The following is a 57,671-nucleotide window of genomic DNA, read 5'->3' on the forward strand; positions in this document are numbered from 1 at the left end:
TTTCTTCATACTCATACCAGTTTAGAACCAAAGCAAAGCAAGCAGTAGTCTTAGATTTAGCTTCAGACTCGTTCATTTTTGACCATAATTCCGATGAAAAAATGGCCCCTTCTTCAATGAGCAAGTTAATGACTTTATATATAGCCTTCGATTATCTAAAAGCTGGAATAATAAATATGGAGGATAAATTTCGAGTAAGCAGAAAAGCGTGGGAAAGAAAAGGCTCTTCTATGTTTTTGAAAGAAGGTCAATCCGTTACGGTGAGGGAATTACTCGAAGGAATTACAATAGTCTCAGGTAATGATGCCTGCATAACACTAGCCGAGGGTATTGCAGGATCAGAAGAGAACTTTGTGGCTGAAATGAATGAGGTTGCACAAAATTTGAACCTGAATGACAGTCATTTTGTCAACTCAAGCGGGTGGCCAGATGGAGATCATTTTATGAGCGCAAAAGACTTGGTAATGCTGGCAAAAAGGATTTTCACTGATTTTCCTGAATATTACGATTTATTTTCTGAACAATATTTGACATATAACGAAATTGCACAAAAGAATAAAAATCTTCTACTTTTTCATGACATTGGGGTTGACGGTTTAAAAACCGGTTATACAAATGCTGGTGGTTATGGCATTGTAGCATCTGCAAAACGAAATGATAGGAGAATTTTTGCTGTCGTAAATGGTTTAAACACTGAGAAAGAGCGAATAGAAGAAGCAAAGAGACTGATACAATACTCCTTAAATCATTTTAATGCTAAGAAAATATTTGCTAAAGACAGTGTAGTTGAGGAAGTGAATGTTCTCTATGGAAAAGATAAAAAAGTGCCTATTACAGTTGCAAACGATGTTACCATAACTTACAACCGCAAATTGCATGACCAAATTAAGGTGCGTATTGAATATAAAGATATGATACCTGCACCCATTAAAAAAGGTCAAGAAGTGGGCAAAGTTTTTGTAGAAATACTAGGTATTGAGCAACAAACTACACCTCTTTATGCAGCAAATGACGTACAGGAATTGAATTTCGTAGAAAAGTTTTTTAGAATGTTATTTTAAGTTTAATATATTGGCTTTCAAAGCAATTTCGAAAGAGAGATCTATTGCACTTTAGTGTAGTTTTAACTAACAATTTCTGTTACAATACAAGATTGAAATGTTACGAAAATGTGCTGGTTATATTTGTTGCTGTCTAGTATCCTAGAGATACTGTGGGCTGTAACGTTAAAGTTTAGTAACAGTTTTACTAAGGTTGTACCTTCGATTGCAACATTGGTAATTATGATCATTAGCATTTATTTTTTATCTCTTGCAGCATGCTTTCTACCTATTAGAGTATGCTATGCAGTTTCCTCTGGAATATGCACAATTGGAATAACTATAATTGGTGCAACCGCTTTCACAGAGAATATTAATTTATCTCAAGTTTTATGTATCATTTTAATTGTAATAGGAACCATAGGGCTAAAGCTCTCTATTTAAACCTAAAAATTTATGCATGAATTGGATATATTTACTCTTATCGTCACTAATTGAAGTGTTCTGGGTCATAACACTTAAGCATAGTTGTGGATTTACTCATCTCGTACCATCAATAATTAGCATATTCTCCATGGCTCTTAGTACTTATTTACTTTCGCTCGCTACACGTTCTATACCTATCGGAGTATGCTATGCAATTTGGACTGGAGTAGGTGCTATAGGAGCTTCGATACTTGGAGTTTACCTATTTAATGAACCAGTTAATTTATTCGAAGTAATATGCTTTATTTTAGTTACATTCGGGATTATAGGATTAAAATTGTTTGATACTACAAAACAAACTGTTGATAAAATGGAATAAGAGATCCCACTGGGATGACAGAAGCAGATACTCCACATTGTCATGCAAATTGGAATCCAGACTTTTTTCTATACAGCATGGTGGAGACGAGAAACCGTAACCGTTCACACTTAATTCTGCAATTCTTCAATCTCACTAATGGACAGGCTAGTACACTTGACAATAGTGTTAACATCAATATTATTGGCTAGCATTGTTTTTGCAACTTCAATTTTTCCTTGTTGAATAGAGGAAAGATAATCATCAATATGTTTCTTAGTTTGATCATAAGCAAAACGTTCTTCTTTACTCCAGTTATATTGATTTAACACATCATAATCTCTACCAATAATAACATCACTACCTATTATTTTCTGTAGATCTTCTTCGCTAGTTTCATCGGCGTACTTAAAAAAATAAATCCATTTTTCAACAATATTTGAAAGCTGATCTTCTTTTGTCTTATTAAACTTTGGTAGCTCGATGAAAGTGAAACTAAAATCTTTGAGATCATGTTCATAGGTAATTTTATCAAAAGTAACGTGATCAGATTTGTAAGCCAGCTTGTTAGAGCCTGTCTTCAAACTCAAGAATGAGCTAATTTGTGAAGCATAATAGTGATCATATTAAAAAAGATGTTATTTTTTGAAGTGAGAGGAGAATGCTCATAATCCTTACTCATACGTCTAAAATTGGAGAGCCAAGGGGAATGTTCAAAAAAGTGTGTCAAACCGCATTTTTAGTTCAACTCAATTTTCAATCTATCTGGAAAGAAAATATCAAGTTGAGACATAGTTAAAGCCCAATTAGGCAGAGCCATAGTCCATTTTTGCTCTACCTTCTTTATAGCACAATATACCTGTTTATACAAGGCATTTGTGCTGGTAAATGAGCCCTTGGTTTTAGTGAATTTTCTGATCTGTCTGTGCAGCCCCTCAATTGGATTTGTGGTGTAAATTAGCCTTCTAACTGGGCTAGAATACTTGAAATAACCAGATAAATTTTCCCAATTGTTCTGCCACGATTTTATAACTAAAGGATACTTTTCTCCCCATTTTTCTTCCAGCTCAAGTAAGTAATTTTCAGCAATTTCTTTACTTGTAGCACGATATATTTTTTTCAAATCATTCATGAAAACTTTCACATCTTTGCTGGATACATATTTTAGTGAATTTCTTATCTGATGCACTATACATAGCTGTACTTCTGCTTTAGGAAACGCACTATTTATAGCTGCAGGAAAGCTTTTTAGCCCATCTACACATGCAATCAGAATATCTTCTACTCCTCTTTCTTTGAGGTCATTTAGCACTCCCAACCAAAAGTTAGCTCCTTCACTTTCAGCCAAATAAAAGCCCAGGACTTCTTTTCTGCCATTTTGGTCTATGCCCAATATATTGTACATACATTTACTTACGCAATGTCCATTCTCTTTGACCTTAAAGAACATCCCATCCATAAATACTATCGGGTATACTGATTGCAGTGGACGACTACGCCATTCATTGATTATAGGCAGTAATTTGTCGGTAATACTTTATATCTCTGCCGCCGATATTTTGTGATCATAAATTTCCTCAACGTGTGACGCTATATCTCTATAGCTCATACCACTGGCAAATGTGCTCAAAATCTTCGTTTCAAGCTCTGGATGTAAGCTTGTTTGCCTTTTTTTGACTATTTGCGGCTCAAAACTTCCTTCTCTATCCCTTGGCGTCAAAAGTTCAAATGAACCGGCACTTGTCCGTAAAGTCTTTCCATTTCTCCCATTTCTTCGATTATTCTCTTCACTTTCAGCTAATAAGTGGTTTTCTATTTCACCTTCCAAACTTGCCTCCAGCAGCTTTTTTATAAATGGTGTTAATGCTCCCTCCCTTCCTGTCAACGGTCTTCCTTCTCGTATAGACGACAGGATATTTGTTTCCAACTCTTTATAATCTACCAATCCGTTAGTTCTGTTTACTACTTTCTGACTCATTGTCAAACCTCCATTTTTTTATATCAATTTATTACTTTTTTTTCGGTTTGACACACTTTTTTGAACATTCCCGTTGTATTTAGGTTTTTAGTAATATATATTGTTAAATTAATAACAATTTATTTGAGAATGACCTGAATTTTTTCCACTATACTTTTGCACACTTTCTACATCAAACTTTGAATTCACAACTTGTTCATCATTTAATCTTTCTCCAATTTTTGGAAATATGGTATTCTCTATAAGATATCTCTTCATTTGTTCTTTATCTATACCCTCCAATTTTTCAGTTACCTCTTTGAGTTCTTTAATTATGAAGTCTTTTGCACGAACCAGTAGTGATGTCTGTCTAGGTAAAGTAGCAATAATAGGCCTTGATGTAAAAGGAGTGTTTTCCTTTAATCTTTTCTTGTCAAGGTTCTGTTCTAACTTTTCCTTCTGCCTTGCCAGTTCTCTATTTAAATCTTTCTCGTTTAGATCCAAATACTTGAGTAACTTTTTCAACACAAATAAACCTTCATTAAATCTATCAGGTCCAAGTTCAAATTTATTGTGATGCATCATTACGGTTTGAATTTTCTGCAAAAACTCTTGAGGGCTTTTTTCACTTAGTTTAGCAAGATTCTTAGCTTCTATAAATTTCAAAAGAGCGCTATATGAAGTAGATTGATACGTTATATCCATGTCACAGCGTGTGTAATTTGGACCGCTTGGCTCTAAACAAATAATATCTGGTACTTCTATATTCTTATCGTTTTTCCCTTGATTAACTTTTTTATGCCTGATTTCATTCCATAGTACTGCATCTGTTGCTTGCTGATTTTCATCAGTTAAAGATTTTGTATCTCCTGAAAATTTAAATATTACATCTTCCTGTTCAGGGTTTATTACCCAGCCAGTAACCAAGGATTTGTGATGATCAATACCATGTCTACCAGAACGATGATCTGCTGGAATACTAATGAAATTTACTATTTTGTTTGTTCCATCAATATCTTTAGTAACAGAGATTTTTGTATACCATTCCACTTCTTCTATTTGATTAAACCCAAAATTCTCAAATAATTTTTTATCTCCCATCGGTACAAATACTTTTGGTTGAGGCCAGTGTTTTGTTTCATAGTGTTCTAATAGTTTTTGTAATGATCTTCTATCTACATGATCGCGATGATTGTGTGAAATTATGATAACGTCAATTTTAGGTAGTTCCTCAACACTAGGATGAGATCTTGTCTTTTCTGGATAAAGTAACCTACTTAAGTTGTTAAATACTGGATCTGTCAAAATATTAAAGCCAGGAACTTGAATTAACTGAGTCGCATGACCTATATTTGAATAGCATATCTTTCTCCCGGCTGTAAATCTTGTGCGTTGTCAAGTTTGTAAATTTGATCCTTATCTTCCTTCTGAGAAAAATAAGATAGCTTACTCTTTACAACCTCTGATACAAATGGGGCACAAACACTACTCAGTGTTCTCTTGACTTGCGTCTCTTTAAAAATCCTTGAGTCATTATATGTACTTCTATTTTCAGGATTTGTAATATATGTGCCTTCAATTTTTTCAAGACGCTGAAAACTTATATCACTAAACTTTTCTTGCAATTCATTGATATAACTATGATAGACATTAACATGATGCATTTTTCCCTCCATTTCATTGCTGGATTTATGTGTCACATGCCAAAGCTACTGCTATAAATATTGTTCCTGCAACTATTATATATGAAGTTTTAGGTTTAACTATACCTGCCATAAGAAGTACTGTTACTGATGTAGCACCCAGTAGTACTATTGAATATAAACTTTTTATCATTCTTTAGACTCATCAAAACCTTTTTCTTTCATTTTATTGCTGTTACTTGCACAAAAATTTACCTACTTATGCAAACAGCAACAGGCTCGGGGCTTGCATTATCTAACGTTGGGTTAGGTTCAGAAGAAAGTCCTTGAAGTTCATTTCTAACGAGGGCTAAAATAAAGTTTGAACTAACGTTTGCATCACTACTATCCCCCCTTTTACGCTTTAGCTTACTATTTACAGCATCACCAATTAACTTCATTTTTTCTTCATTGGAAAGATCTTCTTTTACACAAATTTTTTTCAATTGATCAAATTCCTTACCTTCCAATTGATTCAATAGACTGCTTATTACATTAGTTGCTATAGCTTCCCTTCTTACTTTAAAGCATTCAAGAAGAAATTTAAAGTCTTTGGGATATAATGAATATTTACCCCTTGCTGCACGTGCTAACTCACTAATTTTGATAAAAGACTTGCCATTTATATCTATAAACCATGACAAGTAGTCATATAGTACGCTCTTTGTTTTATTACTATGTATTTCATTCTTTATATCCTCATCTCTTTTTGCTTCAAAGTCTGCTAATGAGGTGCTCCATGTACTTAACTTTTTATTAAGTTCTTCAAGTATGTTGCTAACCTGACTTTTATATATACCTGAACGATTTGTTAGTCTTTCTCTGTGGTGATTTGTCAAACAATAACTAAAACATCCATACCAAATTACCTTAGTTACTACTAAAAACACATTTCTTGCAGCTGTAGGGTGAACACTTATTGGATGTAGATGTGGATAGTGTTTTTTGAACTGCTTGATTATTTCATCATCTTTTATAGTATGCACATTAGCTTGAAGCATTGATAGCTTTATAAAGAACTCTAAAGCATGTTTTAACCCTAAATTTAGAGATCTAAAGAACGCTAAGTGGATTGCTGAATCTCCTAGGCATATATAGTTATCTTTACTTCTCTCTTTAGAATATCCACAACTAATTTCTATCTTTTTTACCTTAACGCTATTTAAATCTACATTACAGCCATCTACTATAAGGTTTCCCAGTAAAGAAGATATTGGGAAGAAGATACTATCTGGTACTGGCCTTGAGGAATTGAAAGGATTTAAAGGTTCCCTGCTTATATTTGGATATTCTTTATCGAAAACGCGAGCTAACTCATCAGTTATGAATACCGGTAGTGTTACATCTGAAAAACCATCTTTATCTTTACGCTTGCTTAGCACAACTTCAGTGAGCTTTATGTTCCTCATATATTTCATCACTTGATATAGGGAAGACATGTTGTCAGTGATTTTTGCTTTAAAGTTGACGTACATTGCATGCTGAAGTGGAGCACTAACTATATTATCTTTATCTGGACCAAATTCATTGATTCTTAATTTGCTATTTCTTCCAGTGCAGTCTAATATTATAGGATCTGAAGCTTTATGTTCTTTATATAATTCCTCAAAACTTTCCACTTCTCTTGTTATGTATCTAGCTCCTAGGGACTTAGCTTCTCTTGCAAATCTTTCTTCCAATTCCTTTATAAGTATTCTATTCCTTTGGCTATGTAGATGTTCATTTAATTTTGCAAAAAACTCAGTTTTTACATTCAATCGAGAAAGCACTTCTTGTACTTCTTTGAAAAAATTACCTTCTAACTTTACGTTAATATTTCTGGTGAACTCTGGACGTTTTTCGTAAACAGTTACTGGAAACCCAAGCTGTGCACAGAGCATTGCCATGAATGAACCAACAGGGCCAGAACCTGCGATGATAATGTTTTTCATTTTTACCTCATATCAATCACCCAACGCTAGGCTTACTATAATATGAGATATAATGCAAACAGTTTTTTTTATTCAGAAATAGGCTACTGTGGTGATTGCTGTGCTGCTACAAAACGCTCATATTCTACTTTTGCCATTTTAGTACTGGGTTTAAACGCTTCATATGTAATACGACCAGCTGCAAGTGCTGCTACTGTAACTATAGACGCTGCGCCTATCATACGTGGTGCATCGGGTGTAATATTACCAGTTGTGAAAAGTGTTATTGCTGCTACAGCCCCTAGTAACAGTGTTGAATAACGAACAAAGAGATCTTTATTGTATGCTTGTTTTAACTTCATTAAGTATCCAGTTTCACGAGGACGGTCTTGTGTGAAACCCCAATCAACACGGCTTTGCCAAGCTTGCCTTTCATACACATAATGGTCTATTGGAGTTGCACCATTGTTATCCTCTATCCAAGGGTCTGCTCCAAGTTCTACTAAGGCTAATATTGTTTTCTCCGAACCTAAATGTGCAGCTACATGTAATGGAGTCTGTCCAAGATTATCTATTATATCGATTTTTGCTCCTTTTGCTGCCAGAAACTTAATTGTGTCCACTCGAAATAGTGAAGCAGCTTTATGTAGAGGGGTATCTCCTTGTGCGTTTTGGGCATTGATATCTGCACCATTATCTATCAGAAATTCTATTTTTTCTATATTGCCATTATGGGCAGCATTATGCAAAAGAGCATCGCCATCTTCATCTTGAAAATCAATATTAGAACCATTTTTGATCAATAGCTCTGCTATAGCTCTACTGCCGATTGCATAATCTAAAGGTGTAGAACCATTTTGACTTACTGCATTAACATCTGCTTTTCTCTCTATGAGAAATTCTATTATCTCTACATACTTTTCGTAATCGGGAATATTACCCTGTTGAAGAGCAACATGAGCTTTTTTGACGGCAATGTGTAGAGAAGTTTCTTCACGTACCTCAGTTTTTGCATTGATATTTGCTCCATTGTCCAATAAGAACTTGGCCATATCTTTATTACCAACTTCAACAGCAACACATAAAATTCCGCATCCACAATTTATGTCAACACCTTTTCCTAGTAGATATTTGAGCATATCTTTATCATCTCTTCTTACTGCATAATGCAAAGGTGTATACTTATACTTATTAAGTAAATTGACAGCTGTACCTCTGTCTTTTAGGTGCTTCACAATTCTCTCATAGCCATTTTCAGCAGCAATGTGCAACATTGTTCCTAGATGATAGCTATCAAATTGATAATCCAATGAAAAATTATTACCCCTCCATAATTGATACTCTTTCTCATATAGTTTATATTCATACTTGCAAGTATCCCATTGTGGGTACAGTTCATCCATTCTCCTTTCAAACTCTTGTTTTATCTTTTCAACTATATTAGTTGAGTCTAAGTTTTGATCATTATTTAACGTTTCTAATATTTCATATAGCAGATCCACAGTATTCCCCCTTAAATTTTGTGACTAAATAATATATTATGACTATCCTGTAGAAGAGAGTCAATCAAAAAGCACTTGAGACAAGATTTCTTAATAACTTATGTTAAAAAATGCTTGCATACTACAATTGCATTAATATAATGACGTCAATTGTCAAAATGGAGTGTTTTATGCAAGCTGCAGAGCAAAAAACAGAACAGCAAATCCTATCAAAAGAACTAAAGGAAGATAAGAAGCTGAAGTTAAGCAATAAACTCAAAAGTGATAGTAAATTAGATAGTAATAGCGTTAAAGAAATAATAGCTAACTCAATTCGGCCAATTAAAGTTAATAGCCCAAGAGATAAGTTCAATGCGTTAAAAGAGCCAATTTCTTATCCAAATAACTATGTTTTTGCATCACTTGTAGAGGGAATTTATAAAGATGATGAGAATCTTTACACAGGTGAAGGTGGAAAGGATTTACATGGAGAAGAGGTATATCCAAAGTTAGGTAACTGGCAGTTACTCACTGTTGGATATGACCGTGATTCTGTTGGGTATGACTCTAGCATAAAAAAACGAGTTAAGTCTTTTGCTGGAGGGGTACTCAGTGGTACAAATAGACCAAATGGCTATTCTGGTGCAGCATATTGGAATCCAGATACTCAACAAGTTATTATTGTTCATAGCGGAACTAAAAATACTGGTGGATGGGATGCAGACCTTTGTGGTGTTTTCTTAAATGAACATGTTGCACAAATTGACTCTGCAATTACTTTTACTGACAAGATCATCAGTGTTCTTAAAGAAATTAATGACGATAATAAAAAGGAAGGAAAACAAATACCATATATACAACTGTTCATTACTGGACATTCATTAGGTGCGTGGCTTGCACCAATTACCGCTTTTTCTGCAAAGTATCTTGTAAAAGAGGGTGATTATTTTGTTGCAAATCCAAAGTTTGAAGAAACTGGCTATCATGCAAGTACAGTGATTTTTGATGGACCAGGATGCGAAGAAATGTTAAGGCGTATTCAAAGAAGTATAATGAAGCGTTACGGTCCCTCTTTTATAAACTCCTTGGATATTATTAATTACCTATCTGTACCAAACGTAATAAATACCTGTAATCCTCAAGTGGGAGAGGTATATAGACTATTTATAAATTTATCTCAAGAAGACAAGAAGCATTTAGAGAGATTGAAAAATAAGGGTATTGTTGGAGAGTTAATAGAAAGCGCAAAAAATTGGAGTGTAGAAAAGCACATAGTAGTTCACACTGCTGCTACGCATAAAATAGTAAGTATTAAAGGAGTGTTTGATCCTAAAACCGGTGAGGTTCTTAAGGATAATGGAAACTTGAGAATAGAAAAAGTAGAGGACTGGCCATTACTAATTTCAGGTAACCAGAAAGAAGAAGTCCGAAGCAAAACCCTACAGAGTGTAAAGTGGGGTGTAAAAACAGCAGAGATATTAGGAAAGTTGGCTGCAAAAGTAATAGGGGCAACAGTGCGTAGAACACCAATTGGATTAGTGATTGATGGAATAGAAGCTATATATGGAATATATAAATCCGCATATTGGTACAATGAACTCATGCAAGAGCTTAACGGCTTTCTTAAGCTAGCAGATGAATCTAATAATTATCGCCTTGATAAAGGTCTTACATGTTCAGGAGCTGACGGGCGTGAGATTCGCTATGAGACTAAATATCTCAATGAAGATTATAAAGATGAACGCAGTCTCAATGCTTTCACGCAACCTGAACGTAAATTCCTAGAAGAGTATAAGTTTCTGGAAAGATATAAGGAAGACTTACAGGGGATTGTTACGCTAGAAGAGCTGTTTGATTCCCTTAAGGACGACAAAAAGCTAATTAGCGAGATAATGGAGATGTTAAAGGATTGTGAAGTAGAAAATGGAATTGTACGTGTACGTACACAAAATTTGCAAGAATTTATCCCTTACATCAAACGCATGCTTCATCTTTTTCCAGAGATGAAACAAAAAGTAGCAGGAGCTTATTACAAACTTCCTAGTAATATACACAACAAGCTTTATCAGCTAATATCTTCTTCGTACTTAAACCTTATTAAAGGTTCCTTAGATTTCGGAAGAGATAATTTTGGCTTTAAAGCTTTTTTAGAAGATAATAATCTGAAAATTTTACATACAGTTCAATCTTGTACTTCTTTGGGGGCTACAAGGGTATATAAGACTTTTAATCTGGTAAGAAACGACTATAGGGATGAAAAACACCATGCCTTCCTCAATTTAGACAGAGTCTTTTATTTGGGAGGAGAGATATTCATTAGCTTTCTTAAGAAAATTGATTATAAATATTTACTAATCATTGAATGCGATGAAGTGTTGAATGATAAAGATGATATGCTAAATAGTAAAATAAAAGGATTTCTCAAGGAATTGTTTAAAGTCTTAAAAGAGAATCACAACATTAAAGTTATTTTAGTAACGGAAAGAGATAGCAAGTTAAGCAGTTTTGTTAGGACATGTAATGAATCAAGTAGGTCATACCAAGAAAAAAGTATTGAAGCAAGATTTAATGATCTAACTTCTGATTCTCAGAGAAAACTTTTAGAAAAGACGGTTATTTTCCAGGGAAGAGAAGTTCCTTTAAGCGCAGTAATAAATAGAGATGGTAATTTAGACACAATAATCGATCCAGAAACAGTTGTTGAACTTTTTAAAAACAAAAAGATTGAAATAGGAAAAGCACTTCCTAGCTTAGGAGAAACAGAAGGTTATTATATTGAGCGTAAACTTGTTAAAAAAGTAAAAGTAAAAGAAGAAGTCTTGGAGGATGATAACCTAACTGACTTATTTGCAATTAGCAATATCAATAAGGAAGAACTCTCAAGCCTAGTAGGTGGGAGGAAGGTACGTAATTTTAGCGAGGAAGATCCTAACCCTGTTAGATTTATAACATTAAATGAAAATGCTGAAGAAAATGTTGAAGAAAATTTTAACAATTTGTGTAATAGATATTCGGATTGTACTATCCATTGGCTTGAGAGAAAAAACAATGGAGATTTAATTTGGAGAAAATCTCATGGAAAAACTTTATCCGAACTGCGAAGATATATAGAAAATTATGAAAGTGATTTACCAGATGATGCCTATTCAAGGAACAATACTTCTATAAAAATGGTTAATGTTAATGATATTAGTAATTTCGATGAGAGATTAATTGTCGTTGCTGCAGAGCCAGGAATGGGCAAAACAACAGCTTTAACTCGTTTTGGAACTCAAAAAGCAGATGGCTCTTCTAAATGGCTTATTCGAATGAATTTAGTAGAGTATAAAGATAAACTGGAACAAGAGGGTTTTAGTGATGTTGATAGTGTTGTTAAATTCTTACATGAAAATAATATCGTATCTAATACACTAGCAAAGAAGTTATTGGAATCGCGTCTAAAAGAAAGTGGCAATATAGTTTTGTTACTAGATGGTTTTGACGAAATTACTTCTAAAGGCCAAACGAACGTTGTAAATTTAATCAAGAAATTACAAGAAACTAAAGTTGAAAAGGTATTAATATCTACAAGGCTACATCTTAGAAATGAGTTAGAGAATGGCTTATCAGCAGTTGCGTATACCTTAAAGCCTTTCTCTCGAGAAGATCAGAAAGAATTTTTAAGGAGGTTTTGGCAAAGAGATTCTGGAGTAGTTCAAGAACTATTAGACAATTATATTAACAAACTTCTGGAATTTATTTCTAAGTCTATTGGCGATAAAGAAAGAAGATTCATGGGAATTCCTATGCAGATGAGAATGGTTGCTGAAGCTTTTCAAGAAGTGACAAAAGACCCAAGACGTTTAGATCATCCAGAGCTTACTTTTCCTGAGAATTTTGACATGATTAAGCTGTATGATCGCTTCTTATATGCTAAATATCGAGTCTATTTTGGAAAAAGAGGGGCAGAAAATATTGACTTAGATGAAGATGAAGACTGGCTCACCACAAAACCTACAAAAGTACATAGAAGCTTAGCACTTAAAGTACTATTTCCTGAGATGGAAAAAGATTTTATAGGTAACAATCTTCCATCTGAAAAAGATAAGCAGAGGGTTAACCGAGTTGGGATAGCGCAGTGCATTAATGATAGAGTTGTCTTTACTCATCGTACTTTTGCAGAGTATTTTGTTGCAGGTTTTCTGGCTGGTAGATTAAATAAGGATAAAGGTAGAGATAAATATAAGGTTACATCAAAGTTTTTAGCAAGGGAATTGTTTGAAAGTAAAAATGAGGTAATAAAGGCCTTCCTTGATTATCGTTTAGCTAAAGAGGAGATACATGCTGCTATTTTGAAAAAAGGGAAATTAGATGATGTGATATTATCAGAAGAAAATATTAATGTCACTGATAATCTTGGCAGGAGTGCTTTACATTATGCAGCTCAGGAAGGTCATAGAGAGATTGTTGATATCTTACTAAATAATGGTGTGGATATAAGAAAACCTGATGAACTTGGTAAGACGGCACTACATTATGCTGCAAGGTATAACGATGGAACAGAGGTAGTAAGTTGTTTATTGGAAAATGCAAAAGATTGTATCAATAAGAAGGATAAGAAAGGACATACTGCTGTATACTACGCTGCTCAGCAAGGTAATTGGGATATAGTTGATTTTTTGATAGAGGAAAAAGGTGCAAGTACTGATGGTCTCGATGCGGAAAAGCTACTGTTCCATTATACTTATAAAGGCAGCGTTGAGGGTATACGAAAAGTAGTAGAAAAGGAGAAGAAGGAAGGGGAGAAGGAAATAGATGTTACTGCGATTAAAGATAGTCATGATAATACACTTCTTCACATTGCTGCTCGGAAAGGACATTTGACGGTTGTAGAATTCTTACTAGAAAAAGGGGCTGATGTTAGTGTTGCTAATAATAGTGGAAAAGTGCCAATAAGTTATGCAGCTGAAGGTAACCACTGGAATATTGTTGAGTCTTTATTAAGGAAAAAGGCTAAATTCAATGATTTAAGTGGTGAACAGAAGGACTTATTACTAGATCATTCTGCTAAAAGTGCTCACTGGGATATTGTTAAGCTATTTATGGAGGATAATGGTAGAGATAATTATTTCGGCCATCTTAGTGATCAACAGAAAGTAGGATTGTTATGCTATACTGCTGAAAATGAGCGTTGGGATATTATCGAGTTTTTGCTAAAAAAAGGTACTAATTTTAATGAATTAAATAATAAACAACAGTTTTTCCTATTAGATCATTTTGCTCGGAATTTCAATTGGGAAGTTGTAAAATTATTCATGAAAGATAGTAATAAGGGTAGCTATTTTGATGAACTTGATGATCAACAAAAAGTGGAATTATTATGCTATCTTATTGATTCTGGGGAGTTAGATATAGCTAAATTTCTGATAAAAAAAGGCACTAAGATTAATAGTTCTGACAGTAGCGGTAAGAAGCCAATAAGCTATGCAGCTGAAAATAGGCATTGGAATATAGTTGAGTCTTTATTAAGGAAAAAGGCTAAATTCAATGATTTAAGTGGTAAACAGAAGGACTTATTACTAGATCATTCTGCTAAAAGTGCTCACTGGGATATTGTTAAGCTATTTATGAAGGATAATGGTAGAGATAATTATTTCGGCCATCTTGTTGATAGTCAACAGAGAGTAGAATTGTTATGCTATCTTATTCGCTCTAAGGATTTGGATGTAGCTGAATTTCTGATAGAAAAAGGCACTGGAGTTAATAATTTTGATAAACATGGTAAAAAGCCAATACACTATGCTGCAGGGAATGGATACTGGAACATCGTTGAGCTTTTATTAAGAAATAATGCTCATTTTAATGATCTAGAGAATGCACAGAAGGATTCATTACTACACTATTCTGTTCAGAATGCTGATTGGAATATTGTCAAGCTATTTATAGAAGATGATTGCAGAGATAATTATTTTGATAAACTTGATGATCAACAAAGAATGTGTTGTTTATACCATTTTATTTCTGTCGGCAATTTAGGTATAACAAAATTCTTTATTGAACAGTTAATAAGAAAAGAAAGAATTAGCAGTGTTAATGTTCCTAGCAACCATGGAGAAACATTTCTACATCTTGCAGCTAAGAATGATAAATTAGATATAGTACAGTATCTTGTCAACGAGAAGGGAGCTGATATAACAGCTATAAATACAGACAAAAAAACACCTAAAGATCTTGCTACTGAAAAGAATTGTACAAGTGTGGTAGAGTTCTTAGAACAAGCACAACAAGAGAAATTGTTTAATGCTGCAAAGCAGGGTAATCTGGATATAGTTAGAAGTCTTATTAGCCAAGGTGCTAATGTTGATTCTAGAGATCATAATAATTTAACGCCTCTGCACGTTGCTACGTATAATGGTCACTTGGAGTTAGTGAAATGTCTTTTAGAAAAAGGAGCCAATGTACTTGCAAAAAATAACCATGATACAGTATTACATCTTGCAGTTAGCAGTAATAAAGAAGAAATAATAAAGCTGGTTTTGGATAAAATCAAAGAAACACAGAGAGATGTAAGCCAGTATATTGACGCTAAGGATACTGAAGGTGATACGCCATTGATGTGGGCTGCTGAAAATGGGAGAGTAAATGCAGCACAAATATTATTAAAGTACGGTGCAAGTATTGAAGTAAAAAATAATGATGGCATGACTGCATTACATTGGGCTGCTCAAAATGGCCACCTAGGAGTTGCAAAGCTTTTGGCTGATAACGGAGCTATTATTCGTGCTATAGACAATAATGGTAGAAAACCTATACATGTTGCTGCTCTACATGGTAATAGAAATATTATAAAGTTACTCTTGAGTAGAGAGGTAAGTGTTGACAATATTGACAAAGATGGTTGGACTCCATTGCATTATGCTGCCTGTAGTGGTAGATCGGAAATTGTAAATTTTCTCTTGAGCAGTGGAGCTGATATCGATGCTCGAGGTAAGAACGGTAGAACAGCTTTAAAATTAACTATGGCTGTTGAGAAGGTTAGACAGGAACAGGCATCCAATGAGGAGATAGTTATTTTAGGTCCGAATTCTTTAGACCATGTACAAATAGACACTGACTATGTAACTGCATATATGGAGCAAATGTACGATAGAGGGGTAGAGGTTCACCAGGATGGTTTAAAGAAGTCCTACAATACAGCTAAAGAGCTTTATAACGAGGGTCGATATAAAGAGGCTTTAAAGGCCTTTGAATTTGTGTTTTCTTTTCAAAATAGAACAAGTTCTTTAGGTCCTAACCATCCTGATACTTTAGTAACTCACATGAATATAGCAGTAGTTTTTTCCAAGCTGGGTAAATATGAGGACGCATTAAAAATCTTGAAGGAAGTACTTAATATCCAAAAAGGATTAGAGGATTTAGGTCCTAATCATCGTGATACTTTAACTAATCATCACAATATAGCAGAAGTGTATTATAAACAGGGTAAATATAAAGATGCTTTAGAGCTTTATGAAGGAGTTCTTGAAAAAAGAAAAGAAATACTAGAAGCAAATCATCCAGACGTTCTGATTACTAGACACCATATAGCAAGAGTGCTAAATAACCAGGGAGAACATAATAGAGCATTAAGAATGTTTAATGATATTTTTGAGCTACAACGCAGAAGATTAGGGGAAGATCACCCAAACACTTTAAAAACCCAGCATAATATAGCTTTTACATTATACAGGCTTAATAAATACCAACAAGCTTTTTCTACTATTCGAGAGATTCTTGAGAAGAGTAGAGAAGTATTAGGATCAAGTCATCCGGATCATTTAGCTACTCATCATGTTGCAGCTCTGGTATTGCTAGAATTTGGTGAACATGAAGAAGCTTTAAAAATTTTGAAAGGTATTGTTCAAGCACAGGAAGAAATATTAGGATTAGATCATTCGGATACTTTAGCAACAAGGCATGATATAGCATACGCATTATACTTGCAAGGTAAGAGCCAAAAGGCTTTAGAAATTTTCCGCGAAGTATATGAAAAAAGGAAAGAAGTATTAGGTTCAGACCATCTATATACTTCATATACTTATAGTTTTATACGATCAATAGAATCTAAGTGCAGTATTCAACACTATGGAAAACAACAAAAAGCATTTTTAGATTTATCTAAGTTTGTTTCTAGTTATATTTCACACGCAGAAATAGAGTCAGTAAAGCAAGGTCTTTATTTGCCTTCTTTTGAGGAGCGAGGGATTAAAATTAATGGTAAGTGTATAGCAATTACACGTGGCTTATCTCAAGCTTTATTTTTACAGAGTAGCAAGTCATTTTTAAGTAATTTAGAAACTTCAGCTAAAATTTACGAGCGTATAGCGCAGAGTAAGCAGGTATCTAAAAGGGAAGAAAAAGAAGCTTTTGCTTTTAGTAGGTTACTTAATAACTTTGAGAGACAGTTAGATTCTGCTACGAATAGCCTACCTTCAAACTTAATGCATAATAAGGGTTACAGAACATTTGATAATTTATCACATTACATAGCTGGAGTTAAGGGTGACTTTGCTATTCATTTAGTAACAAGTAATCATGTTGTTGCAATTTATAGAATTGGTGATAATTATGCTTACTTTGATAGCAATGCAGCATTTGTTTCTGGGTTAAAAAGTACTGATCAGCTTATAGAAGTCGTAGAAAAAGGGGTAAAATCAGCTAGTTATAAAGTGGGAGAAAAAGGCCTTCTTGTTGAATACTTTGACGTTGAGCAAGCTAATGACTTACTATCTAGCGAAGATAAACAAATTCTAGCAAAAGAAATTAAAACAGAACGTCAACTTCTAGCAGAGCAGGATAAGAAGCTTGGTCTTATTAAGATTAATGGTCAAGAATTATCCAGGGTACAGCTATATGACTTCGGAACTAAAATTAATATAGAAGGTAGTGTACCGTTGCTTATCAATGCCGATATGAATTTAAGTAGCAAAAAGTTTCAGGATCTAATAGATAAAAAAGAGGTGAGTATGACAGCTAGGGAGTATCTTGATAGCTTAAAAAATGGTAAGAACATGGAAGAAGTAGTACAAGCAACCAAAGTAATTCCTTTCATAGGCTCAAAAAGTGAAATTGGAGAAGCAGAGCAAGCACGCGAGCTGAAATTCTCTTTAAAGCGGTCAATAAAACATCTTGCCACTGTTTTCCGAAATAGTAGTACTACTGATTCTGCAACTATTGCCTCTACTGTTTCTCTCACTAACACTAGTCGGTCAGAAAGTCAGTCACCGGGAACTACTGATGAAACAAATGATAGACCTGAATCTTATTTAAGTGGTGTGACAGTAAATAACCAACTAAAAAGATCACGTTAGGCTAATTCTTCCTGAAGTTGCTCTATTTCAGCTTTAGGAAGGCCAGTAGATTCAGCTATTAAATCGATAGATACACCAGCTTTATAGCTAACCGAAATAAGGTTTCCTCAAAACGCGATTCTGGATTAAGGAAGGAAGAAAGTATAGGAAATAGAAGGCTTTGTGGATTTGATGGAGTAGGAAATGAGAGTAGAAAAGATATGAACCAAAAAATTAACAGGGGATCTATGGCGAGTGTGTTCAATTTCTAGTCTATTTTTTAGGTAACCAAAAACAGTCTCAATGATAGACCTTTTTCTCAGTAAAATCTTCTCATTTAACGAAATCAATGTATTTTTCATACCTTTTTTCACCTTGGTAACAAGTTTCAAACCTCGGTCAAACAGCTTCTGAAAAAGCTCTTTTGCAATATAACCTTTGTCACCAAACAAAAGGCCGATTAATTTTTCCGTCAGATTTGGCACAGGTATCCTATCATCAACATTGCCTTTTGTTAGCGTAAGTGCATGAATTTCAACATTTTCATTGATTACCATATGTAATTTGAAACCAAAAAACCAGCCGTAAGTGCTCTTGCTTAATTTTGCAATTCCAGCAAAAACTTTGTTTTTGGATATTCTTTTTGCATGACAAACTGCAATGGGAGTTGTGTCTATATATGAAATTCCAGTGTTTTCTGACTGTCCACAAAGCCAATGCAACAACATTGCTAAATGCCACAAAACCCTAGGCTTTAGAGCAACAAACCTGGTATATGAAGGTAACTTTGGAAACTCTGATTTGTAGAGCAACGTTAGAGCCTGTCTTCAAACTCAAGAATGAGCTAATTTGTGAAGCATAATAGTGATCATATTAAAGAAGATGTTGTTTTTTGAAGTGAGAGGAGAATGCTCATAATCCTTACTCATACGTCTAAAATTGGAGAGCCAAGCAAAGGTTCTCTCAACAATCCAACGTTTGGGAATAACCTGAAATCCTGTATCAACTATTTTCTTGGTAATCGTCAATAAACATCCAGTTTCCAATAAGCAGAGGTTTTGCAATTTACCTGTGTATCCTTGATCAGCAAAAAACTTATGTAATGTTGGAGCTTTGCATTTGGCTTGAACAAAAAGATTTAGTGCACCATCAAGATCCTGAATGCTTGCACTTTGTACTTCAGCAGCAATTACAAGACCTACAGTATCTACAACGATGTGGCGCTTTCTACCCTTTACTTTCTTGCCAGCATCATATCCTCTGGATCCCCTTTTTGAGTAGTTTTTACTGATTGGCTATCTATTATTCCCACTGATGGAGTTTCATTCTTACCAATTATCTCTCTTACTTTTTTAACTAGAAAATCATGAATCTCTTGCCATATTCCACTTTTTTTCAATCGCTAATTACAACTATACACTGTTTTCCATGGTGGAAAATCTTTAGGCAGTTGTCTCCATTGACATCCTGTTCTCATCATATAGCGGATTGCGTTAATAATTGTTCTAATACTATGTTTTCTTGGTCTACCGGTCTTTTTAGGTTCAAAATATAGCTCTATTATCTTCCATTCTTTGTCACTTATATCGCTTGGGTACATTTAAAATATATCTTATAACACACTTCTTAACTCCTTTCTACTTAGTTTGAAGACAGGCTCTTAGAGTGAAAGAAGCTTATCTTGGGATAGCGATGATGTGCCGGAATATCACCTTTAGCTATTTGTCTGAATGTTTTTAATATGTAGACTGTTAGGAAATTGTCTTTTGCTTTTGTGATTTTCATGTTAAAGTATAACTCCTGGGTGGAATAAGTAGCTGCTGTTGTGTAATAAACATAGCAAAGGAAAGTCCGGGCTCCAAGGGAAAATAGTGACGGGTAACGCCCGCCGGAGGTAACTCCAGTTATAGGGCTACAGAAAATTACCGCCTAATATTTTAGGTAAGGGTGAAAAGGTGTGGTAAGAGCACACCATGGCAATGGTAACATTGGTAGTCGAGTAACCAACACTAGGAGCAAGATTAAATAGAAGTAGATTTTATGTTTTCCTCATATCTACTCGGGTAAATCGCATGCGGTAAATGGTAACATTTACTCCAGATAAATAGCTACATAAACAGAACTCGGCTTATATTTCACCTAGGCGTTCACATGATCGTGCGATATAAGCCATGCTATATCTAAATGTGTAGGCATTTCATGCATTGTCCTTCACTTGTTCTGCTTGATAGCCATCACTACTTTCGCCTTTAACATTAGAATATTCTTCATCATCAACATACTCTTTCAGAACATACCCTCTGCCCCAAACGGTTTCTATGTGGCTTTTTCCATCATTTGCACTTTCAAGTTTCTTACGTAGTTTACACATAAAAACATCAACTATCTTGTTATCTGAAGGTTCATCTAAGCCATTGTAAAGATGGTTTAAGAACATTTCTTTTGTTAATACTGTTCCTTTACGCAGCGCTAGCAATTCTATCATAGAATACTCTTTATTAGTAAGGTGAACCGTTTTACCTTTCACCTCAACAACCCTGTGATCAAAATTGATATTTATATTACCAATCTTGATCACTGATTCAGGATGGCCTTTAGTACGACGCACTATGGCCTTAATTCGAGCTAATAACTCGCTTTTATGAAATGGCTTGGTTAAGTAATCATCGGCACCATACCCGAGCCCTTTAGCTTTGTGATTGACAGCAGATATACATGAAAGTATTAAGACAGGAACTTTGATTTTTGCACTTCTTAATCTTAACAATATATCATATCCATCAATGTCACCAGGCAAGTGTATATCTAGAATAACTAGGTCATAGTAATCTCCATTTGAGGAAACCATATTATTGTTATAATCTTGTGCAGAAGTGACAACGTCACAAAAATGCCCATCAGAAGTTAAGGCATTAACCACAGTCTTTGCACTTACTTGATCATCTTCAATTAATAATATACGCATATTTTACACCCCATAAATAATTTATAATTTTAGTAATATATATAACTAAGGAAAGTAACAAATCAAATTTTTATTAACAAATGATCAAAATTACACTTATTAATTAATAGTAATACATTGTTCCAAAATTATATAAATAAGATCTAAAATATAATAGATACATCATATACTGTAATAATAATGATATTTTTAGTAAATATTGAATTAAAGTTATTATTATTAAAAGAATACTTAGGTTAATAAATATTTAACTATTTTATACGTCTGTGTTATATTTTTAATTTACTTATTCTACTATTTTAAAGTATAAGTAATACTTTCAGGAATATTGTGTGGCAATATCAATTTTAGGTGCTGGTGCATGGGGTACAGCAATCGCAATTTCATTAAGTAGTAAGAAAGATGTGATTTTGTGGACTCGCAATGAAACTACATTTGAATCAATCAACGAGAAAAGAGAAAGTGACAAGCTACCCGGTTGTCGAATTTCTGATAATGTGTCAGTAAAATTAGCTATTGAAGACGCAGTTAATGCTTCAGTAACAATCCTCGCTGTTCCCACTCAGTCTCTAAGAGAAGTATGTCAGCAATTGCATAATTGTAATCTGAAAAAAGATGTAGCAATAATTTTAGCTTGTAAGGGAATAGAAAAGTCTACATTAAAATTACCTAGTGAAATAGTAAATGAAGTTTTACCTAACAATCCTATTGCTATTTTTTCAGGCCCTAGTTTTGCTGTAGAAGTTGCAAGAAAATTACCCTATTCAATGGTTCTTGCATGTCGAAATAACATATTGGGTTCAAAGCTAATATCAGAACTACAGCAAGAAAATGTTAAATTACACCTTAGTAGCGATGTTATAGGGATACAGATTTGTGCAGCGTTAAAGAACGTTTTTGCTATAGCGTGTGGGATTGTTCTAGGTAGTAAACTTGGGTTTAATGCTCATGCAGCATTGATTACGAAAAGTGTGAGCGAAATTAAGGCTTTATACTCAGCAAAAGTTGGTAACGGTAATGTGGATATAAATACACTACTTGGGCCAGCATGTTTGGGTGACTTAATTATGACATGCACATCCTTAAATTCAAGAAATCTATCTTTTGGATTCAATTTAGGTAATAGCCATGAGGAGTATGATATTCGACGAGTCCCAATTGAAGGCAAGTTGCTAATCGAAGGTGTCAGTACTGTTAAGTCTACTTTTGATTTAACACAAAAGTTAGGAGTTAAAATGCCTATATGTGAAGCGGTCTATAAATTATTGTATGAAAGCGCCTCTATAGAGGACGCTATTTCTGTTCTTGTAAATTAGTTTTGTACTTTGGTGTATTGTGAAATTTTTATATAAATTGATATCAACATGGTGGCTGTCTGGCACAGTAAAAAAAATGCCAGGTACTGTAGGCAGCTTAGCTTCTTATCCAATTGTTCCTGTAATACTGAGTAACAGAATTTTAGGTGCAGCAATTATTTTTTTATTATTCTTGATTGGATTATGGTCTATAGGCAATTATATAAAACATTACAAGACTTCATGTGATCCAAAAGAGGTAGTAATTGACGAAGTAGTTGGTCAATTGCTGACAATACTTTTAGTTTCGGTATTGTTAAGCCAAGAGATGAATTGCTCTTCATTGTTGTTGTGCTTTTTTTCTTTTAGGTTTTTTGATATAATAAAAACGTGGCCTATAAATTTGATCGATAGAAATACCAAAGGTCCTCTAGGTGTTATGCTAGATGATATTATAGCTGCAGTTTTAGCCTGTGTTCTTATAGGAGCCTTTTATTGTTTATTATTGGTGTATGCAGGATAAAAAAATCTATTATTCAAGCTTAATTGTTCAAAATCTAAAGGATTATATACTGTACACAGCGAATTTATCTGAGTGGGAAGTACACGATAAATTTGATAACGTCACATTTACGATAAACGGTACCAGGGAGTCATTATTTAATTTTGTGTTCTGTGGAGATCAATGTACCGAGCTTTCTATACAAAAAACTCTAGATTATCTCAGAACAAGAGATATAGAAGCAACATGGGTAATAAATTCACATATGAAAATAAGAGATATTTTAGAAAAGTGTGAAGTAAAACACGTTAGCACACCAAAAAAAGCTTTACTTAATATGAAAAATTACTTTTTACCTACTGATGTTATTTCAAATTTGAGGTTAAATCCTGTAAATGGTAGCGATCTCTTAGAACAGTTAGATTTACACACTTCTAAAATTTTTTATCATGGCGTTGGAATTGTCAGCACATTTTTTCGCGGATTATCAAATTATGATGATAAAAACTCAAGATTAAGATTTTTTCTTGTAACACTAAATAGTGAAATTATTGGGACATGCGGTCTTTATGTTCAAGACAGCGTAGCTGGTTTTTATAGTGATGGAGTTTTACCAATTTACAGGAATCGTGGAATAGGTACCCAAATGGTTTTAGAAAGAATAAAGATAGCTAAGCAGCTTGAATGCAAATATATAGTAGCACATTGTATGAAACCTTCTGTAAACCTTTATAAGAGATTGGGCTTTCAGATGTTAGGCAATCTTTACTTATATAACTCTTCAGCATAATTCTGAGCGGTTACAAATTTTTACATCTGTTTTAGAAGTGCTATGTTTTTTTTGTATGAAGTAGTTTTAATATTAATTCTAGTATTATTCTTTCTTTCTTATTCTAAATTAAAAATTAGTAATGAGATTAAGAACTTACAGCATCAAAATGTTATCATAAATAATTTAATTGATACTGTGAATGATGGGTTTTATATTTGGGATGCAAAAAAACGTATAGAAAAGTTCTCTCCTAACTTACTAATTTTGCTTAATACTGTTTTTTACTCGTTTAATGAGTTTGTGAATTTTTTTGAGCAATCAGAAGGCTTAATTGAAAATTTTGCTGAGGCAAAGGAAATAAATAAATCTTTTACTCTAGATTTAAAGTCAAAAGACAGTGAGGTTTATTGCATATGTTACGGTAGAAGCATAATAGATGATTCTAACAATGTGATAGGTGTGCTATTATGGATAAGGAATGTCTCAGACTGTAAAATAAAAGCTCACGGACTTGAGCTAGAAAATAGTAAGCTTACACAAGAAGTGGAGAGCTATAAAAATGTTTTCAACTCTTTACCATTTCCAATACTAAAATATAACAAGAATAGAAAGGTAGAGTTTTATAATTTGTTTTATGATAAATATGTAGATGGCTCTAAGAAATTTGCTATTACCAGTAGCGCTCATAGCACAAAACCAGGAAGGCATGTCGTAACTTACAAGAACGAACCTAAGGTTTTCGATTTTGTTAAAATTCCAATACAAGGTTCTGGTAGCATAGTAATGTATGGGAAAGATGTTAGTGATGCAGAGAAATTATATACTGAATTAAACAGTTATTTAGCTACACAGAAAAATTTGCTTGAGAGGTTGCCGGTTGCTATAGTAATATATAGTAAGAATCAAAAGCTAAAATTTTATAATAATGCTTTCTTAAAAACCTTTCAATTTGACCCAAAATTTTTGGCATCTTACCCAACTTATCATGAAGTTATGCTTTACCTCTTCGAATCTAAAAAGCTTTTAGAAAAAGAGGATTTTCAAACTATTAGTAACCAAAGACATGAGTTATTCAAGAAATTATTTGCATCGTATGATGATACGATGCATTTCACGAATGGAAAAGCATTCAGGGTATTAACAATACCCTACGCTTCGGAAGGTTTGCTGTTCTCTTACGAAGAATGCAAAAGATGATACTTAAACTCCTTCTTTCTCTATCATGAGCTGTTTTACTTTCGCTATTGCTCTTGCTGGATTAAGTCCTTTAGGACAAGTTTTTGTGCAATTCATTATTGTATGACAACGATACAACTTGAATGGGTCGTTTAAAACATCAAGTCTTTCACCTGTCTTATTATCACGGCTGTCAGCAATCCATCTGTAGGTTTGTAATAGTATTGCTGGTCCTAAAAATTTATCACTATTCCACCAGTAGCTTGGGCAACCAGTCGAACAGCAAGCACATAATATACAGTCGGACAAGCCATCTAATTTTTTTCTATCTTCAGGAGATTGAGAGTATTCTTTATTTGGTAGGGTAGGCTTATCTGCTTGTAACCAAGGTTTAATTGATTTGTATTGCTCATAAAATTGGCTCAAGTCCGAGACTAGATCCTTTATCACATACATGTGAGGTAATGGATATATTTTTACATCACCTTTTATATCGTGTATAGATCTAGTACATGCAAGAGTATTGGTTCCGTCAATATTCATGGCACAAGATCCACATATGCCTTCTCTACAAGAACGTCTGAAAGTTAAAGTCGAATCTATTTCATCCTTTATTTTTATTAATGCATCAAGTACCATAGGGCCACAACTATCCATATCAATAAAAAATGTGTCTATTCTAGGGTTTTTCTCGTCATCAGCAGACCAACGGTAAATTTGAAATCTTCTGATGTTTTTTGCTCTAGCAGGAATAGGATAAATTTTGCCCTTTTGATTAATTTTAGAATTCTTTGGCAAAGAAAACTGAACCATATCACTTACCTTTTATTGTTTATAGCTAAAACCCTTTGTAGATAACATATTTTATTATCATCTACTATATTTTTATTAAATTCCTTTTAAATCGCGCACATATTGTAGCCAAGCGAAGCTAAAATCTCTCTTTCTAGATTTTGCATTATAATTTCTTCATCTTTTTTTTGGTGATCATAACCAAGTAAATGCAGTAATCCATGCACTAACATGTGTACAATGTGAGCAAGAATGGGTATACAATACTCATGCGATTCTCTTTTTATTGTGTCTATTGAAATTGCTATGTCTCCTAAATCGCACTCATTAGACAATTGTTCACACGGAAATGATAGTACGTTAGTTGGCTTATCCATTTCTCTAAATTTTAAATTAAGTTGATGTAGCAAGTCATCATCAGCCAGAGCTATTGATATATTTGGTTTATAGTGGTATATTTTTAATTCTTTTAGAGAAGTATTTATAATATTTAATACAAAACCCTCTGGATCATCTGTAATGCTGCACCATCTCTCATCAAGAACATTTACTTCTAACATGAGTAACGCACCAGTAAGGGTGTCATGCAAGTAGCTGACACTGGAATCCAGTTTTTATTATCCTTCCTAGCAGAGACTACTTTCAAATCGCAACATTTGTACAGTTGTGTGCGTGACCAGAAAAGGAGAACTATAGATTCCAGTGTCAAGCACTGGGATGACAGGGTATTACACATCACTCATGCTTATTATTTCATTCCATTCAATTTCCGAAACTGGGGCAATTGATAAACGTGGTTGTTTTAATATAGCCATATTTTTCAAAAGTGGGTTTTGTTTTATATTATTTAACGTTACTTGGTTATTTAAAGGTTTCAAAAACTTTACATTCACTAATCCGAACTTGGGATCATTAACATGATAATACTCTTTAAATACTTCAACGATTCCAAGTATTGCTTTCTCTTTACCTGTATGATAAAAAAACGCAAGATCGCTTACTTTCATAATTTTCATGTAATCTTGAGCTTGATAATTGCACACGCCATCCCACTCAACTACCTGCTCCTTTTCCATTTTTTGCCATGAATATTCACTTGGCTCTGACTTGAGTAGCCAAAGTTGCATTATTTTTTTCTTCTTAAATAAGCCGGTATATCATAAACATTGCTGCCCCATTTAGCTCCTTCGCTGACCTGTTCAGTTGGTTTTGTTTCCAGTGTTTTGTCTTGCGTACTTTCACTGTGACTATAGGGCCACTTAAATTTCTCTTTCTCTGAGTCTTCGCTCTGACTTATAGGTGAAGTTTCTGATTTATTATTGCGACCATCAATGCCAGTTGCAAGAACAGAAACTCTAACTCTTCCCTCCATCGCTTGATCAAAAGTAGCACCAAATATTATATTTGCATTTTCATCTACTTCTTCACGCACTCTATTGGCTGCAGCATCAACTTCAAACAGAGTCATATCTCCGCCACCAGTAATGTTAATTAATATTCCTTGCGCACCTTTCATTGATACATTGTCAAGCAATGGATTGGATATTGCAGCTTCCGCAGCACTAATTGCTCTATCTTCTCCCTCTGCCTCTCCGGTGCCGATCATCGCTTTGCCCATCTCGCTCATTATTGTTTCTATATCAGCGAAGTCAAGATTAATAAGCCCTGGCATGACCATCAAGTCAGTTACTCCTCTAATGCCAATATGCAAAACATTATCAGCAAGTTTAAATGCATCAGAAAATGTAGTTTTTTCATTTGCAATTCTAAATAAATTCTGATTTGGAATGACAATAAGTGTATCCACGTATTTTTGCAGTTCTTCAAGTCCAAGCTCTGCAATGCGCATGCGGCGCACACCTTCAAAACCGAACGGTTTAGTTACAACTCCAACAGTCAATATCTTTTTTTCTTTTGGCGCTCTATCCTTAACTGCAGCTCTTGCTTCTCTGGCTGCTTTTGCAATTACCGGTGCTGCACCGGTTCCAGTACCACCGCCCATTCCTGCTGTGATGAAAAGCATATGACTATCTTTTATATGCTCCATAATTTCATCGATTGATTCTTCTGCTGCACCTTTGCCAACATCAGGCAAAGCACCAGCACCAAGACCCTTAGTTAAATTAATGCCAAGCTGAATTTTTTTATCACACAACGACTTTTCTAGTGCTTGAGCGTCGGTATTTGCGACAACAAAATTCACTCCTTGCAAATTAGATTGGATCATGTTATTCACAGCATTCCCACCAGCACCACCCACTCCCACAACGGTAATCCTTGGGTGTAATATAGGTAACTCCGGCAGACTAAGATCAATAGACATTTAAATTACTCAAATTTAGCGAATTCACTTGATAGTAAGTTACCGCTTTTTTAATAATATGCAAATACTTTTCACTTCTATAGGCGTAAACAGTAAACGGGATTTACTTATTCTTAACACTTATACTAATAAGTGCCGTTAATTATAATAACTAGATTCTTAAATGACATTACTTAACCAATGCAAAAAATAGAAAATATTTACGTAAAGGGATAGAAATCTATCCCTTTTCTTTGTTGAAACTGCTTTATTATGCTTTTCCTGATGCTGGAACTACTCCAGTTGCTATTCCAACTCCAGTCAAGGGCGTTGGTGCACAACCATCCTTTACTTTAATCTTATTACCACCTTGATCTCCTTCACACCCATTTAATACTTCTTTCACTACATCAATTTGATTTGCCTTACTACTATTCTTATATGCATATACAGGTGCAGCTATTAAAGCCGCCACCGCAGCAACAACTATCAAACTAGCAACTAGTGGATGAGCAACTAAAAATGCAGATACTGCAGTAATAGCAGGACTAACGAGTGTTGCAGCTTTTGTTCCAACTGTACCAACGAAAGCCGCATAAGCTGGGCTCAAAAAATAAGTAGCTGTAAGCGCTACTGCTAAAAACGTACCACCACCAACAACAGTTGTTTTTAATTTGTTATTCTTTGCATACTCACCAAACCCACCAGCAGCACCTGGAATTCCCCAACAATCATCAGCTTGTTTATATCCTTCTGAAATAGCATGAAAAATGCCATCCTCTTTTTTATACTTATAATTTGTTAATGCCATAACTCTACTCCTTAAATAGAATGCTAAAATCTCATTAAGGGCAGTATATAGTGAAATAAATTATCTGTCAAGTAAACTAATTTTTTAATATACCCTTATTCTGTAATTCAGTGCTTCAGCAATGTGTGCTCTTTTTACTTTTTCAGTTTTTGCAAGATCTGCAATGGTTCTTGCAACTTTTAATACGCGTGTGTAGCCTCGATTGGAAATGTAATTTTCTTTCAGTACGTATTTTAGCAATTCTAACCCTGCCTGATCTGGTTCAGTAAATTTATTAAATGCTTCACCGCTTACTTCTGCGTTACAACGAACATTCAATTTACTATAACGCTCAGTTTGAACTTTTCTTGCTGCTATCATTCTTTCTCTTATGATTTTAGTACTTTCTCCCTCCACAGAGATTTCAGGAGAGAGTATGCTAACGTTTGGCATTTCAATGCATATGTCTATTCTATCAAGCAATGGTCCTGATATTTTGTTTTTGTAATCTGTGCCACACTTTGGAGCTTTGTTGCACGATCTACTTGCATCACCTAAATAACCGCACCTGCAGGGATTCATTGCAGCTATAAGTTGAAAATTGGCAGGGTAGGTTATGTGAGCATTTGCCCTTGCAACGTGAATTCTGGATTAAAGGAGAATAGAAAAGGCAAGAAAACAGGGTAAACTCAGCAGTGATAAAAAAATAGATGAGGTTACCCATGGAAGATATAACAAAACTGTTTTGTTTGGTCGATGATTTTTGCAGAGATATAGAGAAAAATTTTGCAGATAAACTACTGCCAAATGGTAAAAACCCCACAAGAACAACGGAAATTGAGCACTCCGAAATCATGACAATAATCCTGCTATATCAACAATCTCCGTGTAAAACTTTCTATCTACATTACCTAACGTTGCTCTACAAATCAGAGTTTCCAAAGTTACCTTCATATACCAGGTTTGTTGCTCTAAAGCCTAGGGTTTTGTGGCATTTAGCAATGTTGTTGCATTGGCTTTGTGGACAGTCAGAAAACACTGGAATTTCATATATAGACACAACTCCCATTGCAGTTTGTCATGCAAAAAGAATATCCAAAAACAAAGTTTTTGCTGGAATTGCAAAATTAAGCAAGAGCACTTACGGCTGGTTTTTTGGTTTCAAATTACATATGGTAATCAATGAAAATGTTGAAATTCATGCACTTACGCTAACAAAAGGCAATGTTGATGATAGGATACCTGTGCCAAATCTGACGGAAAAATTAATCGGTCTTTTGTTTGGTGACAAAGGTTATATTGCAAAAGAGCTTTTTCAGAAGCTGTTTGACCGAGGTTTGAAACTTGTTACCAAGGTGAAAAAAGGTATGAAAAATACATTGATTTCGCTAAATGAGAAGATTTTACTGAGAAAAAGGTCTATCATTGAGACTGTTTTTGGTTACCTAAAAAATAGACTAGAAATTGAACACACTCGCCATAGATCCCCTGTTAATTTTTTGGTTCATATCTTTTCTACTCTCATTTCCTATTCCATCAAATCCACAAAGCCTTCTATTTCCTATACTTTCTTCCTTCCTTAATCCAGAATTCGCGTTTTTTGAGTAGTTTTTACTGATTGGCTATCTATTATTCCCACTGATGGAGTTTCATTCTTACCAATTATCTCTCTTACTTTTTTAACTAGAAAATCATGAATCTCTTGCCATATTCCACTTTTTTTCAATCGCTAATTACAACTATACACTGTTTTCCATGGTGGAAAATCTTTAGGCAGTTGTCTCCATTGACATCCTGTTCTCATCATATAGCGGATTGCGTTAATAATTGTTCTAATACTATGTTTTCTTGGTCTACCGGTCTTTTTAGGTTCAAAATATAGCTCTATTATCTTCCATTCTTTGTCACTTATATCGCTTGGGTACATTTAAAATATATCTTATAACACACTTCTTAACTCCTTTCTACTTAGTTTGAAGACAGGCTCTGAGGGAACGAGTTTTAAAAGTGGTTGACGAGAAAAAAATGACTATGGAAGAAGTAAGCAAGATGTTCAAAATTGATAGAAAAACTATATACTGGTGGAGGAAAAGAAGAGAAGAAACAGGAAGTATAAAACCGTCTTCAGGCTACCAAAAGGGACATAGTCATAAAATTAAATACTTAGATGGCTTTGTCAAATTTCTGGATGAAAACCGAGATATTACGGTTGAAAAAATAATTGAAAAATTTGGCAACATGTGCAAAGACACAGTCTACAATTATCTTAAAAAAGTAAACTATACATATAAAAAAAACTTTTCTTTATCAGGAAAGGAATGAAGAGAAACGCAAGGAGTTCATAAAAAAAATAGAAGGAATAGAAAAAGAAAACTTGATATTCATAGATGACTCTGGAGTAGAAGACAACAGATTTTATGAATATGGGTGGTCTCAAAAAGGCAAGAGGTTATTTGCCGATAAACCAGGGTTTAAAAGAAAGAGGGTAAGCATAATAGGAGCACTAAATGAGGGAAAAGTTAAAGCTTCCTGGGTAATTGAGGGCTACTGCAACAGCGAGATTTTTGATGCTTATGTAGAAAATATACTTGTTCCTATATTAAAACCTGGACAGACTATTGTTCTCGATAATGCAAGCTTTCATAAATCTGCAAGAACGAAAAATTTGATAGAAAATGTTGGGTGTAAAATTTTGTTCTTGCCGCCATACTCACCGGATTTAAATCCGATTGAGAAGTTCTGGTTTGCCATTAAGCATGCCATAAGAAAAGTGCTGCCAAGCTTTTGGCCCAATATTAATTCGGCTATTGATTTTGTCTTTCAGCTCTCGGGGAAATCTTACTTCGGTTGGCTATAGATGTTAATCTTGCTGCTATAATCCCTAATCCTTCGGTCTTTTTATGATTTTTATATGAAATATAACTCGTGTCCTGGATAGCTAAGATAGTTGAGTATTCTTTAGCTCTTTCAATATTTTTAATTATATGACTGTCTAATATCCTTCTTTCAGAAATGGCATCTTTTTGGAAAAATCTATAAGCTGCTTTACTTTGATGCCAATCTTCACAAGCTTGATTTATTGAACACTCAGGCGATTCAGCAAAACTATTAACTATTTTTAGAAGCCTTTTACTTAATCTTATATCACCAAAATTAACAATTCCAAATTCACTTTCTGCCCATTCGCCAGTTGAGGTATTTATAGTTCTTTTCATCATATATTCCATTTTTAGACCATAGATCTATTTATAATAGAAAGTTGAATTAGTAAGGCCTGTCTTCAAACTAAGTAGAAAGGAGTTAAGAAGTGTGTTATAAGATATATTTTAAATGTACCCAAGCGATATAAGTGACAAAGAATGGAAGATAATAGAGCTATATTTTGAACCTAAAAAGACCGGCAGACCAAGAAAACATAGTATTAGAACAATTATTAACGCAATTCGCTATGTGATGAGGACAGGATGTCAATGGAGACAACTGCCTAAAGATTTTCCACCATGGAAAACAGTGTATAGTTGTAATTAGCGATTGAAAAAAAGTGGAATATGGCAAGAGATTCATGATTTTCTAGTTAAAAAAGTAAGAGAGATAATTGGTAAGAATGAAACTCCATCAGTGGGAATAATAGATAGCCAATCAGTAAAAACTACTCAAAAAGGGGATCCAGAGGATATGATGCTGGCAAGAAAGTAAAGGGTAGAAAGCGCCACATCGTTGTAGATACTGTAGGTCTTGTAATTGCTGCTGAAGTACAAAGTGCAAGCATTCAGGATCTTGATGGTGCACTAAATCTTTTTGTTCAAGCCAAATGCAAAGCTCCAACATTACATAAGTTTTTTGCTGATCAAGGATACACAGGTAAATTGCAAAACCTCTGCTTATTGGAAACTGGATGTTTATTGACGATTACCAAGAAAATAGTTGATACAGGATTTCAGGTTATTCCCAAACGTTGGATTGTTGAGAGAACCTTTGCTTGGCTCTCCAATTTTAGACGTATGAGTAAGGATTATGAGCATTCTCCTCTCACTTCAAAAAATAACATCTTCTTTAATATGATCACTATTATGCTTCACAAATTAGCTCATTCTTGAGTTTGAAGACAGGCTCTAGGATATTTAAAGAGCATACCAGTGTTTTTAATGTAAATGTTCATGTGGTTCCATAGATAATCTCTGTTTTTTGATTCTATCTGTCCATTTATCATTTTCTATATCTTGTTTATTGGTTGCTTTTTTTTCTTGTTCAACAATTGCCTTATCTACCTTCTGATGAATTGCATCAATTGCATTAATCGCACCTTTTTTTTCGTATATTTCTCTTTTCCCTTCAATAATTAAATTGGTAAAAATATTTACAACACACTGGACTTGATTATGATCAACCTCACCTTTTATCAAAGAAGGTAAAGATTCTAATTCCATTACATGTTGATCTATATTACTTTCTATACCTTCGCTATTCATCAACATTTCATCATCAAACTCTTTCAATACTTCTGATGCTATTTTACCTTGAAAGGAAAGCCCTAAATTATCTGCTACTTCACTTATTAATAACTCTCTGTTTTCTTTATTATCTTCCAATTTAGCATAATCACTCAATAGATCCATAACTGTAGATACTCTGACTTCAACAAGATCATTAACATCTTCTAGAGCAAGTCCTAACCCCAAGAACCTCTCTCTGAGATTTTCGCTTAAAAGATTGATAAACTCTTCATTTGCATCCGATCCTGTAGTAGATATTGTACCATCTAAATAGTTACTTTGAGTACCTAAGCCATGCTCTATTTGTATTTTTGTCTCAGGTTTAAATCCTAATTTTGCACAGAATTTCTGAAAATATTCTTTAATAATGTCAAACAAGCTCTTGCCATTATCTTTATAATTTTTTAACTCTTTAGGAATAGTAAGTGACAATTTACCATCTCTGTATGTTACAAAGTCTTTACCATCTTGGGACTCAAGTGTAAATTCTAATGAGTTAGACAGATCACATATCTTATCACCATGCATAACTTGATTTTTAACAGAGAGTATTGGTAGCCTCATATCAGATCTAATTCTCACATTATTTTGGTTAGCACAATCAATGTTTATTACTTTTTTAGGATTTTCTACTATGAACGACTGTCCAAGTGCAAGTTGGGTTTGTATAAATGGAGCAGCCTCATACCCTGCTTGATTACAATTGGTGACTAGCTCTTCTAAAATAGCATCACTTGGAACTTCTGCCCCAGCGTATCTAAACATTTTTTTGAAAACTTTTTTTGCAAAGGAACGGTAATCCTTGTTTTCATCTCTCTCTATAGGTAATAGATGGATATACTCGTGGCCAGCATTGTAAAATTCTTCAAATTCTTTCTTATATGAATCAGTTTTTTGATTATCAGCAGTTTCAGGATTTTCGCAATGATCCTTCCACAACTCGCCAAATGCATCTTGTACAAGCTCTTTCTCAATATCTTCGAGCACTGAAGCAACAAATGCTTTGCCATGATCCGTATCTATTTCTCTTGTTCCTTTTTTGTTAAATATTTCGTCATTATATATATCATCACTATTAAAAAGTTCGCTTTTGCGGTGCTTAGCTCCTTCCTTAAATGCAATAATAAGATTTTTATCTATTTCTTTTCCGTTAATAATAAAATTCATCCTTTGAAAATCTAAGAACATTGTTTCACCAGAATTTGCTAATTCATTATCTTGATCTGCTCTTAATTTACTAAAATTGAACTCTTTAGCTGTGGCCTTTAATCTAACTACTGGACTCTTATTATTTTTTCCTTTTGCCTCTTTCATAAATAACACCTTACTGTAAATATGCTGTAAGTTGTATCATATAATGATGAATAATTTGGTAATATATTAAGAAAACTGATAGTATATTTTAGAATCCCTATTTATAGTATTTTAAACCTGTATGAGGGATTTGTAAATAAAGATAGAGACTTATAAGCTTTGTCTACAGCTAAAATCTTCAGCTCCAGGAGTGAATTTTCCTATACCACAAGCAAATGGTCCTGTTATAACGTCAAGCCACTTATCTTCTCTTGAACCTTTAGACATTCCTTTTACTAATTGTTTTGCCTGTAAAAGCTCCTGCACCACACGTTCTAATCTATCTCTTCCCATACTGTGAAAGATTTCAGGTAGCCTATGCCGTTGTTTATATACTCCTGTGCTTCCTGTATGAGTAAATGGATGTCCTGCAATAGCAGATCGTTTAATTGCATTGATAAGGTATATCTTAAGAGCCTGTCTTCAAACTAAGTAGAAAGGAGTTAAGAAGTGTGTTATAAGATATATTTTAAATGTACCCAAGCGATATAAGTAACAAAGAATGGAAGATAATAGAGCTATATTTTGAACCTAAAAAGACCGGTAGACCAAGAAAACATAGTATTAGAACAATTATTAACGCAATCCGCTATATGATGAGAACAGGATGTCAATGGAGACAACTGCCTAAAGATTTTCCACCATGGAAAACAGTGTATAGTTGTAATTAGCGATTGAAAAAAAGTGGAATATGGCAAGAGATTCATGATTTTCTAGTTAAAAAAGTAAGAGAGATAATTGGTAAGAATGAAACTCCATCAGTGGGAATAATAGATAGCCAATCAGTAAAAACTACTCAAAAAGGGGATCCAGAGGATATGATGCTGGCAAGAAAGTAAAGGGTAGAAAGCGCCACATCGTTGTAGATACTGTAGGTCTTGTAATTGCTGCTGAAGTACAAAGTGCAAGCATTCAGGATCGTGATGGTGCACTAAATCTTTTTGTTCAAGCCAAATGCAAAGCTCCAACATTACATAAGTTTTTTGCTGATCAAGGATACACAGGTAAATTGCAAAACCTCTGCTTATTGGAAACTGGATGTTTATTGACGATTACCAAGAAAATAGTTGATACAGGATTTCAGGTTATTCCCAAACGTTGGATTGTTGAGAGAACCTTTGCTTGGCTCTCCAATTTTAGACGTATGAGTAAGGATTATGAGCATTCTCCTCTCACTTCAAAAAACAACATCTTCTTTAATATGATCACTATTATGCTTCACAAATTAGCTCATTCTTGAGTTTGAAGACAGGCTCTTAGATCCCAGTGCCTTGACTACTTCGATCCAGGAAAATTGATTATGCACTATACAACATTCTCGATCAAAAAACTGATTCCAGTGTCAGCTACTTGCATGACAAAGAAGAGTGAAATTAGCACTCACCTATTATTCGTGTCGTTTTCAGTAAAAGCCTCCTCCCATGTGCCTTGAGTTGCTGCACGACTATACTCTGTTACTCTATTTTCAAAGAAATTCGTATGTTCAACGCCATTTAGTATTTCATCGAGCCATGGAATAGGATTATCATTGACATCATATATGGATTCAAGACCTAATTGCATTAACCGTCTGTTTGCTACGTAGCGTATGTAATTGCGCACTTCTTCTGCGGATAGTCCTTCAACATCTCCTAAATCAAAGGCAAGCTTTATGAATTCGTCCTCAAGCTCAACAATAGTGCGGCATGCAGAATATAATTCCTCTTTAAACTCGTTGTCCCAAATTTCATTATTCTCTTTAATAAATGTATTAAATAACATAATAATTGAATTGGTGTGCAAAGTTTCATCACGTGCTGACCAGGCGATTATCTGCCCCATGCCTTTCATTTTTCCAAAGCGTTGGAAATTGAGCAAAATTGCAAAAGATGCGAATAACTGCAACCCCTCGGTAAATGCACCAAACACTGCTAGAGTTTTAGCTACATGTTTTTTATCGTGTTTTTTGCTTTCCTCAAATTCCAGCATGTATTCATATTTCTTTCTCATAGCATCATACTTTAAAAATGCTTGATACTCGCTTTCTGGCATGCCAATTGTGTCTAAAAGATAAGAATAAGCTGCAATGTGTATGGTTTCCATATTGGAAAAACTTGCAAGCATCATGCATATTTCTGTTGGCTTAAATATATTTGAATAATGCCTCATGTAGCAGTTATTTACTTCAATGTCCGCTTGAGTAAAGAATCTAAAAATCTGAGTTAGTAGGTTTTTCTCTACGTTTGAAAGTTTAGTTTTCCAATCCTTCACGTCATCAGCAAGCGGAACTTCCTCAGGTATCCAATGGATTCTTTGTTGCTGCAGCCACGCATCATACGCCCAAGGGTAATTAAAAGGTTTGTATATTGGATCTGCTTCTAACAATGACATAAGACACCTATTATTTTCTAAAGTAAATATTATATTAAGTGATATTGAGAATCGGTCAATTTAACTTTTTGAAAATTTGACGGCAGGTAATTTATTAGTGTATTATAGCTTCAAGTAATTTATCGACAGAAATGCGAGTATTAATATCTTTTATTTTATTATTTACAGTGAGCTGCACACACACTATTCACAACCACGGAGCTCCTGGCATTAGTGTTGAATTGTGGAGCAAGATAAAAGCAGGTGACGATAAAGAAAAAGTGGTTCACACTTTAGGATCACCAACATTAGTATCAAAGTTCGATGAAAATGTTTGGTACTATGTCTCATATAAAATTAAACAAGCTAACTTCTTAGGAAAAAGGAAGTATAGCAGTAAGTCTCTGCAAATTTCATTCGATCAGGACGGTAAAGTTGCAGATACAAAAGAAACTGACATCTTAGAGAGATCTTTGGCTGTTCCTGATTGAAAGTTTGCTCAGATCTTCCTACGTCATACCGCCGCGGTATCTCAGAATAGATTCCGCTAACAAGCAGTGGAATGACGGCTTATTAAATTATAGAATTACTTTAGCTATAGAATAAAGTCTAGTGTTACTTCACGCCAAATGTGGTGATGCTGAGTAGGCAAGCCAGTCAATGGGCTACATTTATATACTGCACGCATTGCATTATCTGCTATCGACCTGAAAAGTGGATTATTTCGATAGGAATCACTGTCTGCTACATCGGACATAATTATCTCGCCTTGACTGGATAACAATAAGTTAATTTTTATATTAAAATTTTCTTTGTAAGCTATGCTTTCAGGAATGCTCCAGCATTTTGTAAGTTTGTCTCTTATAGAGTTAATAATTTCTGTTACAACTAATTCATCCTTTTTATTCTCAACGCTTTTTTCGTTTCCTATTTCATTTTTTGCCTCTCTAACATCCCTTCTTAGTTTCTTCCCTACACTTTTTTTTCTTTTTGGAACTGGAATGAATTCTTTACCCTCGTTAATAATGACTTCTTCTTGCATTTCGATAATTTGCCTCGGTTGTGCTACAACAGTGTGCTCAACTGTTTCTTTTTTCCTTTGTGGTATAGGAACAACTGACGTATCATTCGTTTGGGCTTTTGTTGAAGGTAACGAAAAAAGCAGAAAACAACATAAAGATAAAAAAAGAATGTAATTAGAATAGAAAAAACGCATATGTTAAGCAGTTTGTTTTACTGGTTTAAAGCTAATATTGCACATAAAGTCAATATATTTTAGTTGATTTAAGCTCAAAGACGTAGTTTTTGCTGTACTAATTTTACTATTTCTATAATATCATACGGTCAATACGGTTAATTACTCTAGATGAGATGGAAAGATGAAGGCATCATTATAGCTGCTAAAAAATACGGCGATAAAAACTTAATTCTTTCTCTGTTTACAAAAAATCATGGAAAGCGCAGGGGATTAACTAAGCTAACAAACAATAGCAATTATAAGTTTCAAATAAGTAATCTATTACATGCAGAATGGAGTGCTAAGTTACCTGAAAATCTAGGTTTTTTAAAGTGCGAATTAATCGAATCTCCATTCCATCATTTCTTTCAAGATAGGTTAAAAAGCATTACTATTGTCTCTTTCTCCTCTATTTTAGAAAAAGTGCTTCCAGAAAGTGAACCCTGTGCCGTGCTGTATGACAATTTTCGATATTTCATCGATGTAATTAAACACAACAATCAGTCTTGGCAAAGCCATTATCTTAACTTAGAGCTTCTGCTTCTTACGCAATTGGGATTCAAGTTAGACTTATCCAAATGTGCTGTAACAGGTGTTAAGGAAAACTTACAATTTATTTCTCCAAAAACTGGTAGAGCAGTGTCAAAAAAAGCAGGAGATTATTATGCAGATAAACTCCTACCTTTTCCACAAATGTTGCATGATGTATACAATAATAACCTACAAAACAGCTACTCATTCCAAGAATTTCAGTTAGGACTGAAAGTCACAGGATATTTTTTAAATAAGTATCTATTTTTGCAGTTAAACATGAAATTTCCAGAGCTGAGAAACCTCATGCTGTCGCTTTAACCTTAGTTATCATTTTTTTGAAATCATTTCAGAAATCTATAGCTAACCCAAGCAACACGTCATACCGCGATTCATTCGCGGTATCTCAGCATAGATTCCGCTAACGAGTAGCGGAATGACGGTTGTCGGTAAACTTAAGCCACTTTAGCTATAGCCAGTAACCACTCTATTTCTACCACTGTTTTTTGCCTTATATAAATATTTGTCAGCACGTACTATAAATTTTTTAATATCGTCAATGTCAGATCCTTGCATTTCTGCAATTCCAATGCTCACAGTTATGCTATGGGTTGTATTTTTGTCCGCAAGTATAAAAGGTTCTTTAGCAATAATTTTTCGTATTCTCTCCGCAATAGTATACGCATCTGATACATTGGTATCTGGCATTACAACAACAAACTCCTCACCACCAAACCTAGCTAGTAAATCTGTCACTCTGATATTTTCAGAAATTCTTTTCTGTACTTGCTTTAAAAGTTCATCTCCAGCACTATGCCCAAAACTGTCATTCACCATCTTAAAATAGTCTATATCAAGTATCATAAGAGACAACCTTCTATCCTTTTCCACAGAGTCCTTAACAATGTTTCTTAAGTGTGCATCAAAATATCTTCTATTATAACAGTTAGTTAATGGGTCCTTTATAGACATTTCCGCATTATTAAATAAATTCATTCTCAAGGCATCTTGATATCTTTTGCGTTTTACTTGCGAATTAACCCTTGCTATTAACTCACCCTCATCCAAAGGTACTGTTAAATAATCATTAGCACCTACATCAAGTGCTTTTACTAAATTGTTTTTATCATAATCCTCAGAAAGAATCAGAATTGGTGTATAGCGTGTTTCTACTTTACTACGAAACTCAGAACACAAACGCAGGCCGTCAGTTTTTGAAAACTGCATATCAGAAATGATCAGGTCGTAATTATCCTTAATACCAACCTTTAATGCCTCCACTGGATCACTCAGTATTTTAATTGACCTAAAGCGGTGCTTTAGTATATTATATATCTGCTCTGCTTGAAAGACATCTTCATCTACAACAAGTATGTTAGCATCAAAAATCTGATTAGAATAATCCATAATACTGTTTCCTGCTACTCCGCCAATCTCAGCGTTGGTTTCTCCTCTTAAACGCAATTCATCTATAATCATTTTTAAGCGCGTGAGAGACTTGATCCTTGCAGATAAAGCAGTTTCGTCTATTGGTTTAGTCAGAAAATCATCTGCACCAGCATTAATGCCCTGTACTCTATCATGAGCGTCATGCAGCGCAGTTACCATAATTATTGGAATATGGGTTGTCAAGGGATCATTCTTTAGCTCCTTACAAACTTCAAAGCCATTCATTTTTGGCATCATAATATCGAGTAATATAATATCGGGCTGCTGTTTTGCTACTAAATCCATGGCTTCCTCACCATCATAGGCCACGATAACCGTATAGTACTCTGCTTTTAGTCGAGCTTCTAAAAGCTTAACATTACATAGTACATCATCTACTACTAGGATCTTTGCTGTCATTATCTTTGGATGTATTATCTATATCGTAAGTAGGATAAAGCTTGCCATTTTTACCAACTATGTAATTTACTTTCTCAGTATTACACTCTTTATATAAGTCTTCAATTCCTGCGTCTTTCAATAACCTCCTAGCTTTTGATTTTATAATCATAAGATACTTATATGTATTCCTAATAAGATCAATAAATACAGGCACCTTATTTCTATCAAGAACAATTATGCTCACTAAAGCAACGACCAAAATTTCTGAAAGACCTATATTAAACATTTTTCCTATGAAGCAAGTACTTTAATCCTCCTGATTATAAATATTAATTTGCTTAAATCAAGTTTAGAAGCAACTATCTCATCTAAAAAACTATTATAACGTTCTATGTAGTCCTTATCATTACAAGCCCAGGTTTGAACCTTATCTTCGGGGTTATCAGTAGCTTTTATGACTTTAACAGCTAGCTTGTGATGGTAATTGCTTAAATCGTCCAATAAATCATTAACTAAGCTGCGATCCCAATAAGAAGAGCGGCTTTTCATCTTGATGGCAATTGTTCTAATCAGATCGAATCTTAACAGCGACTTTAACTCAAAGTATATTTTACCAGCATCAAGAATGGACAAAGATGTCTGTTCAGCAACAGATATAATGTCCAGTGCATAAGCAAGAACGCATAGATCAGCAACTTTTTTTGCTAGATCTTTATTTATATTAAGTTCTACTAAAGAAGTTGATCCATGGCTATAGACCTTTAATAGGTGTTCATCTAAAACATCAGTTAAGTTCTGGCCTAAAGTTTCAATTGCATCTTTAAATTTTGTAACATCATCCAACTCTACAAAGCTAAGCTTGCCAAGATTTTTCACTAACCAAAACGATACTCTGCCAATAAATTTCTGCACGTTCCTCACTATTTGTAAGTATGAGTTAACATCAATTTTTCCATCCAATTCATCAATTTTCTGCCACAGGCTGTTTAAATCATACAGGTGGTTAACAACAATATATATGTTAACCGCTTCTTGTACCTTAATTCCAGTGTTCTCAGCCAAATTATTGATGAATATACAGCCCATTCTATTCACTACATCATTTGCAATGCAAGTGGAGATAATTTCTCTACGAAGTTGGTGTTTTAATATGAAATCCTTAAACTCTGTTACCATCTTCTTAGGAAAATAACCTAGCAAATAGTCATTAGATATAAGATCTTTTTCAGGCAGATCGGAATGTATAATTTCATTTTTTATTGCCGTTCTAGCATAAGACATTAGAATAGAAAGCTGAGGAGAACTGAAACCTTCTGCACCAGTTAACATCCTTTCTATCTCTTCTTCAGTTGGAAGAAATTCTATGCTTCGGTTTAACAGCCCAGATTTTTCTAAACTGAGCAGTAACCTCTGGTGCTGCTCCAATCTCTCTTTAGCTTGCAAACACTCAAGAAGTAATGCTTTTGTTTCAATTCTGTTGTGGTTCTCAAGCACTTTGGATGCAACTTCGTCCACCATACTTGCCAGTATTTCATTCCTTTTTTCTAAAGAAACACCCCCTGCTTTCATAGCTGAAACAAATGCAATCTTGATGTTAACTTCAAGGTCCGAACATATCACTCCGGCTGAATTATCAACAAAATCTGCATTGATATATCCACCTCTTTCAGCATATTCTATTCTTCCAAGCTGTGTGCATCCCAAATTTCCGCCTTCTATAAACATAGAAGCTCTAATATCTTTACCATTTACTCTTAACTCATCGTTTGCTTTGTCACCGACCATGCTATGATTTTCACTCTTTGCCTTAACAAACGTGCCAATTCCTCCATTCCATATGAAGTCCACTTCTGCTTTGAGTAGATATCTAATCAAATCACTTGGAGGTAGCATATCTTCTGTTATATCAAAGCATTTTTTTATTTCTTGAGAAATGTTTACTTGCTTGCTGCTACGCTCAAATACTCCTCCACCCTTAGAAATCAAATCTTTGTTATAATCCATCCAAGTTGAAAATGGTAACTCAAAGAGACGTTTACGCTCTGTGAAACTCTTTTCTGCACTAGGATTTGGATCAATAAAAATATGCATATGGTTAAATGCGCCGATTAAATGTATATTTTTTGAAAGCAGCATACCGTTTCCAAATAGATCGCCAGTCATATCTCCAATTCCAATAACAGTTACATCTTGGTAAATATCCTTATTCATTTTCCAAAAATGCCTCTGCGCTGCAATCCATGCACCTCTGGCTGTAATACCCATTTTTTTGTGATCATAACCTGCTGATCCACCAGATGCAAATGCATCGCCAAGCCAAAAATTGTATTCAGAGGCTATTTGGTTTGCATAGTCAGAAAAAGAAGCAGTGCCTTTATCTGCTGCAACTACCAAGTATGGATCATCCTCATCATACCTAATCACATTCTCTGGTGGAATTATTTTGCCATTAACTACATTATCAGTAATGTCAAGCATTCCCCTGATAAAACTCTTATAGCATTCAACACCTTTCTCTCTTAAAATATCTTTGTCTTTATAAACTTGCTTAATTACAAACCCACCCTTTGCGCCAACAGGTACAATAACCGCATTTTTTGTCATCTGAGCTTTCATGAGCCCCAAAACTTCAGTGCGAAAATCTTCCGTCCTATCCGACCACCTTAAGCCACCACGGGCCAATTTCCCTCCTCTTAGATGTATTCCCTCAAAAAGATTTGAATAAATATACAATTCACGATATGGACGAGGATCAGGCAAACCATTTATTTTATTTGAGTCAAATTTTGTAGATAAATATGGTTTATCGTCTTGATAATAACTGGTCCTTAAAATAGCCATTATCAAGTTAAATATCGAGCGCAAAACGTAATCATGTGAAACATTGCTGATCTCTTTTAGAAGTTCCTCAATTTTTTCTATGAAAATGTCCGTGGTTTCTTCTCTATCAATGTCTATGCTAGGATCAAATCTTGCATGAAATAGTTGTATCAAATACTTTACTATTTTTGGATACTCTGAGACTACCTTTTGGATATATTCTGGATTGTAGTTAAATGACATCTGCTTTAGGTAAGCACTTAACGCTCTAACCAGAAGCACTTCTTTCCACTCCAGTCCAGCAATAATGACCAAACTATTGAAATAATCATTTTTAATTTCCTTTCTAAACACTTTCGCAAGTGTTATTTCAAATTGCTCTTTTAGAGTAATGTTGTCTATTAATTCATCGACTCTTGACAACACAAAATGGTGTATCCATATTCCGCCGTTAATTTCTATGTAATAGCCATTATGAGATAGAATCTTAGCTCCCAAATTCTTAGTAATTTTTAATATCTTCGATAATTCAAGACCTCCATTGCTCGAAGTGTAAACCTTTAATTGATAATTAAGATTATCACAAGTAAGTCTTAAATCGACCTCGCTAACTCCTTTTTTCCTCACTATCTCCAATTTTTTCATATCGTAATATGCGTCATGAGGTTCGAAACTCTCTTGATAGCTTATTGGAAATGCCTTGCAATAACGGATGAATATATCCTCAACAGTACTGAAAGTATTATATAAATTGTCTATAAAACGATCTTCCCACTTTTCCGTAATGTTCCTTAATTTGTTTTCGATACGCAAAACTTCGTCATCAGGAACACTAGCATTTTTGGTCTTTAGCACTACATGCAATTTCATCAAATCATATTCATTGATAATGTGATTGTTATAAATATCTGAACTTTCTGCACTTGTCTCATCCTTCAATATGTCACGTATCTTGAACATTAGCCTAGCGCTAGCATAACGCATTGGTATCAGCACTATGCAACTAATAAAATCCCTTACTCTTTTTAAAAATAATCTGACTCTTGGCCTAATCGCAAGAGACATGATCGAAATGCAAATTTTAAATAATTCGTCTTCATTTGATTGGAATAATTCATCACAAGAGAATGCTTGTAAAATAGAAATTAAAGCTTTGTTATTGTGGCCCCCGGTTACAAACCCTGCATTTTTTTCTATAACTTTAACTTTATCTCTTATTATTGGAATAGTTCGAATATCTTGGACCTCCGCTACAGAAGTAAATAGCCCGAAAAAACGCCGTTCCTTTACTACATTACCCTGGTCATCAAATTCTTTTACTCCTATACAATTCATGTATGTACGCCGATGGACTATTGAGATTAGATCTGATCTCAATATGTATAGGGAATCAAGGTTTGCAGAAGGAATCAACGTACTTTGACCTACTCTCAGGCCAAGGTCCTTTTTGCTATCACAGACGAGTTTTTCATCTTTACCAGCAATATATTCTTGATAACCTAGAAATACAAAATTATTGTTTTTTAGCCAATCTAAGAAATCTTTTCCTGGTGTCACTCCAGCATTCGGCGCTGGCTGCTCGATGGCAAAAAGAAGACTTTTTGCTTCATCAAGTTTCTTGAGCATTAAGTGCCAATCTTTCACAACGCAATTAACTGCTTTCAGCGTTTTTTGTAGAGATTCTTTTAATGTATCAACAAAACTGTCACTTATACCTTTGATAATTACATATATAACTGACTCTTTGACTCCATTGCTTTCTTCCAAAGAGTAAATCTCATCTATTAGGCCATCTTTTCTTTTAATGTTAATTATACTGTTGCTGTAATAGCATATGGTTAAATTGTGCGATTTAATAGTTGCAATAACAGAATCAACCAAAAATGGCATATCATCGTTTGTTATCTTAATCGTGGTAAAATCGCCTTCTATTCCTGGTATATCATCTATATTGCTTACTACTAACTTACTTTCATCTTTCTCTTTTTGAGAAACAAAATTGTAAGCATCGTTTACAATATATAGCAAAAACTTATCGTTGGCTTTTAGGTCGCTTTTATAAACAAAACTATAAAAATACTTAATAAATCTTTTAATTTTTTCTTTATCTTGCTGATTTTCTTGATCAACTAACTCAAATAAAGACTCAGTGTCAACATTATGATCTATACACATTTTTTTAACAAAAATACACAGTGAACTTAAACCTTTTTAACTAAGATTTCATTATCAAGAGCGTACACTATTAGCTCATCATTCTCTACTACTTCCCCTGATAAAACTAATTTAGCTAAATTATTTTGAATACACTCTTGTATAACCCTTTTTAGGGGCCTTGCTCCATATTCAGGGTAATAGCCAGTTTGTGCTATTAGTTCTTTAGCTCCCTGCGACAAACTTATACTCAGTTTACGCTTAGCAAGTGTTTTTTGTAAATAAGAAAATTGAACATCTATAATTTTATAGATGTCATCTCTGGTTAAACTGTGGAATATAATAATTTCATCCAGCCTGTTTAAAAATTCTGGACGAAATGCTGATTTAACTATTTGCATCACTTCGCTTTTTACAGAGTTAGCAACTCCTCCTTCCGATGTCATTCCAGCGCGTGAAGCTGGAATCTGCATCTGGATCCCAGTGTCAGCTACTTGGATGACAGGAGGTAGAGTCTCATTTTCTGTAACTCCCTTAAGCATTATCTCTGCACCAAGGTTAGAAGTTAAGATCAGTATGGTGTTGCGAAAATCAACTAATTTGCCATGACCATCAGTGAGTCTACCCTCATCCAAGATTTGCAGCAATAGATTAAATATATCTGGATTTGCCTTCTCTATTTCATCAAACAGAATAACCTGATATGGCCTTCTTCTTACTGCTTCGGTTAATCTGCCACCTTGCTCATAGCCAACATACCCTGGAGGCGCGCCAATTAGCTTTGAAACAGAATGTTTTTCCATATATTCTGACATATCAAAACGCAAAAGCGCTGATTGATCGTCAAACAGAAATTCAGCAAGGGCTTTTGCCAGTTCTGTTTTTCCAACCCCGGTTGGGCCTAAGAATAAAAATGAACCGAAAGGTCGATTAGTATCTTGCACACCAGAGCGAGAGCGCCTAACTGCATTACTTATTGCTTCTATCGCGCCTTTTTGCCCTATTACTCTTCTTCCTATTTCATTCTCCATGTTAAGAAGTTTTTCCTTTTCGCTGTGCATCATGTTATCAACTGGAATTCCTGTCCACTTTGAAACAATGTTTGCAATATCATCTCCAGTCACTTCTTTCTTTAAGAAACTATCAGTAACCTTTTCCTGATTTTTTAATTCATTCTCAAGCTGAGGGATCACACCATACATCAGCTCTCCTGCTTTTCCTAAATTTCCACTCCGCTGAGCCAATTCCAGCTCTTTTCTGGCGTTATCTAATTTTTCAACTGTTTCTTGTATTCTAGCTATTTTATTCTTTTCCATCTGCCATTTGCTGCTCAAGTCAGCAAATTTACTGTTTAGATTTTCGATCTCTTCATTTATCTTTTTTAAACGCTGTTTAGAATTTTCATCACTTTCTTTTTTTAGAGCTTCTGCTTCAATCTTTAGCTGTATAACCTTTCTCTCAAGTTCATCAATAACTTCAGGCTTGCTATCCATTTCAATTCTCACCCTACTTGCTGCTTCATCAATCAAATCAATTGCTTTATCAGGTAAAAACCTATCTGTTATATATCTATTGGACAACGTTGCAGCAGCAATTATTGCACCGTCTGTAATTCTTATACCATGATGCACTTCATATCTTTCCTTCAAACCCCTGAGTATTGAAATGGTATCAGTTTCAGTTGGTTGAGAGATAAACACAGGCTGGAAACGCCGTGCAAGTGCAGGATCTTTTTCTATATGTTCACGATATTCATCTAAAGTTGTAGCTCCTATACAGCGAATTTCTCCACGCGCAAGAGCAGGCTTCAGCAGATTCGAGGCATCCATTGCACCACTTATTGCTCCTGCTCCAACTAAAGTATGAAGCTCATCTATAAACAAGATAACTTTTCCCTCTGTTTTTGAAATTTCATTAATCACTGCTTTTAACCTTTCTTCAAATTCTCCTCTAAACTTCGTTCCAGCGATTAATGCACCAAGATCCAAAGCTAAAACCTTTGCATCACGCAAACCAAGTGGCACATCGTTTGCAACAATTCTGTTTGCAAGCCCCTCGACTATTGCAGTTTTTCCAACACCAGGTTCACCTATCAGCACTGGATTATTTTTTGTCCGCCTCAGTGATACCTGCATAGTTCTTCTGATCTCTTCATCACGACCAATTACAGGATCAAGCTTGCCTTGCATAGCAAGCTCTGTAACATCTTTTGTATATTTCTTTGCCGCGTTTAATTTTTCCTCACTGTTTGGTGAGTCCGCACTGCTGCCTTTTCTCATTTCTGCAATAACTGAGTTCAGTTTTTGTGGAGTCACACCATTCTCTGCCAGAATTTTGCCTACAGTATCATCTTTTTGTGCAGTGAGGCCCTGCAGTAAACGCTCAACGGCAACAAACGAATCTTTATTCCTCCGAGCAATACCAATTGAATCTTCAAAAACTTTTGCTATTTCTCTTGAAAGTTGAAGCCCCCCACTTCCTGGACCTTCAATTACTGGCAACTTTTTTATTGCGCTATCCACAGCATCAGAAATACTTTGCACATTTCCACCACAAGCGTTTATCAAATCCTGAACTAAACCTAATTCATCCTCAAGCATCACTTTGAGTAAATGCTCAGGCATAAAAATCTGATGCCCAGCTCCCAACGCTTTCATCTGAGCACTTTGAATTAGACTTTTTGCTTTTTCGGTAAATTTATTTAAGTCCATAACACCAGTTAAATTCGTATTTGCTGATGTATATAACAACTAATTTCATAAATTTAAACCTAAAGTTGCTTATTGTTAGGTATGGTCTGCAAAAATTTAAAACTTTCTTAGAGCCTGTCTTCAAACTAAGTAGAAAGGAGTTAAGAAGTGTGTTATAAGATATATTTTAAATGTACCCAAGCGATATAAGTGACAAAGAATGGAAGATAATAGAGCTATATTTTGAACCTAAAAAGACCGGCAGACCAAGAAAACATAGTATTAACGCGAATTCTGGATTAAGGAAGGAAGAAAGTATAGGAAATAGAAGGCTTTGTGGATTTGATGGAATAGGAAATGAGAGTAGAAAAGATATGAACCAAAAAATTAACAGGGGATCTATGGCGAGTGTGTTCAATTTCTAGTCTATTTTTTAGGTAACCAAAAACAGTCTCAATGATAGACCTTTTTCTCAGTAAAATCTTCTCATTTAGCGAAATCAATGTATTTTTCATACCTTTTTTCACCTTGGTAACAAGTTTCAAACCTCGGTCAAACAGCTTCTGAAAAAGCTCTTTTGCAATATAACCTTTGTCACCAAACAAAAGACCGATTAATTTTTCCGTCAGATTTGGCACAGGTATCCTATCATCAACATTGCCTTTTGTTAGCGTAAGTGCATGAATTTCAACATTTTCATTGATTACCATATGTAATTTGAAACCAAAAAACCAGCCGTAAGTGCTCTTGCTTAATTTTGCAATTCCAGCAAAAACTTTGTTTTTGGATATTCTTTTTGCATGACAAACTGCAATGGGAGTTGTGTCTATATATGAAATTCCAGTGTTTTCTGACTGTCCACAAAGCCAATGCAACAACATTGCTAAATGCCACAAAACCCTAGGCTTTAGAGCAACAAACCTGGTATATGAAGGTAACTTTGGAAACTCTGATTTGTAGAGCAACGTTAGGTAATGTAGATAGAAAGTTTTACACGGAGATTGTTGATATAGCAGGATTATTGTCATGATTTCGGAGTGCTCAATTTCCGTTGTTCTTGTGGGGTTTTTACCATTTGGCAGTAGTTTATCTGCAAAATTTTTCTCTATATCTCTGCAAAAATCATCGACCAAACAAAACAGTTTTGTTATATCTTCCATGGGTAACCTCATCTATTTTTTTATCACTGCTGAGTTTACCCTGTTTTCTTGCCTCTTCTATTCTCCTTTAATCCAGAATTCACGTTTATCATAAAATTGAAGCTATTTATTTATCTTCTCTGTACAGATTAAATGACAAAAAAACTCACGTATCTGGCGTTTCATGTTTAATTTTTTGCACTATGTGCACCTTATGTCTTTATAAAATTTCTGGTTTTTTACCCACATAAGCTGAAACGCGCTTATAAAGCGTTTAAAACATAAAAAAACGCCAATTTAAAAAATGGATAGTGAATAACTAGCTACCCTAGGGTTTCTTTTGCCTTTTTTTCTGTTTAGTAAATTTCTTAACGTTTATAATTTAGATTAGTTGCGGCTTAAAAGCAACTGAATCGTGGTTATTAAACGTTTAGAATAAAAAAACGCCATACTTGAAAGTATAATGTAAGTAATTAGCCAACCACGGGGCTTCTTTTGCCTTTTTTCTTCGTTTAGTAAATTTCTTAATGTTTATAGCTAAAGTAACTTAGGTTCATCGACAATCGTCATCCCGCTACGTGTTAGCGGTATGACGGTTATCAGTAAACATGAATTACTTTAGCCATGCAATGAGATTTCCTAAAAAACACTTTATAGCTCTTGAGTATAAAAAAAATTTCTTTAATAATAAGGCATGCTAATCAGGAATTTAATCAAACAAGCGACTGAAGTAGGAAGCAGTGAAAATGCAATACGATATATTGAGTATCTCTATCAATTTGAGAAGTTTAGAAACACATTAAACCTCACTTTATCACTAATAAAGCAAAATAGGCTTTCGTTTGAAATATACCAAGAGGGATTAGTGGATATGGAAGAAGGGGTGTGTAAGACAATCAGGTCTTCCGGTGTAAATAGGTATGTTATTGTGCTAAGAAGGTCAAATCCATACATTATAGTGCATGAACTTTCACATATGGTTGAGAATGAGCTTAACTTGAGCCTAGAGCAGGAATTTCTCCATAAGGTTTACCAGGATATTGAGCAGAATTTAAGGCAAGCAAATGTTCTTGTGCAGAAAATTATTAGCCAAGTTATATTTAAGGAGATACAAGCTTATCAAACTGCAAAGTCACGCGCATCTGAATTGTTTGCACGCTATTTTGAGCTGTTTGCTTGGGCACAAGAGGTTTATCCTAAGGATAAAGAATACTTAATTCGCACTCAAGATTTAAACAAAGTGTTCCTTGCTACTGATCAATGGAAAAAGAGCTGCCTGGATCCACAAATGATGGATAGAATAGATAAGGAAATCAAGGAATACAGCAATAAAACCGCCACTAAAGACGTAACCAAAGTGCAAAGCAGTTGGACTAATAAATTTTCTCCTGGGGGCAAAAAAATTAGCTCTATATTTGGAGATGACAATTAGCTTAGTATAGCTAGTGCAGGTTTTCCTACGTCATACCGCCGCGGCGCTAACACGTAGCGGAATGACGGTTGTCGGTAAATCTTTTAGCTGTAGAAGTTAACTTTGCAGTTAACTTCTACAGCGTTTCAAGGTATAGTTTTTATAATAAAGTGCTCGAATATACATGAAAACCATTTTAGCTGTTGAAACAAGCTGCGATGAAACTGCAGTAGCGATTGTAAATAGTGACAAGCAAGTCCTTGTTCACGAAATTCTCTCCCAAGCAGAACACAAAAAACGCGGTGGGGTAATTCCTGAAATAGCGTCACGTGCTCATATGGAGCATTTAAGTGGTCTAATAAAAAGCGCCGTGGAAAAATCTAACCTTAACTTTTGCGATCTTGATGCAATTGCAGCAACATCAGGACCAGGACTCATAGGTGGATTAATAGTTGGTACAATGATGGCTAAAGCAATTGCACATGTAGCACAAAAACCTTTTATTGCAGTTAATCACTTAGAAGCGCATGCATTAGTTATTAGGTTACTGCATGAGGTGAAATTTCCGTTTTTAGTTCTATTAATATCAGGCGGCCACTGTCAATTTTTAATTGCACAAGATGTAGGTAAATATATTAAACTTGGAGAAACACTTGATGATTCGTTAGGGGAAGCATTTGATAAAGTTGCTAAGATGTTGGGTTTAAGCTATCCCGGAGGCCCATTAATTGAAAAGTTAGCTAAAAAAGGTAATGGTGCAAGATTTAAACTGCCAAGGGCGATGATAAAACGTTCTGGATGTAACTTTTCGTTTTCTGGAATCAAGACAGCAGTAAAAAACTTAGTGCAGAAACTCGAAATGAGCGAGCAAGATGTGTGTGATGTGTGTGCTTCGTTTCAAGAGTGTATTAGTGACATACTGCTGGACAGGGTTAGTAATGCGTTTATTATGGCCGAATTTTTAAATATCAAAATCAATGACTTTGTGATTACCGGCGGAGTTGCAGCAAATAATTTCCTGAGAGAGAAATTAAAGAAACACATAAACTTAAATATATTTTTTCCCCCTAATAACCTATGTACAGATAATGCAGTGATGGTTGGATGGGCAGGAATTGAAATGTTAAGGAAAAACTATATCGATTCTCTCAATTTTGCACCAAGGCCAAAGTGGGAGTTGGAGAGTTATTAAAAACTCTCAATTTTGAATTAGGTAATGAAGGAAATATTAACTATACTTCTTTTTACCATTGTTTATATTTCCTATTCACATATATTACTCACTTAAAGCAGGCTAACTGCCGTTATTAATATTTTTGTAATAAAAATTGTATATGGTGCATGTAATCAAATTAAGAGGAAGATTGTGGAAATTACGCCATCAATAAAAAAAGAATTGAAGCAAAGTGCTCTATATATTTGCCTAGAAAAATGCAAAAGTGCATTTTGGTTTATCTTTTGGTTTAGTGCGGGAATCAATTTATTAATGTTATTCCTACCACTTTATACCTCTCAAGTGCTTGATCGGGTGATATCAAGCGAAAGTGTGTCAACACTAACTATGCTGACAATTATCACTTTATCTGCATTTGCATGTTCTGCAATGCTTGAAACTTGTCGATATTTAGCCATGGCAAAAATAGGTGATTGGATCGATAAAACTGCAACACCAGATCTGATAGTAAGGTCAATCAGGCTAACGTCAGTGCAGAGCTCAACTTCAAGTGGTGAAGCAATACGAGATCTCGGGGTAATAAAAAATTTCATTACAGGAAATGGTATATTCTCACTGTTTGATACTCCATGGTCGTTAATTTACCTTGTTGTGATTTTCATGATACACACCTCCACGGGGTTTATAGCTATTGCTGGAATCATTATATTAGTCTCTATGGCAATATGGAATGAACTTGCCACTAAACGAATATTACAAGAAACCAACGAAGAAACTATACGGAATATCAATGCTATAGATGTTGCAACAAGAAATGCAGAAGTAGTTGAAGCTATGGGCATGTCAGAATTCATAGTCTCTGATTGGTGTAAACGAAATGATCAGAATCGAGCAATGCAAATCAAAGCACAAAATCGCTCTAATGTGATCACCGGGATAACTAAGTTTTTACGTTCAACTCTGCAAATATCAGTAATTGGAACAGGTGCATTACTTGCAATTACAGCTCATAAAACTGCTGGCAGCATCATCGCTGCTTCAATTTTAATGGGTAGAGTATTAGCACCATTTGACGCTGCGGTTCATACTTGGAAGTTTTTAAATCAGGCTAGAATGTCATATGGAAGGCTACAAAGACTTATATTAACATCGCCAAAAAGAGAGCAAACGATGGCTCTACCAGAACCTGAAGGAAAATTGGAATTTGATAGAGTATTTTTTACTCCTTATGGAAGCAATAAGCCGACAGTAAAAGGAATATCATTTATTATAGAACCAGGGGACGTAGTAGGTGTGATTGGTGCAAGTGCTTCTGGTAAATCCACTATTGCAAAATTAACTGTTGGTGTATGGAAGCCAATATCTGGTGTAGTCAGACTAGATGGCGCTGATGTATATACTTGGAATCGAGAAAATTTTGGTAATTATGTTGGCTACTTACCTCAAGATATTGAGTTATTTAACACTAGTGTCAAAGCTAATATTGCTCGCATGAGACCAGATCCAAATCCTGAAGAAATAATCAAAGCAGCAAAAATTGCAGGAATACATGAACTAATACTAAGCTTACCAAATGGATATGATACAACAATAGGAGGTCCTGGAGGAGTAACGCTCTCTGGCGGCCAAAAACAGCTTCTTGGACTTGCCAGAGCTTTTTATGGTCACACAAAACTTTTAGTACTTGATGAACCAAACGCTAACTTAGATAGCAATGGAGAGGCATGCTTAATTAATGCAATTGGCATTGCAAGAAAGCAAAATACTACTACTGTTATCATCACTCACAAGCTACCGTTATTGTCCGTAGTTGATAAGGTGATCCTCATGTCAGATGGTGTCATTTACGCTATGGGACCAAAAGATGAGATTTTGAGCAAATTAGTTGCTCCATCATCAAATACCACAGAAGATGAGCGCTCTTCAGCAAATGGTTAGTTTACTTACACTAAATTCTGTATCTGAAATAACAACTGTTCCAGTATTACTAGAAATGTTTACCATTAGAAATAATATTACAAGAATAGTAAATGGATTAATAACTCCTATTAATTAAAGTTAATCGGCAGATAGTGTATATTTCTAATTAATGAGTTTTCTTAATTTATTAATTAAATAGCTTAATATTAGTAGTGATTTTATAAAAAACTATAATATAAATAATGTTGCTGCGAAAATTTATAACAATATTTCCCTCTAACGTTTAATGAATTTCAATAAATTGCCTCTTTAATTCTAGATAAGTATACGTTTTGTTAATATGTTTAGTTCAAAATCCAAAAGTAAGCTTATGCTTTCTATTGGAGAAGAAGGCATAATGTTACTATATTTTAAAAATAATACTTTAAATAAAAGGTATTTTGTTAAGGGCAAAAACGATAAAGCAGTTTCCGATTTAATTTCATGTCTTTCGTCAGATAAAAAAGCACCTTTATACCTAGTGCTTAATCATGCAGATCAAAATTACTCGCTACAGTTTATTACAAGGGCAAACAAGATTAGTGCCTATCTATCAGCAAAAACAAAGATGGAGCATTTTTCTCGTAATAATGACATAAGTTCAGTTTTTTTGGTTGAGAAGCCAAACAAATTCAATCAAAACTGGTGCTATCTTCTTGTTTCATCAAAAGCAAAGCATTTAGTAGAATATTGGTTGAATGTGTTTATTGAGATAGGCTCCAACTTTAAGGGAATATTAATGTTTCCTATAGAAATAAGTAATATAACAAAAAAGATTCTACATAAAGATCCTAATAATTGGAAAATTATAGTTGCTGCAACTAAAACGGGAGGCTATAGACAAGTGGTTCTTAAAGAGAATAAAATGATATTTACGCGTTTAGTACCATTTACTAATGATAATTTACCAGGAATTATTGCTGGTGGAATATATCAGGAAGTGCAAGATACTATTCGATCCTTAACTAAGTTTGGGTTTGAAAAAAATAACCCTATCGACCTTTGCATCATAGTGTCAGAAGATATTAAAGCTAGTTTATCAGTCATAAATTTTTCAGAGAACAGTGTGAACATATTAACTCCATATGAGTTAGGCAAACTATTAGGAGCAGAACTAGCTATAAGTGAAAAAGATAACTTTTGCGATACCATAATTTTGTTTCACAGCTTTAAGAATAAATTAGCAGCTATTTTTAATACAAAGGAAACTAAAGAATTTTATCTATTCAATTATCTTTATTTAAACTCTCCTCAAATTTTTCTATACTTCGCTTTGGTTTTAGTTGTAATTAACGCCCTTTGTTTGCTAAATTTGTATTCAAACTTCAGTGTCGCTGATCATTTATCCGCAAAGCAGAGCACCTTAAATAACCAATTAACAAAACTTAGCCAAAGCTATAATGTAAAAAAAATAGATGAAATTTATGATTTTATTAATATCAATAATATTTTATCAAAAATAGAATACTCTCCTCTTACACAAGTTAAGTATGTAGAAAAGTTAAAAGTACCAGATATAGAGCTTCGGTCATTTGAATGGAATTATAATGAGGCAAAAAGTTATATTACCACAACTTTAAGGTTTAATTTTCGATCCGGTAAAAATATTTCCTATCAATACGAGAAACTACGAAAAAATTTAAACGATAATTTTCGTACCTATGACATTAATATTTCTAACTTACCTGCTGCTAAAGGGCAAAATCTATCTATTGATGTTGAAATAGGAGAGGCAATGTAGATTAATGACTATCTCTCAATTAAAAAGAAAAGCTACAATTCAGTTTATATCGTATTTGTTATTATCTGTTGGATTAATAGGGTTATTAACATATGTTGTTATCTATAACGAAAAGGTTTATAATAAAAACCAAATTGCGATTGATAAAATACGTTCTATTAATTTACAGATTACTGGAATTCAAAAAAAGGAAGTTGTTCTAAATAAAAACCTAGATTTATGGAAAAAAATTTCTTCTTCAAATTTACACAGTAGCAGATACATTGCAAATTTAAATTTCGAGCTTAGCAGATTATATAAAAAGTACTATATATTAGAACCTGAAATATCAATTTCTATACCCGAAGAAGTTGAGCTCCACAACAAAAGTGAACGCACAAAAGTAGTAAAAAGTGAAGTGGTCCTAAATTTAAGTTCAATCAGCGATAAGCATATTTTTTTATTTCTACAGTCTATTCCAAATCTGCCCGGTTATGTTATGATCAAATCTCTTATTTTAAACAAGCAGAGAAATATTGATGCTGCAACTATGAATCAAATTTTGAATGGTAATATGATAGAGATAGTGAGAGTTAATATAGTCTTTGATTGGTATACTATATTAAGTAGATAAGGTGATGAACATAAAGCTGTTTTTTATTTTTACGCTACTCATTTCCAATGTTAATGCATATTGCAGTTGTGAAGATATCATAGAAAGCATAGAAATTTGTAAGGAGTATTCTTGCCGACAATATATTGGCAATGAAGATTTTATTGAGCATAAAATATTAGGATTAAATAGTGGAAATTTATGCGTATATATAGAAAAACAAGGTGATGATGAAATGGTTTGTCATCATTCTCAGTATGGAATGATGATAGAAAAAAGATATTTTGAAAGTATTCTTAAAGTTGGCAATCAAGAAATCGATGATTTTATTGATATAGCAAATTTGCGTGCAAAAGAGTGTTTCTTTATTAACAATCAAAAACTAAGCTATACAGATCGGGACGATATAATAAGAGAAGCAGTGGAAAGTGACTTTGACGTTTTGTCACAATATAGTAACGTAAAAAGCATTTTTTTTGATGAAGAGCCAGTTAATAGAATGGTCAATGAAATGGAAAAGTTCAATTTACGGTCTTCAAGAGCTGCAAAAGAGGAGGTATCAGATAATTTCAACTGTAAGGTAGTGAGTTTAGACTCAATTTTATATCTTTCTTCCGATACATGGAAAATATGGGTAAATGGAAAGCTGTTTATAAATACTAAGGATTTAAAAGTGCACTCAGTTACTGAAAATTATGTAACTTTTGTATGGACCGTAGATCAAAAAGCAATAAAAAAGCATGCGAATGATTCTCAAAATGTATATCTTGGACATGGGAGTATTATGTTTACGCTTTATCCAAAACAAAAATTTGACTTGGATAGCTTATCTATTAAATAATTTAGTATATAGCCAAAGTGACTTAGGTTTACCGACAATTTAAAAAACCGTCATCCCGCTGCTCGTTAGCGGGATCTCAACATAGATACCGCGGGTGGGTAGCTATATATGCGCTTGTAGCTCAGTTGGATAGAGCGTTGCCCTCCGGAGGCAAAGGCCGTGGGTTCGAATCCCTCCAAGCGCACTTTTAATTAAATTTGACAATAGTACTTTCACATAAGATAATAAAGGGATTTATTTAGAGCATAATTATGTCTGGTGGTACCATAAACAAAGTCATATTAGTTGGTAATTTAGGAAAAGATCCTGAAATTAGGACTACACAAAATGGAAAAGAGATGGCAAGTTTTTCAATAGCCACGTCTGAAAGTTGGACTGACAAACTTTCCGGTATGCGCTCTGAAAAGACAGAATGGCATAATATCGTAATTTTTAGTGAAGGATTAGTAAAAATCGTTAAAGATTTTGCACGTAAAGGCAGTAAAGTTTATGTTGAAGGTTCTTTGAGAACTAGAAAATGGACTGACCAAAACGGTAGTGAAAGATACACAACAGAGGTGGTTCTATATAATTTTAATAGCGCTCTTACTCTCCTCGATTC

General features: G+C 34.3%; 51 protein-coding genes, 1 tRNA gene, 1 other RNA gene and 5 pseudogenes (2 of these 58 cut by a window edge). 28 read left to right on the forward strand and 30 right to left on the reverse strand.

Annotated elements, in window-relative coordinates; translation table 11 throughout:
- From ACFELZ_RS04420 to ACFELZ_RS04430, 3 genes are all read left to right on the forward strand, one after another.
- A protein-coding gene (locus ACFELZ_RS04420; protein WP_375316595.1) for a D-alanyl-D-alanine carboxypeptidase family protein crosses the window boundary here: on the forward strand, window positions 1-1,061 show its 3' portion. Its footprint begins 46 nt before the window's first position; 1,061 of the gene's 1,107 nt are visible here — the last part of the coding sequence; its start codon lies beyond the left edge, outside the window; the stop codon is at window positions 1,059-1,061.
- A gap of 108 nt (window positions 1,062-1,169) precedes the next feature.
- Window positions 1,170-1,484 carry a DMT family transporter gene (locus ACFELZ_RS04425; RefSeq protein ID WP_064124961.1) on the forward strand — a complete coding sequence of 105 codons (315 nt, stop codon included), beginning with the start codon at window positions 1,170-1,172 and terminating at the stop codon, window positions 1,482-1,484.
- Window positions 1,485-1,500: 16 nt separating this feature from the next.
- The gene (locus ACFELZ_RS04430) at window positions 1,501-1,845 is read left to right on the forward strand and encodes a DMT family transporter (protein ID WP_375316596.1); all 345 of its coding nucleotides are present in this window, start codon (window positions 1,501-1,503) and stop codon (window positions 1,843-1,845) included.
- Window positions 1,846-1,955: 110 nt separating this feature from the next.
- On the opposite strand, the pseudogene ACFELZ_RS04435 reads toward ACFELZ_RS04430, so the two are convergent.
- From ACFELZ_RS04435 to ACFELZ_RS04465, 7 genes and pseudogenes are all read right to left on the reverse strand, one after another.
- A pseudogene (locus tag ACFELZ_RS04435) lies at window positions 1,956-2,393 on the reverse strand (PD-(D/E)XK nuclease family transposase); the annotation flags it as partial.
- 170 nt (window positions 2,394-2,563) lie between these two features.
- A pseudogene (locus ACFELZ_RS04440) lies at window positions 2,564-3,802 on the reverse strand (IS256 family transposase).
- Between the two features lie 108 nt (window positions 3,803-3,910).
- On the reverse strand, window positions 3,911-5,086 hold the full coding sequence (locus tag ACFELZ_RS04445) for an MBL fold metallo-hydrolase (protein WP_375316597.1): 1,176 nt from the start codon (window positions 5,084-5,086) through the stop codon (window positions 3,911-3,913).
- 41 nt (window positions 5,087-5,127) lie between these two features.
- On the reverse strand, window positions 5,128-5,481 hold the full coding sequence (locus ACFELZ_RS04450) for a hypothetical protein (RefSeq protein WP_375316598.1): 354 nt from the start codon (window positions 5,479-5,481) through the stop codon (window positions 5,128-5,130).
- Window positions 5,471-5,617, reverse strand: a complete 147-nt coding sequence (locus ACFELZ_RS04455) for a hypothetical protein (RefSeq protein ID WP_375316599.1) — start codon at window positions 5,615-5,617, stop codon at window positions 5,471-5,473. Before ACFELZ_RS04455 ends, ACFELZ_RS04450 begins: the two co-directional genes overlap by 11 nt.
- A gap of 58 nt (window positions 5,618-5,675) precedes the next feature.
- On the reverse strand, window positions 5,676-7,142 hold the full coding sequence (locus ACFELZ_RS04460) for a hypothetical protein (protein ID WP_375316600.1): 1,467 nt from the start codon (window positions 7,140-7,142) through the stop codon (window positions 5,676-5,678).
- Between the two features lie 335 nt (window positions 7,143-7,477).
- Window positions 7,478-8,875, reverse strand: a complete 1,398-nt coding sequence (locus tag ACFELZ_RS04465; protein WP_375316601.1) for an ankyrin repeat domain-containing protein — start codon at window positions 8,873-8,875, stop codon at window positions 7,478-7,480.
- Between the two features lie 170 nt (window positions 8,876-9,045).
- Between ACFELZ_RS04465 and ACFELZ_RS04470 the strand changes: the two genes are divergently transcribed.
- Window positions 9,046-18,183 carry an ankyrin repeat domain-containing protein gene (locus ACFELZ_RS04470; RefSeq protein ID WP_375316602.1) on the forward strand — a complete coding sequence of 3,046 codons (9,138 nt, stop codon included), beginning with the start codon at window positions 9,046-9,048 and terminating at the stop codon, window positions 18,181-18,183.
- A 125-nt stretch (window positions 18,184-18,308) separates the two neighbouring features.
- Here the strand turns inward: ACFELZ_RS04470 and ACFELZ_RS04475 are convergent.
- From ACFELZ_RS04475 to ACFELZ_RS04490, 4 genes and pseudogenes are all read right to left on the reverse strand, one after another.
- Window positions 18,309-18,980 (reverse strand): annotated as a pseudogene (locus tag ACFELZ_RS04475) (IS982 family transposase); the annotation flags it as partial.
- Between the two features lie 15 nt (window positions 18,981-18,995).
- Window positions 18,996-19,454 carry a transposase gene (locus ACFELZ_RS04480; RefSeq protein WP_375316627.1) on the reverse strand — a complete coding sequence of 153 codons (459 nt, stop codon included), beginning with the start codon at window positions 19,452-19,454 and terminating at the stop codon, window positions 18,996-18,998.
- Window positions 19,397-19,561 carry a hypothetical protein gene (locus ACFELZ_RS04485; RefSeq protein ID WP_375315781.1) on the reverse strand — a complete coding sequence of 55 codons (165 nt, stop codon included), beginning with the start codon at window positions 19,559-19,561 and terminating at the stop codon, window positions 19,397-19,399. Before ACFELZ_RS04485 ends, ACFELZ_RS04480 begins: the two co-directional genes overlap by 58 nt.
- 3 nt (window positions 19,562-19,564) lie before the next feature.
- A complete protein-coding gene (locus ACFELZ_RS04490) occupies window positions 19,565-19,762 on the reverse strand; it encodes a transposase (RefSeq protein ID WP_375315805.1) in 198 nt (65 codons plus the stop codon).
- 201 nt (window positions 19,763-19,963) lie between these two features.
- Between ACFELZ_RS04490 and rnpB the strand changes: the two genes are divergently transcribed.
- An RNA gene (rnpB, locus tag ACFELZ_RS04495) (RNase P RNA component class A) lies at window positions 19,964-20,308 on the forward strand.
- 51 nt (window positions 20,309-20,359) lie between these two features.
- Here rnpB and ACFELZ_RS04500 read toward each other — a convergent pair.
- Window positions 20,360-21,127, reverse strand: a complete 768-nt coding sequence (locus ACFELZ_RS04500) for a response regulator transcription factor (protein ID WP_375316603.1) — start codon at window positions 21,125-21,127, stop codon at window positions 20,360-20,362.
- Window positions 21,128-21,459: 332 nt separating this feature from the next.
- Here ACFELZ_RS04500 and ACFELZ_RS04505 point away from each other — a divergent pair, with 332 nt between their 5' ends.
- The 4 genes from ACFELZ_RS04505 to ACFELZ_RS04520 are packed head-to-tail and all read left to right on the forward strand — an operon-like array spanning window position 21,460 to window position 24,893.
- The gene (locus ACFELZ_RS04505; RefSeq protein WP_375316604.1) at window positions 21,460-22,443 is read left to right on the forward strand and encodes an NAD(P)H-dependent glycerol-3-phosphate dehydrogenase; all 984 of its coding nucleotides are present in this window, start codon (window positions 21,460-21,462) and stop codon (window positions 22,441-22,443) included.
- 19 nt (window positions 22,444-22,462) lie between these two features.
- On the forward strand, window positions 22,463-22,945 hold the full coding sequence (locus ACFELZ_RS04510; protein WP_375316605.1) for a phosphatidylglycerophosphatase A: 483 nt from the start codon (window positions 22,463-22,465) through the stop codon (window positions 22,943-22,945).
- Window positions 22,935-23,714, forward strand: coding sequence for a GNAT family N-acetyltransferase (locus ACFELZ_RS04515; protein ID WP_375316606.1), 780 nt, complete (start codon window positions 22,935-22,937; stop codon window positions 23,712-23,714). Before ACFELZ_RS04510 ends, ACFELZ_RS04515 begins: the two co-directional genes overlap by 11 nt.
- Before the next feature lie 42 nt (window positions 23,715-23,756).
- Window positions 23,757-24,893, forward strand: a complete 1,137-nt coding sequence (locus ACFELZ_RS04520) for a hypothetical protein (RefSeq protein WP_375316607.1) — start codon at window positions 23,757-23,759, stop codon at window positions 24,891-24,893.
- A 3-nt stretch (window positions 24,894-24,896) separates the two neighbouring features.
- On the opposite strand, the gene ACFELZ_RS04525 is transcribed toward ACFELZ_RS04520, so the two are convergent.
- From ACFELZ_RS04525 to ACFELZ_RS04555, 6 genes are all read right to left on the reverse strand, one after another.
- Complete coding sequence (locus ACFELZ_RS04525; RefSeq protein WP_375316608.1) at window positions 24,897-25,685, reverse strand: succinate dehydrogenase iron-sulfur subunit; 789 nt, start codon at window positions 25,683-25,685, stop codon at window positions 24,897-24,899.
- An 86-nt stretch (window positions 25,686-25,771) separates the two neighbouring features.
- A complete protein-coding gene (gene ybeY / locus ACFELZ_RS04530; protein WP_375316609.1) occupies window positions 25,772-26,224 on the reverse strand; it encodes an rRNA maturation RNase YbeY in 453 nt (150 codons plus the stop codon).
- Window positions 26,225-26,392: 168 nt separating this feature from the next.
- Window positions 26,393-26,791 carry an EVE domain-containing protein gene (locus tag ACFELZ_RS04540; protein ID WP_375316611.1) on the reverse strand — a complete coding sequence of 133 codons (399 nt, stop codon included), beginning with the start codon at window positions 26,789-26,791 and terminating at the stop codon, window positions 26,393-26,395.
- A complete protein-coding gene (gene ftsZ / locus ACFELZ_RS04545; RefSeq protein WP_375316612.1) occupies window positions 26,791-27,987 on the reverse strand; it encodes a cell division protein FtsZ in 1,197 nt (398 codons plus the stop codon). Before ftsZ ends, ACFELZ_RS04540 begins: the two co-directional genes overlap by 1 nt.
- Window positions 27,988-28,237: 250 nt before the next feature.
- Window positions 28,238-28,777 carry a hypothetical protein gene (locus ACFELZ_RS04550; protein ID WP_375316613.1) on the reverse strand — a complete coding sequence of 180 codons (540 nt, stop codon included), beginning with the start codon at window positions 28,775-28,777 and terminating at the stop codon, window positions 28,238-28,240.
- Between the two features lie 84 nt (window positions 28,778-28,861).
- A complete protein-coding gene (locus ACFELZ_RS04555; RefSeq protein ID WP_375316660.1) occupies window positions 28,862-29,401 on the reverse strand; it encodes an ATP-binding protein in 540 nt (179 codons plus the stop codon).
- Window positions 29,402-29,478: 77 nt separating this feature from the next.
- Between ACFELZ_RS04555 and ACFELZ_RS04560 the strand changes: the two genes are divergently transcribed.
- Entirely contained in the window at window positions 29,479-30,339 is an 861-nt protein-coding gene (locus ACFELZ_RS04560) for an IS982 family transposase (protein WP_375315786.1), read from the forward strand.
- Here the strand turns inward: ACFELZ_RS04560 and ACFELZ_RS04565 are convergent.
- Window positions 30,336-30,482, reverse strand: a complete 147-nt coding sequence (locus ACFELZ_RS04565; protein ID WP_375316614.1) for a hypothetical protein — start codon at window positions 30,480-30,482, stop codon at window positions 30,336-30,338. The genes ACFELZ_RS04560 and ACFELZ_RS04565 overlap by 4 nt on opposite strands.
- A 3-nt stretch (window positions 30,483-30,485) precedes the next feature.
- Window positions 30,486-30,683, reverse strand: a complete 198-nt coding sequence (locus ACFELZ_RS04570; protein WP_375315805.1) for a transposase — start codon at window positions 30,681-30,683, stop codon at window positions 30,486-30,488.
- An 80-nt stretch (window positions 30,684-30,763) separates the two neighbouring features.
- On the opposite strand from ACFELZ_RS04570, the gene ACFELZ_RS04575 reads away from it, so the two are divergent.
- Together ACFELZ_RS04575 and ACFELZ_RS04580 are read left to right on the forward strand one after the other, a co-directional pair.
- Window positions 30,764-31,078, forward strand: a complete 315-nt coding sequence (locus ACFELZ_RS04575) for an IS630 transposase-related protein (RefSeq protein ID WP_375316331.1) — start codon at window positions 30,764-30,766, stop codon at window positions 31,076-31,078.
- A gap of 19 nt (window positions 31,079-31,097) precedes the next feature.
- Window positions 31,098-31,613 carry an IS630 family transposase gene (locus ACFELZ_RS04580; RefSeq protein WP_375316661.1) on the forward strand — a complete coding sequence of 172 codons (516 nt, stop codon included), beginning with the start codon at window positions 31,098-31,100 and terminating at the stop codon, window positions 31,611-31,613.
- On the opposite strand, the pseudogene ACFELZ_RS04585 reads toward ACFELZ_RS04580, so the two are convergent.
- Window positions 31,612-31,974: pseudogene (locus tag ACFELZ_RS04585) on the reverse strand (transposase DNA-binding-containing protein); the annotation flags it as partial. The gene ACFELZ_RS04580 and the pseudogene ACFELZ_RS04585 sit on opposite strands and share 2 nt — an antisense overlap.
- A 112-nt stretch (window positions 31,975-32,086) precedes the next feature.
- Between ACFELZ_RS04585 and ACFELZ_RS04590 the strand changes: the two are divergent.
- From ACFELZ_RS04590 to ACFELZ_RS04600, 3 genes are read left to right on the forward strand one after another with little or no spacing between them, the layout of a single operon-like run.
- The gene (locus tag ACFELZ_RS04590) at window positions 32,087-32,284 is read left to right on the forward strand and encodes a transposase (RefSeq protein WP_375315797.1); all 198 of its coding nucleotides are present in this window, start codon (window positions 32,087-32,089) and stop codon (window positions 32,282-32,284) included.
- A gap of 3 nt (window positions 32,285-32,287) precedes the next feature.
- Entirely contained in the window at window positions 32,288-32,452 is a 165-nt protein-coding gene (locus ACFELZ_RS04595) for a hypothetical protein (RefSeq protein WP_375315781.1), read from the forward strand.
- Window positions 32,453-32,469: 17 nt separating this feature from the next.
- Window positions 32,470-32,853, forward strand: a complete 384-nt coding sequence (locus tag ACFELZ_RS04600; RefSeq protein WP_375316621.1) for a transposase — start codon at window positions 32,470-32,472, stop codon at window positions 32,851-32,853.
- Window positions 32,854-32,898: 45 nt separating this feature from the next.
- Here ACFELZ_RS04600 and ACFELZ_RS04605 read toward each other — a convergent pair whose 3' ends face one another.
- Together ACFELZ_RS04605 and ACFELZ_RS04610 are read right to left on the reverse strand one after the other, a co-directional pair.
- Window positions 32,899-34,563, reverse strand: a complete 1,665-nt coding sequence (locus ACFELZ_RS04605; RefSeq protein ID WP_375316615.1) for a hypothetical protein — start codon at window positions 34,561-34,563, stop codon at window positions 32,899-32,901.
- 150 nt (window positions 34,564-34,713) lie between these two features.
- Window positions 34,714-35,016 (reverse strand): annotated as a pseudogene (locus ACFELZ_RS04610) (hypothetical protein); the annotation flags it as partial.
- Window positions 35,017-35,075: 59 nt separating this feature from the next.
- Between ACFELZ_RS04610 and ACFELZ_RS04615 the strand changes: the two are divergent.
- The 3 genes from ACFELZ_RS04615 to ACFELZ_RS04625 are packed head-to-tail and all read left to right on the forward strand — an operon-like array spanning window position 35,076 to window position 35,842.
- On the forward strand, window positions 35,076-35,273 hold the full coding sequence (locus tag ACFELZ_RS04615) for a transposase (protein WP_375315780.1): 198 nt from the start codon (window positions 35,076-35,078) through the stop codon (window positions 35,271-35,273).
- 3 nt (window positions 35,274-35,276) lie between these two features.
- Window positions 35,277-35,441 (forward strand): hypothetical protein, encoded by a 165-nt coding sequence (locus tag ACFELZ_RS04620; RefSeq protein WP_375315781.1) that lies wholly within the window; start codon window positions 35,277-35,279, stop codon window positions 35,439-35,441.
- A 17-nt stretch (window positions 35,442-35,458) separates the two neighbouring features.
- Window positions 35,459-35,842: a transposase gene (locus ACFELZ_RS04625; RefSeq protein ID WP_375316619.1), complete on the forward strand. Its 384-nt coding sequence runs from the start codon at window positions 35,459-35,461 to the stop codon at window positions 35,840-35,842.
- 140 nt (window positions 35,843-35,982) lie between these two features.
- On the opposite strand, the gene ACFELZ_RS04630 is transcribed toward ACFELZ_RS04625, so the two are convergent.
- Window positions 35,983-36,972 carry a ribonucleotide-diphosphate reductase subunit beta gene (locus ACFELZ_RS04630; protein ID WP_253307200.1) on the reverse strand — a complete coding sequence of 330 codons (990 nt, stop codon included), beginning with the start codon at window positions 36,970-36,972 and terminating at the stop codon, window positions 35,983-35,985.
- Window positions 36,973-37,103: 131 nt separating this feature from the next.
- On the opposite strand from ACFELZ_RS04630, the gene ACFELZ_RS04635 reads away from it, so the two are divergent.
- Window positions 37,104-37,442: an outer membrane protein assembly factor BamE gene (locus ACFELZ_RS04635; protein WP_375315782.1), complete on the forward strand. Its 339-nt coding sequence runs from the start codon at window positions 37,104-37,106 to the stop codon at window positions 37,440-37,442.
- Between the two features lie 104 nt (window positions 37,443-37,546).
- On the opposite strand, the gene ACFELZ_RS04640 is transcribed toward ACFELZ_RS04635, so the two are convergent.
- A complete protein-coding gene (locus ACFELZ_RS04640) occupies window positions 37,547-38,167 on the reverse strand; it encodes a hypothetical protein (RefSeq protein ID WP_375315783.1) in 621 nt (206 codons plus the stop codon).
- A gap of 150 nt (window positions 38,168-38,317) precedes the next feature.
- Between ACFELZ_RS04640 and recO the strand changes: the two genes are divergently transcribed.
- Window positions 38,318-39,040, forward strand: coding sequence for a DNA repair protein RecO (gene recO, locus ACFELZ_RS04645; RefSeq protein ID WP_264735365.1), 723 nt, complete (start codon window positions 38,318-38,320; stop codon window positions 39,038-39,040).
- Between the two features lie 144 nt (window positions 39,041-39,184).
- Here the strand turns inward: recO and ACFELZ_RS04650 are convergent, their stop codons facing one another.
- The 5 genes from ACFELZ_RS04650 to ACFELZ_RS04670 form a co-directional block, all read right to left on the reverse strand.
- Window positions 39,185-40,567: a PleD family two-component system response regulator gene (locus tag ACFELZ_RS04650; RefSeq protein ID WP_375315784.1), complete on the reverse strand. Its 1,383-nt coding sequence runs from the start codon at window positions 40,565-40,567 to the stop codon at window positions 39,185-39,187.
- Window positions 40,539-40,835 (reverse strand): hypothetical protein, encoded by a 297-nt coding sequence (locus tag ACFELZ_RS04655; protein ID WP_182183153.1) that lies wholly within the window; start codon window positions 40,833-40,835, stop codon window positions 40,539-40,541. The genes ACFELZ_RS04650 and ACFELZ_RS04655 overlap by 29 nt, the downstream gene beginning before the upstream one ends.
- Before the next feature lie 5 nt (window positions 40,836-40,840).
- Window positions 40,841-45,544, reverse strand: coding sequence for an NAD-glutamate dehydrogenase (locus tag ACFELZ_RS04660; protein ID WP_375315785.1), 4,704 nt, complete (start codon window positions 45,542-45,544; stop codon window positions 40,841-40,843).
- Between the two features lie 26 nt (window positions 45,545-45,570).
- Window positions 45,571-48,234, reverse strand: a complete 2,664-nt coding sequence (gene clpB, locus ACFELZ_RS04665; RefSeq protein WP_375316662.1) for an ATP-dependent chaperone ClpB — start codon at window positions 48,232-48,234, stop codon at window positions 45,571-45,573.
- Between the two features lie 278 nt (window positions 48,235-48,512).
- Window positions 48,513-49,373, reverse strand: coding sequence for an IS982 family transposase (locus ACFELZ_RS04670; RefSeq protein ID WP_375315786.1), 861 nt, complete (start codon window positions 49,371-49,373; stop codon window positions 48,513-48,515).
- An 850-nt stretch (window positions 49,374-50,223) separates the two neighbouring features.
- On the opposite strand from ACFELZ_RS04670, the gene ACFELZ_RS04675 reads away from it, so the two are divergent.
- The 8 genes from ACFELZ_RS04675 to ssb form a co-directional block, all read left to right on the forward strand.
- The gene (locus ACFELZ_RS04675; RefSeq protein WP_375315787.1) at window positions 50,224-50,784 is read left to right on the forward strand and encodes a hypothetical protein; all 561 of its coding nucleotides are present in this window, start codon (window positions 50,224-50,226) and stop codon (window positions 50,782-50,784) included.
- Window positions 50,785-50,947: 163 nt separating this feature from the next.
- Window positions 50,948-51,955, forward strand: coding sequence for a tRNA (adenosine(37)-N6)-threonylcarbamoyltransferase complex transferase subunit TsaD (tsaD, locus tag ACFELZ_RS04680; RefSeq protein ID WP_375315788.1), 1,008 nt, complete (start codon window positions 50,948-50,950; stop codon window positions 51,953-51,955).
- Window positions 51,956-52,129: 174 nt separating this feature from the next.
- A complete protein-coding gene (locus ACFELZ_RS04685; protein ID WP_375315789.1) occupies window positions 52,130-53,875 on the forward strand; it encodes a type I secretion system permease/ATPase in 1,746 nt (581 codons plus the stop codon).
- Between the two features lie 322 nt (window positions 53,876-54,197).
- Complete coding sequence (locus ACFELZ_RS04690; protein ID WP_375315790.1) at window positions 54,198-55,637, forward strand: hypothetical protein; 1,440 nt, start codon at window positions 54,198-54,200, stop codon at window positions 55,635-55,637.
- A gap of 4 nt (window positions 55,638-55,641) precedes the next feature.
- Complete coding sequence (locus tag ACFELZ_RS04695) at window positions 55,642-56,250, forward strand: hypothetical protein (protein WP_375315791.1); 609 nt, start codon at window positions 55,642-55,644, stop codon at window positions 56,248-56,250.
- 4 nt (window positions 56,251-56,254) lie between these two features.
- A complete protein-coding gene (locus tag ACFELZ_RS04700; protein ID WP_375315792.1) occupies window positions 56,255-57,070 on the forward strand; it encodes a hypothetical protein in 816 nt (271 codons plus the stop codon).
- 110 nt (window positions 57,071-57,180) lie between these two features.
- A tRNA-Arg gene (locus tag ACFELZ_RS04705) sits at window positions 57,181-57,254 on the forward strand.
- A 67-nt stretch (window positions 57,255-57,321) separates the two neighbouring features.
- Window positions 57,322-57,671 carry the 5' portion of a single-stranded DNA-binding protein gene (gene ssb / locus ACFELZ_RS04710; protein WP_375315793.1) on the forward strand. It continues 124 nt past the right edge of the window, so the window shows 350 of its 474 coding nt (coding positions 1-350); the start codon lies at window positions 57,322-57,324; its stop codon lies off the right edge, out of view.

This window comes from Wolbachia endosymbiont (group A) of Colletes cunicularius, from assembly GCF_964264715.1.
Taxonomy (GTDB): domain Bacteria; phylum Pseudomonadota; class Alphaproteobacteria; order Rickettsiales; family Anaplasmataceae; genus Wolbachia.

Coding starts and splice junctions, on each gene's coding strand:
- ACFELZ_RS04515 (WP_375316606.1), top strand. CDS start 22,935: ATGCAGGATAAAAAAATCTATTATTCAAGCTTAATTGTTCAAAATCTA.
- tsaD (WP_375315788.1), top strand. CDS start 50,948: ATGAAAACCATTTTAGCTGTTGAAACAAGCTGCGATGAAACTGCAGTA.
- ACFELZ_RS04570 (WP_375315805.1), bottom strand. CDS start 30,683: ATGTACCCAAGCGATATAAGTGACAAAGAATGGAAGATAATAGAGCTA.
- ACFELZ_RS04650 (WP_375315784.1), bottom strand. CDS start 40,567: ATGACAGCAAAGATCCTAGTAGTAGATGATGTACTATGTAATGTTAAG.
- ACFELZ_RS04430 (WP_375316596.1), top strand. CDS start 1,501: ATGAATTGGATATATTTACTCTTATCGTCACTAATTGAAGTGTTCTGG.
- ACFELZ_RS04540 (WP_375316611.1), bottom strand. CDS start 26,791: ATGCAACTTTGGCTACTCAAGTCAGAGCCAAGTGAATATTCATGGCAA.
- ACFELZ_RS04425 (WP_064124961.1), top strand. CDS start 1,170: ATGTGCTGGTTATATTTGTTGCTGTCTAGTATCCTAGAGATACTGTGG.
- ACFELZ_RS04675 (WP_375315787.1), top strand. CDS start 50,224: ATGGAAGAAGGGGTGTGTAAGACAATCAGGTCTTCCGGTGTAAATAGG.
- ACFELZ_RS04690 (WP_375315790.1), top strand. CDS start 54,198: ATGTTTAGTTCAAAATCCAAAAGTAAGCTTATGCTTTCTATTGGAGAA.
- ACFELZ_RS04525 (WP_375316608.1), bottom strand. CDS start 25,685: ATGGTTCAGTTTTCTTTGCCAAAGAATTCTAAAATTAATCAAAAGGGC.
- ybeY (WP_375316609.1), bottom strand. CDS start 26,224: ATGTTAGAAGTAAATGTTCTTGATGAGAGATGGTGCAGCATTACAGAT.
- ACFELZ_RS04605 (WP_375316615.1), bottom strand. CDS start 34,563: ATGAAAGAGGCAAAAGGAAAAAATAATAAGAGTCCAGTAGTTAGATTA.
- ACFELZ_RS04695 (WP_375315791.1), top strand. CDS start 55,642: ATGACTATCTCTCAATTAAAAAGAAAAGCTACAATTCAGTTTATATCG.
- ACFELZ_RS04455 (WP_375316599.1), bottom strand. CDS start 5,617: ATGATAAAAAGTTTATATTCAATAGTACTACTGGGTGCTACATCAGTA.
- ACFELZ_RS04635 (WP_375315782.1), top strand. CDS start 37,104: ATGCGAGTATTAATATCTTTTATTTTATTATTTACAGTGAGCTGCACA.
- recO (WP_264735365.1), top strand. CDS start 38,318: ATGAGATGGAAAGATGAAGGCATCATTATAGCTGCTAAAAAATACGGC.
- ACFELZ_RS04640 (WP_375315783.1), bottom strand. CDS start 38,167: ATGCGTTTTTTCTATTCTAATTACATTCTTTTTTTATCTTTATGTTGT.
- clpB (WP_375316662.1), bottom strand. CDS start 48,234: ATGGACTTAAATAAATTTACCGAAAAAGCAAAAAGTCTAATTCAAAGT.
- ftsZ (WP_375316612.1), bottom strand. CDS start 27,987: ATGTCTATTGATCTTAGTCTGCCGGAGTTACCTATATTACACCCAAGG.
- ACFELZ_RS04670 (WP_375315786.1), bottom strand. CDS start 49,373: ATGGAAGATATAACAAAACTGTTTTGTTTGGTCGATGATTTTTGCAGA.
- ACFELZ_RS04470 (WP_375316602.1), top strand. CDS start 9,046: ATGCAAGCTGCAGAGCAAAAAACAGAACAGCAAATCCTATCAAAAGAA.
- ACFELZ_RS04700 (WP_375315792.1), top strand. CDS start 56,255: ATGAACATAAAGCTGTTTTTTATTTTTACGCTACTCATTTCCAATGTT.
- ACFELZ_RS04500 (WP_375316603.1), bottom strand. CDS start 21,127: ATGCGTATATTATTAATTGAAGATGATCAAGTAAGTGCAAAGACTGTG.
- ACFELZ_RS04630 (WP_253307200.1), bottom strand. CDS start 36,972: ATGTCATTGTTAGAAGCAGATCCAATATACAAACCTTTTAATTACCCT.
- ACFELZ_RS04660 (WP_375315785.1), bottom strand. CDS start 45,544: ATGTGTATAGATCATAATGTTGACACTGAGTCTTTATTTGAGTTAGTT.
- ACFELZ_RS04490 (WP_375315805.1), bottom strand. CDS start 19,762: ATGTACCCAAGCGATATAAGTGACAAAGAATGGAAGATAATAGAGCTA.
- ACFELZ_RS04550 (WP_375316613.1), bottom strand. CDS start 28,777: ATGGCATTAACAAATTATAAGTATAAAAAAGAGGATGGCATTTTTCAT.
- ACFELZ_RS04520 (WP_375316607.1), top strand. CDS start 23,757: ATGTTTTTTTTGTATGAAGTAGTTTTAATATTAATTCTAGTATTATTC.
- ACFELZ_RS04560 (WP_375315786.1), top strand. CDS start 29,479: ATGGAAGATATAACAAAACTGTTTTGTTTGGTCGATGATTTTTGCAGA.
- ACFELZ_RS04655 (WP_182183153.1), bottom strand. CDS start 40,835: ATGTTTAATATAGGTCTTTCAGAAATTTTGGTCGTTGCTTTAGTGAGC.
- ACFELZ_RS04590 (WP_375315797.1), top strand. CDS start 32,087: ATGTACCCAAGCGATATAAGTGACAAAGAATGGAAGATAATAGAGCTA.
- ACFELZ_RS04615 (WP_375315780.1), top strand. CDS start 35,076: ATGTACCCAAGCGATATAAGTAACAAAGAATGGAAGATAATAGAGCTA.